This window comes from Flavobacterium sp. W1B, assembly GCF_047344965.1.
Taxonomy (GTDB): domain Bacteria; phylum Bacteroidota; class Bacteroidia; order Flavobacteriales; family Flavobacteriaceae; genus Flavobacterium.
On record NZ_CP178845.1, the window covers coordinates 3,171,931 to 3,229,601 of the forward strand.

The following is a 57,671-nucleotide window of genomic DNA, read 5'->3' on the forward strand; positions in this document are numbered from 1 at the left end:
CAACAACGTGTAGCTGTTGCAAGGGCATTAATCAATAAACCGGCAATTATTTTTGCCGATGAACCTTCAGGGAATTTAGATACTGTCTCTGCTGAAAACTTGCATCAATTGTTTTTTAAATTAAGGGATGAATTAGGACAAACTTTTGTAATTGTTACCCATAATGATGAATTAGCCAATATGGCAGATCGGAAATTAGTTATGGTTGACGGCCAAATTAGCAATCCATAATTCTGTTTCAAAAAAACAGGACTAAATCTATCTCAATCTACTTTTTAAGCAATGACAAATGACGAGCTCAAAGACTTTCTCGACGAAAAAGTTACCCAATACAACACGCTAGATTTCATTGATAGTGACCCAGTACAAATTCCCCATCTCTTTTCTAGAAAAGAAGATATAGAAATTGCCGGATTTTTAAGCGCTACTATCGCCTGGGGCAATCGCAAAATGATTATAAAAAATTCTCATCGGATGATGGATTTTATGGGCAACGCTCCCTATGATTTTGTGATGTCGTATACGCAATACGATTTAGAGCGATTGGAAACATTTGTACATCGTACTTTTAACGGACAAGACTTTGCTTTTTTCATTAAAAGCCTAAAAAATATTTATCAAAATCATAATGGCCTAGAAAGCGTATATTCTAAAAACCAAGAATTAGATAGTATGCAAAAAAGCATCTCGGAGTTTAAAAAAATATTTTTCGAAATTCCGCATCAATATCGTACTCAAAAACATGTTTCGGATCCAATGAACAATTCGGCCGCAAAAAGAATCAACATGTTTCTAAGATGGATGGTACGCCAAGACAATAAAGGAGTAGATTTAGGGATTTGGAAAACTATTTCTCCCGCCGCCTTATCTTGTCCACTTGATGTACATTCTGGAAATGTTGCCCGAAAACTTGGCTTATTGACCCGAAAACAAAATGATGGAAAGGCTCTTGCCGAATTAGACGCAAAACTTCGAAAATTAGATCCAAATGATCCCGTAAAATATGATTTTGCTTTGTTTGGATTGGGCGTTTTTGAAGGATTCTGATTTCAATTAAAAATCTTGACAAGAAAATTCTTTCATAAGTCTGTGAAACACTTGTATAAAAATCCCTACTCAAATTTAAAATTCAGGAATATCCTATTTAAAGTAATTATTATACTACAAAATTGTTAATTTATGTGTTTTGGCGATTATTTCAACTCTTCATCGATATAAAAAGATAAATTTGACTAAATTTGATTGAGATTAAATCGTTGAATTTAAACAGGATATTTCATTCAAAATTAACAGTGTACAATAGAATTTCAATTATAAAAAAAAGAAATGAGCGAACCTAAAAAGATACTTTTAGCTGAAGACAATTCAATACTCTCCTTATTACTAAAATTCAAATTAGAAAAGGCAGGATATAATCTTTTTATTGCTGAAAACGGAAAAGAAGCAATTGAAATAATAGAACAGCATAATCCTGAAATAATTCTTACCGATATTATGATGCCTTATATTAGTGGGTTAGAAATAATAAGTCATGTAAGAAATAAATTAAGTCTAATGACGCCTGTTATCGTATTTTCATCCGCAGGTCAGGAGGAAATGGTTCTTAATGCATTTAACTTGGGCGCTACAGATTTTATGTCTAAACCATTTAGTCCTAACGAATTAATTATTAGAATAAAAAGGCTAATACAATAAAAAAGTTTAGTTGATTATGGCAAATCTATATCAATATATTATTGACTATATCAAAAACACATCAGAACTTCTTCTGTTTTTATGGGCTTTGAGTGCTGTTTTTGCCTTAACAATCACGGGCTTAATCCTTTATTTAAAATACCTAAGAGTTCGTCTGAAAACTAAAGAAAGAATCCAAAAAGTATATCAAAAAAAATACGAATCCAATTTGATAGAATATTTATATTCTGGTGATGAAGACGCTGAAATCAGTATTGAACAACAAAAAATAATTGATTTTTTAGAGAAAAACTCTATGGACGGTTTAAAAAGAAAACTTATCATTACGACCTTATTGAAATTAAGAAATGAGATTTCAGGGGAAACGGCAGATGCTATTCAAAGACTTTATTACCAAACTGGACTTATAAACTATGCTTCTTCTAAATTGAAGCATAAAAAATGGGATGTAGTAGCAAGAGCAATTAAAGAACTAACGCAATTTGAGATCAAAGAAGTTCATAGTGAGATTATTCTTCTAATAAACCATCCTAAAAAAGAAGTTCGTAATGAGACACAAATGTATCTCGTTAAATTATTCCATTTTGAAGGACTTGATTTTCTGAATGTTTTGACCACTCCTTTATCCGAGTGGAACCAAATTCAATTATTAGAAATTCTTCAAAATTTTATAGATCAAGAGATACCGGATATCACAAAATGGCTAGAATCTTCAAATAATTCCGTTGTTATTTTCGCTTTAAAACTAGCAAAAATATACAATCAATTTGAAGCTAAAGATGCGATTATAAATCTTTTAAACCACTCTGATATAACAATTCGGATTGAAGCAATTGATGTCTTATCGAATTTGGGTGTTACTGAAGCTATTCCAATTTTAAAAAATGATTTTTATAACCGTAGTATTGAGGAACAGATTGCTTTCTTTAAAATGATGGAAAACACCTATGAAAATACTGACACTCCCTTTATTTTACAATTTATTGATCATGAAAATTTTGAAATCAGAGTTTCAGTGATGAAAATCTTAAAAGTGCTTAATGTGGATATGTATAATACTTTCAAAACAACAACAAACCAAGAGTACTCTAAAAAAAATAATCTAATAAAAGCCAGTAATTAAATACAAAAAACCACTCAAATGATAATAGATTTAATTCAATACTTGTTTTTGGGTTTTTCGTTTACCGCAATAGTATCTTATATTATCTTATCTATAATATCTGCATTTGAAACGGTTGAATATATGAAGAAAAACAGCTTTGTAAATTACAAAGAAATATTATCATCTTCCATTTCACCATCCATTTCAATTATTGCTCCTGCCTACAATGAAACATTAAATATTGTTGAAAATGTGCGTTCCCTACTATCAAATCATTATGTAAATTATGATGTAATTATAGTTAACGACGGCAGCAAAGACGACAGCCTCGAAAAATTGATAAAAGCATATGACTTAGTCAAAGTTGATTATCTGATCAACTATCAAATCCCCACAAAACAACTTAGAGATGGTGTTTTTAAATCGACAAATCCCGCTTTTGAGAAATTGATTGTAGTTGATAAAGAGAACGGAGGAAAAGCCGATGCATTAAATATGGGACTAAATATAAGCTCAAATAAGTATGTAGCCTGTATTGATGTTGACTGTTTATTACTTCAGGATTCCTTACAAAAAATGATTAAACCTTTTTTAGAAACCACAGATGCTAAGGTAATTGCCGCAGGTGGCGTAATTAGAATTGCCAATTCTTGTGTTATCAAAGACGGTGAATTACTAGATGTTAACTTACCTAAAAACTTAATCGTAAGAGGGCAAATTCTAGAATACTTAAGAGCTTTTTTATTAGGGAGAATGGCCTGGAGTAAACTTAATGGTTTATTAGTTATTTCAGGAGCCTTTGGCATATTCGATAAAAAAGCGGCGATAGAAGTTGGTGGCTATGATAGCAATACGGTTGGCGAGGATATGGAAATCATTGTAAGAATGAGAAGACATATGGAAGAACAAAAAATAAAATACAAAGTGGCTTATATTCCGGATCCTCTTTGCTGGACCGAAGCGCCAGACAATTATAAAATATTTATTTCTCAAAGAAATAGATGGACAAGAGGAACTATTGAAACATTGAAAAAACACCGAAAAATTGGATTTAACAGAAATTATAATTTTTTAGGGATGATAAGTTATCCTTATTGGTTAATCTATGAAAGACTAGCTCCGGTAATTGAAGTTACGGGAATATTTTATTTCTTATTTCTTTTAATCAATAATTATATCAAATGGGAATATGCTATTGCGTTCATTATTTTGGCTTATTTATTTACCGTAATGTTTTCTATTGTCACCATTATTACCGAAGAACTCACCTATCACCAATACAAGAAAAAAGGGATTGGCTTTCGTTTAATTAGCACAGCCTTTTTAGAGCCTTTTGTCAATCATCCTTTTATTTTATATGCCGCAATTAAAGGTAATTTTGACTATTATTTTAACAAAAAAATAAAATGGGGAGAAATGACGCGAAAAGGAATTTCAAATAATTAAATTTCAAAAAAATTATAACAATTAAAATATGAATATTAAGGTTCTATTGAAAAACTGTTTCCCTTTCATTTATTTAACCCTTTCATTAGTAGTTACATTTTGGTTCATCAGTATTTTTGAAATATACATCAAAGTAACAAATGGAATAAATCTTCCTAATCTTACCACGATATTAGCTTATCAATTACTTAATGATTTCGGAACTATATTAGCCATTGGCTTACTTAGTTTGCCTATCTATGTAGCTTTTTATTTTATTAAAAAAACTTGGAGCGCAACTGCAATCAAAGTCCTGTTTTTTTTAATTATTGTTGGTCAATTTGCCTTGGTAAAATACAATCTGACCACTCTTGTAAATCTAGGTGCTGATATTTTAGGATATTCTATAGATGATATGTACACTACGGTAACGGCATCCGAATCGCTTTCCTACTTGTATTTCCTACCTTTTATAATTTTCCCTTTTTTGTATTTAGGCATCAACAATCTTATGCTTAAATATGCGAAACTAAACACTGTTTATACCGTTTCTGCCATTTTGATTGTACTATTCGGAAGTTTAAAATGGATTATTCCTGATGCTTCTGATTCTGCTTATCAAAATAAATTATCCTTTTTCGCAACGGATATTATCCGATTTCAAACTAACAAAAATGCATTTAATGCCGCTAATTTATTCTATAAAAAAGAATATCCGTTGGTTCAACCATTTGATGCAACTCCAGATGTTTTAGCGCCATTTTTTGAAATTCAGGATGAAAAACCAAACATTGTAATGATTATCGTAGAAGGATTGGGTGCTGAATTTATAGGAAAAAATCAATATAGGGGCTTTACTCCTTATTTAGATTCCCTAATTCCAAAATCGCTTTACTGGGAAAATTTTGTCAGTAATGCTGGTCGAACTTTTGGCGCATTGCCTTCTATCTTAGGTTCATTGCCTTATGGCGAAAAAGGCTTTTTAGAGATGAATCCCTTGCCTTCTCATGTTTCCCTAGTCAGTATTTTAAAGGCAAATGATTATACAACCTCTTTTTATTCTGGTGATGAATCTAGTTTTGACAGGAAAATAAATTTCCTGGAATACAACGGAATTGAGAATGTCATAGACATCAATAAATTTGGTCCTGGTTATGTAAAAACCAAAGAAAACTCGGGTGGTTTCACTTGGGGATATCCTGATGGCGAAATTTTCAAAAAAACACTTTCTGAATTAGATTCAAAAAAACTCCCGCGACTGGATGTCATCATGACACTTACCAATCATGAACCTTTTGATTTTCCTTCAAAAAAGGAGTATTTAAAAAAAGTGGATCAAATTATAGATTCTAATAAAACGCTTGGAATTTCTAAATCAGAAGTAAATACTTATAAAGATATCTTTGCTTGTTTACTATACACTGATAATTCTATCAAAAATTTCATTGAATCCTATTCAAAAAGACCTGAATTTAAGAATACCATTTTTGTAATCACTGGGGATCACAGATTAATCCCTATTGCTCAAAAGGATAAATTATGCCGTTTTCACGTTCCATTGTATATCTATAGTCCTTTATTGAAAAAACCACAAAGCTTCAAATCCGTTTCTTCTCATTGGGACATAACGCCCAGTTTAGTGTCATTTTTAATGAATAATTACAAGATGAACAAAATAGAAAAAACAACTTGGATGAGTTCCGGTTTAGATACTGTCAAAAAATTCAGAAACATTCATACTATTCCCATCATGCAAAACAAGGGAAGTATTAATGATATGATTTACAAAGACTTTTTGTATTCAAACGGTGATTTATTTAAAATAAATGAAAATTTTGAAATTGCAAAAGTCAATGACGGAGCAATGCTTAAAGCAATAACAGACACTTTGAATGAAGCCAAAAGACTTAATGCTTATCTGACTCAGAAAAATAAAATTATTCCAAACTCAATTAATATATACGCAAAACCCGCTTTTGAATTTTCAAAGCAAGATCTTGCAACAATCAAAAAATTAACCAAAGGCTTAAGCTATGATGAAATATTTCTTCTTGCCCGAGAATTTGCTTTCAATAAAGAACGTAATAAAGCAATGTTATTATGTAACTATATCCTGAATGAATCCCCTAATTATGCCGATGTAAGAACGCTAAAAGGGCGAACTTTGGCTTGGGATAATGACTACAAAAAAGCAGAGATTGAATTGCTGGAAGTAGTAAAAAGAACTCCTTATTACAATGACAGTTACCTTGCTTTAATGGACATCTATTGGTGGTCAAATCAAGATCTAAAAGCAATTGCCATTGCCAAAAAAGGGCTCAAAAATAAAGTCGATACGCCAGAATTAGGAGTTAAACTGGCACAAGCCTACAAACGAACCAATAAGCTCTCATTAGCCAATAAAGTTATTGACAGTCTTATAAAAAAGCATCCTAAAGAAAAAGAATTAATTAAAATCAAAAAATCCTTTATATAATGATTTCCAAAAAAATAGTTCGACTAACATTTGTAATTTGCTTTGCAATGGTTTTCCAAATGCAGGCTCAAAAAGGAAAATACAATGGTAATCCGGACACCTCATTTGAAACAGCCCGCACCCTAGCTTTCAACCAGCAACGCAAACAGGCACAAGATACTTTATCTCAAATTCTAACCAAATATCCTGATTACCATGAAATTCGCACTTTTTTGGCAAGTACTTATACATGGGATGCTGAATATGAAAAAGCACGAAAAGAATTTGCTTATGTATTAAAGAAAGACCCTAAAAATAAGGCCACTTGGATTGCTGCCATTAAAAATGAATCTTTTGGCGATTTTAAGATTAAAGCACTCGAAATGGCTACCGAAAGTTTAAAACATTTCCCGGATGATGCCGAATTATTATATTTAAAAGCAAATGCCCAAGAAAGCAACAATAATCCTTTGGATGCTTTAAACACAATTCAATCTGTCTTAGACAAAAACCCAGAAGATCAAAAAGCCATCGATTATAAAATCAGTTTGAGTCAAGGACTAAGAAACAACTCCTTCGGAATAAAATCCAGTGTTGATGTGTATTCAAAAGTTTTTGATCCCATGCAATACCATACTCTTAAATTAAGCCGACTCACGAAATACGGAAGTATTATTGGAAAATTAAACTTAAGCAGAAGATTCAACGAGAATGGAGCCCAGTTTGAAGTCGATTTATATCCAAAAATTACCAAAGGCTTATATGCTTACCTAAATTTAGGCTTAGCAAATACTTTCCTTTTCCCTGATGTTAGATATGGCGCTGAATTATACAAATCATTGCCGCATAGTTTAGAAGTTTCCCTTGGATTTCGTACATTGAAATACAGCAGCACAACAAATATCTACACCGGTGCAATAGGCTGGTATACCGGAAATAGTTATTGGTCATTGCGTCCTTATTTTACTCCTGGCGATGGAGGAACGAGTACATCTGCTGCTTTAAACTATAGGAAATACCGCAGTAATTCAGAAAATTACATGAGTTTTGGTTATAGTATGGGGGTTTCTCCAGAGGTAAATCAGTTCAAATTTGACGATGCCGATGCAGCAATCGTAAACCTAAAGACACAGCGTTTTAATATTGGTTATTATTTCACCACCGCTAGCAATAAAAATGCTTGGGGAGCTCAATTTGATATTGCTCATCAAGAAATAAGTTTCGATCCCGGAAGCTATTTTTGGATTTATTCACTTAGTCTTTCTTGGGATTTAAAATTTAAATAAGTTAAAATGAAACGCATCCGTTTAAAATCATTACTTTCAAAAAGACTATCTTTGCAAAAAATATACGTTTTATGACCACTTTCGAGCAATTAAATCTTCCAAAATCAGTCCAAAAAGCAATAGACGATTTAGGATTTACTTCCCCAACTCCTATTCAGGAAAAAACTTTTTCTGTAATAATGTCTGGTCGCGATATGATGGGAATTGCACAAACCGGAACCGGTAAAACATTTGCCTATTTATTACCCTTATTAAAATTATATAAATTTACTCCAGGACATACTCCAAAAATAGTAATCCTAGTACCTACTCGTGAACTTGTGGTTCAAGTTGTAGAAGAAGTAGAAAAACTGACTAAATACATGTCAGTGAGAACCATCGGAATATTTGGTGGAGTAAATATCAATACCCAAAAAACAACCGTTTATCAAGGTTGTGACATACTCGTAGGAACTCCCGGAAGGATCATGGATTTGACATTAGACAATGTAATCCGTTTTGAAGAAATGCAAAAACTGGTTATCGATGAGTTTGATGAAATGCTGAATTTAGGTTTCCGTACTCAGTTGACAGCGATTTTGGCTATGATGCCAAAAAAACGTCAAAATATCCTTTTTTCAGCGACTATGACTGATGAAGTAGATACCATTTTGAATGATTACTTTGATTATCCCGAAGAAGTTACCCTTTCTCCATCGGGGACTCCATTGGAAAATATCAAACAAATTACCTATAATGTTCCCAATTTCAACACCAAAGCAAATCTGTTAAAACACTTATTAGAAACAAACGAAGACATGAGTCGTGTTTTGGTTTTTGTAAATAATAAGAAAATTTCAGACATGCTTCATGTTCGAATCGAAGAAGATTTTGAAAGACAATTTGGAGTAATCCACTCTAATAAATCGCAAAATTACCGTTTAAGTACGATGGCTGAATTTCAAGAAGGAAATCTTCGCGGTCTGATTACCACCGATATTATGGCGAGAGGATTGGATATTTCGAATATTACTCACGTAATTAACTTTGAAATGCCCGAAATGCCTGAATTATACATGCACCGAATTGGTAGAACCGGTCGTGCTGATGCAACGGGTACCGCAATTAGTTTTATTGCACCTCGAGAAGAAGAGTCTAAAGTAGAGGTCGAGGTATTGATGAATATGGAATTAAATCCGGAGCCTTTCCCTGAAGCCGTTGAAATTTCATTGAAATTGATTGAACCGGAAAAAGACCGTCAACCGATTAAGTTTTTAATGAAAAAACAAAAACTAGAAGGTGATGGAGCTTTTCAGGAAAAAAGTAAAAAGAATAAAAAAGTCAATTTGGGAGGTCCCGGTGTTACCAAGAAAAAAACACATGGTTCTGTCAACAGAAATATGCTGAAAAACCAAGCTGCCAAAAAGAAGAAAAAGAAATAAGTTTACCAAAGCCTAAAGATGAAATTCATTTTTAGGCTTTTTTTCTTTATAAAACTTTATTCCTTGGTAAAAACCAAACAAACCGGCGAACATAAAGTGATTCTTTTGCCAGTATCTGTCAACGCTCCCGTTGTTTTATTACGCTTAAAGATAACGACATCGTTTGTATATTGATGGGCTACCAAAAGGAAGTTCCCGCTAGGATCAATCGCAAAATTACGAGGTCCTTTGCCCAAAGTACTTGTTTGCCCTTTAAATTCCAATTTTCCGTTTTTAGCAATTTTAAAAATAGAAATATCATTTGCCTTTCCACGGTTGGTTGCATATAAAAATTTACCATCAGGAGAAATATGTATATCTGCAGAAGCACCTTCTTGACTTGCGCCCTTTGCCAAAACAGTCGTTATATCAATTTGTTTCAAAGAACCCTCTTTATAACTAAATATTGTTAAACTACCATCTATTTCCTGCAATAAATAAACAAATTTACCGTCTTTGCTAAAAGTGAGATGTCTTGGACCACTTCCAGATTTTACCGAAACACTATCGGTAACTCTCAAAACTTCACTGTCAGAATTTGGATTGTATTGATACGTATATACTTTATCATTCCCCAAATTATTAGATAAAACATATTTTTTATCCGGAGAGAAATAAACCATGTGAGCATTAGACTTTTCTTTTCTTTTGTTATTCTGCCCTACAACCTGTTTGGCTTGAGCAATACTGCCATCACTATTTTTTCCAAAAACAGAAATATTTCCGCCAGAATAATTGGCTATAATTACATTTTTATCATCATTAATTATATAGCAAGGATCTGCTCCTTTGGAACTTTGTTTATTCATAAAATTCAATTCTCCATTTGAAGAATTGAACCCAAAAGAACTAACAGCACTTTCATTTCCGTCTTCATTTACAGCATAAATAAATTTATTATCCTTTGAAACAGTCAAATAACTTGGATTCACCACATTCTCACTGCTGTTTTTAAAATTAAAATTGCCTGTTTTTGAATCAAAATCATAGACATAAATCCCCTTGCTTTCGCATCCTTTAGTATAGGTCCCAATAATCAAATTTTGTTTTTTACCTTGTCCTTGCACATTAGTGAACACTAAAATTAAAAGAAGAACAGCAAACGATTTTTTCATGTTTAAAATTTTATTAAAAAGCTAAAATACACAATGATTTTCAATTAATTGTTCCTTTAAAAATTTATATGGTTTTGTCATTTTTGGACTTAAAAAAATTAAACTATTAAGAAATTATGAAAATTAAGGCCTTACAAAACTTGATTTATTAATGGCTAGAAAGCTGAAAATTAATTTTAAAAGTTTTAGCCCCGAAATTTATAGCAACTTCCACAAAAGCTGTCTACAAATTTGTATTTTTGACAATGAACCCGATCAAGAATATAATCTTGTGACGAAAATTAAACCTAAGAATGCAATTTAAACATCCCGAAATTCTATACTTTCTTTTCCTATTGATTGTACCTATTTTGGTCCATTTATTTCAATTTCGCCGATTTAAAAAGGAATATTTTACCAATGTTCAATTCTTGGCAGCTCTTTCTGTCCAAACCAGAAAAAATTCCAAAATCAAAAAATGGTTGCTTCTTGGCTCTCGTTTGTTATTCATCGCATTTATTATTTTCGCCTTTGCCCAACCTTATTTTAAAGCAAAAGACAATGCCAATGCAACAAATGAAATGTACATTATCCTGGATAATTCATTTAGCATGCAGGCCAAAGGCAAAAAAGGAGAATTACTAAGACGTTCTGTTCAGGAATTATTAGAAAATACGCCCGAAAATGTCAATTTTTCCTTGATCACCAATTCTGAAAGTTATTGGAACACCGATATAAAATCCATCCAGAATTCTTTGCAAAACCTAAAATACAGCGCCTTGCCTTTTCAATTAGACCAACTAATGGCAAAAGTAAAATCGCATAAATCTGCTTTCAAAAAAGACATTGTGATTATTACCGATGCGGTAGGTCTTGACAAAAAACAACTCAAAAACATTGATAAAAACGACATTCCTTATTTTATAATTCCAAAAGCGGAACAAAAAAATAACGTTGCCGTTGATAGCGTATCTATTCATGAAACATTGGACGATTTCTATGAAATAAGCGTTGAATTATCCAATCATGGCGAAGATTTTAAGCCAGTACCAATTGCAGTTTACAATAAAAACAAACTTATCGCAAAAACATTGGTAAACTTTGAAACTAAAAAAAAGAGCATTCTTTTTACGATTCCAAAACAAGATTTTCATGGTTATGTCTCCATCACAGACAATGGTTTAGAATATGATAACATTTTATATTTCAGCATTTCAAAAACAAAAAAAATCAATATTATCAGTATTGGAGAGCCCGAAAAGAGCAACTTTTTAAGCCGAATTTATACTGCTGATGAGTTTAATTTTAGTAATTCACCAATTAGCTCATTAGATTACAACGGCTTAGAAAAACAAGACGTTATTATTTTAAACGAACTCGATGAAATTCCGCAAGCTTTACAAATTACTTTGAAATCTTTTGTAGAAAAAGGAGGCAATCTTGTTCTGATTCCATCGGCAAAAAATGCGGTAACAAACATAAACTCCTTTTTGACAAATTTTGGATCCGTTCAATTCAATTACTTAGAAAATACCGAGAAACTTATCAGTAAAATCAATTTCAATCATCCGTTATTTGCTGCTGTGTTTGAGAATAAAATCACCAATTTTCAATATCCAAAAACAAACGCTTCGTTTAAAATCACTAGTTCGAGTCCGGCTGCTTTATATAATGATGATCAAACGCCATTTTTGATTTCTTTATCTCGCCCTATCTCTGCTGTTTATGTTTTCTCGGCGCCAATAAACATCTTAAATTCAAATTTCCAACAATCCCCGTTGATTGTTCCAACTTTTTACAAAATGGCAACGAGCAACCAGAAAAATGCGGTAACGGCATTGACAATAGGAAATTCGAATCCTTATTTTGCTGATGTATTACTTTCGAAAGATGCTATTTTGTCCGTTAAAAATCCTACGGAACAATTCATTCCCATTCAACAAATCCTGAATAATAAAGTCAAATTGACCTTTAATGATTATCCGGTTCAAGCAGGGAATTTCGAGATTTACAACCAAAAAACGGCAGTAGAAAACATCAGTTTTAATTACAGTAGAACCGAAAGCAATTTGGCTGCTGCCAATGAAAATATCCTTTCTGATTATAAAATAATAAATTCTATAGCCACCGTCTTTGATACTTTACAAACTGACAGAACAGACAATCAAATTTGGAAATGGTTTGTTATCTTTGCACTGCTTTTTCTATCAATCGAAATGGCAATTCTAAAATTCCTAAAATAAAAAGTAAATATTATCTGCATATGAAATTAATCATCCGAGAAGCAAAAATTATCGATTCAAAAAGTCCTTTTCACAACAAGACAGTAGATATTTTAATTATAGATGGTTTTATTAAAAAAATTGGCACTTCGTTAGCCAACAAAGAAAATGCAGACGAAATAAAACTCGACAATTTACATGTGTCTCAAGGCTGGTTTGACAGCAGTGTTACACTTGGCGAGCCGGGTTTTGAAGAGAGAGAAACCATTGAAAATGGCTTAAGCGTTGCTGCAAAAAGCGGTTTTACTGCAATTGCTTTGCAACCCAACTCCTTCCCTATAATTGACAATCAATCTCAAATAAACTTTGTGCAGAATAAGGCAAATGGTAGCGCTACACAACTTTTCCCGATAGGTGCTTTGACAAAAGGCAGCGAAGGAAATGATATGGCTGAACTATTTGACATGAAAAAAGTGGGGGCTGTTGCCTTTGGAGATTACAATAAAAGTCAAAACAATGCTAATCTGTTAAAAATTGCCTTACAATATGTGCAAGATTTTGATGGTTTAGTTATTGCATTTTCTCAAGATGAAAAAATAAAAGGAAATGGAGTAGCTAATGAAGGAATCGTTTCTACCCGATTGGGCTTAAAAGGGATTCCAAATCTAGCCGAAGAATTACAAATCGCCAGAAATTTATTCTTATTGGAATACACCGGAGGTAAATTACACATCCCTACTGTTTCAACAGCAAAATCAGTTCAATTAATCAAAGAAGCCAAGGCAAAAGGATTAAAAGTAAGTTGCAGTGTTGCTGTACATCATCTTGTGATGACTGATGAAAAACTCGAAGGTTTTGACACCCGTTTTAAAGTTACGCCTCCTTTGCGAACAGAAGAAGACAGAAAAGCATTATTGGAAGGAATCCTAGACAACACCATCGACATGATTACATCTGATCATAATCCGATGGATATTGAACATAAAAAGATGGAATTTGATATGGCAAAAAATGGTACAATTGGTTTAGAAAGTGCTTATGGCGCTTTGATGACCGTTTTACCATTGGAAAAAGTAATCGAAAAATTAACTGCCGGAAAAACAGCCTTTGGTATCAAAAACCAACCTATAGAAGAAGGTCTAAAAGCAAATATCAGCTTATTTAATCCTGAGGGACAAAGCATTTTTACCAAAGAATCCATTTTATCGAAATCAAAAAATTCCGCCTTCCTCGGAATGGAAATGAAAGGTAAAGTTTATGGAATTTTAAATCAAGAAAAATTAATTTTAGCATAACAACATGAACAACACGGTTGAACAAGGAAAAACAGCAGCAATTACCAGTTATATTTTAGGTATCGGCGTATTTATTGCCATGTCAATGAATTCCGAAGACAAAAACGCATTTGCCTCCTTTCATATCCGTCAAGGATTAGGATTAACACTTACTTTTATATCATTAGGACTAATTATCAGCAATTTTGACAGCTTAATGATCTCAGCTCCCATGTGGATTTGCATTTCCGTTTTATGGACTTATGGCATCTTTAGTGCGATAAAAGGCGAAACAAAACCAGTACCTTTATTGGGGAATATTTATCAAAAGTGGTTTGCAAGTATATCCTAGATTAATTGCAAAACACAATATACAACCTGAATTTAAACGTAATAAATGAACGAATTATCTCTTGACTATCTCATTAGAGAGCCCAAAATAAAATTAGACAAAAACCCGCTTATCCTTTTATTACACGGATATGGCAGTAACGAACAGGATTTATTTTCATTTGCAACTGAGCTCCCCGATGAATATTACATTATATCGGCGCGTGCACCCTATGATTTACAATACGGCAGTTACGCTTGGTACGCCATCAATTTTGATGCAAACCAAAATAAATTTTCAGACAATGAACAAGCCAAATCTTCCAGAGATTTAATTGCTCGTTTTATAGAAGAATTAATCAGCACTTATCCAATTGATTCCAATAACATTAGCTTAGTTGGATTTAGTCAAGGTGCTATTTTGAGTTATGCTGTGGCGATGTCCTATCCGGAAAAAATCAAAAACGTAATCGCTTTGAGCGGTTACATCAGCGAACCTGCATTAGACGAAAATTATCTAAAAAATGATTTGTCTAAACTTAAAATATTTGCTTCGCATGGAACTGTCGATCAGGTAATCCCGGTTGATTGGGCCCGAAAAACAAAACCTTTTTTGGATAAATTAGGAATTGAATCTGTTTATAGAGAATATCCTATTGGTCATGGAATATCGCCTCAGGTATTTTACGACTTCAAGAATTGGTTATTAGAATAAAAAAAGGCTTCCTAGGAAGCCTTTTTTTTTATTATTTCTGATACAGTACCGATTGATTTACTTCAAAAGAAATGCTTTCATCGGGATTGATAAAGTATTTTAGTAAAACTTCTCCCCAAATTTCGCCATCATTAAAATCGGCAATAATCCAGCGGTGATTCAAAACTTTCACTTTATTGATGATAAATTTATTTTCCCCAATTTGGTCCTGACCTGTATAAGGATTCCCTTTAGGATTAGCATTCAAATCCAATAATTTTTCGGTAACATAAGGAATTAGTTTTTCGTATGGAATCATTTTCTCTGAACTTGCAGAATCGAAATAATTCTGGGCATTTTCGTTATTTTCCAAAGAAAAATAATTGGCATCATTCAATTTGGTCGTAACCGAATTCAAACTGTCTTTTAATCTTTTTGTAACTTTTTGATATCTTTCTTTCTCAAAAGCAACTTCCTTACTGTAAAACATATACGTAAAAATATTTAAAAGTGCGATTAAAATAAAAGCATAGAGCAATAATGATTTTCTCATTTTAAAATTTAATTAAATTGTAATTTCTAAATTATCGAAAGCAAGGTAAACGTTTTTAGGTAATTTTTTTTGCACTTCTTCATGAAATCCAAAAAGATGACTGATATGGGTAAGATAGGCTTTCTCAGGTTTTACCAAAGCAATAAAATCCAAGGCTTCCTGCAGATTAAAATGGGTAGAATGGGATTCTTCGCGTAAAGCATTAATCACCAAGACTTTTAAATTTTTTAATTTTAAAACTTCGGCGTCTTCAATGGTTTTTACATCGGTCAAATAAGCAAAATCATCAATTCGATAACCAAAAATCTGGAGATCTCCATGCATCGCGTTTACAGGAATTGCCATTTTGTCGCCAACTGCAAAAGGCTCGTTATTGATAACTTCAATCGTCTTTACCGAAGGAGCGCCGGGATACCTGTTTACGGTTTCAAAAACATAATCAAATCGTTTTTTCAAATTATCGATAACCCGTTGATGTGCATAAATAGGCATCTCACCTTGTTTAAAATTAAACGGGCGAATATCATCTAATCCTGCTGTATGATCAGAGTGTTCATGTGTAAAAAGGATTCCATCTACTTTCTGACAATCTGAGGCCAACATTTGCTGTCTAAAATCAGGACCGCAATCGATAACGTAGGAATGATCTTCCCAAGAAATCCATACCGAAACTCTCAGCCTTTTATCCTTAGAATCAGTGCTCTTACAAACGGAATGATGGCTCCCTATAACGGGGATTCCTTGTGATGTACCTGTACCTAAAAAATATACTTTCAATACTATTTTATTTTTTGACAAAAATAGGATTAATTCTCTTTCATTAGAAACCATTTTGACTAACTTTGTATCATATTAGCCATATTTAAAATAAAATGGACACCCAAATAAAACTAAAAGGTGACAAAGTCATCGAACAAATCCCTTCTATAAAAGACAAAGCACTTCGTATCAATTTAAACGAAAACATTTACGGAACTTTTGCCGAAATTGGTGCTGGACAAGAAACCGTAAGACATTTTTTTAGAGCCGGAGGTTCTTCTGGAACTATTGCCAAGGCAATGTCAGCATACGATAAAGATTTTAGTGACGCGGTTTATGGAGAAGAAAAAGACGGTCGTTATGTTACCGAAAGCCGACTAAAAAAAATGCTTTCTCACGAAGTAAATTTAATTGAAAAACGCTTAAGCAGAGAGAAACATCCAAACAAGATGTTTTTTAGCTATGCCAATACGGTTGCTACAATTGATTTTGCAAAACAATTCAAAGGACATGGTTGGGTAGGAATTAGCTATCAAATTGAACCAGATGAAGACTATAACGAAATCATACTTCATATTCGTTTTAAGGAAACCGATGCCCGTTTGCAACAGGAAACCCTTGGAATCCTTGGCGTAAACCTGATTTATGGTGCCTACTATAAATACAATGATCCTAAACGACTGCTGCGCTATTTGTATGATCACCTAGATAAAGACCAATTAGAAATTGACACCATCAATTTCTCAGGTCCTCGATTTGCTGATGTGGACAATCGCTTGATGAGTTTGCAATTAGTTAAAAACGGAATGACTGATGCCGTAATGTTTGATCCAGAAGGCAAAAACATCCTTCCTGCAGCCATATTATACAAAAAGAACATCCTTGCTTTGAGAGGTAGTTTTAGACCCGTTACAAAGGTAAATATGGACATGTATGAGAAATCATTAAAAATGTTCCTCGAAGAAAATAAAGTTGAAAAGAAAAATACCCTGGTAGTTTTTGAAATCACTTTATCAAACTTACGCTCTGACGGAGAAATTGACGAACGCGATTTTATGGACCGGGCAGAATTGCTTTGTTCACTCGGACAAACCGTAATGATTTCGAACTTCCAAGAATACTATAAAGTAGTTGAATATTTTTCAAACTATACCAAAGCCAGAATGGGATTAGCGATGGGAGTCAACAATTTAGTTGATATTTTTGACGAGAAATACTACCGTCATCTTAGCGGCGGGATTCTTGAAGCTTTCGGAAAATTATTCTTCCGCGACATGAAAGTGTTCCTATATCCGATGCTAGATGAAAACGGCGATGTTATTACTTCCGAAAATTTAAAAGTACATCCTCGAATGAAAGAACTTTACAAGTTCTTCAAAGCGAACGGAAAAGTAATTAATATTGATGATTACGATCCAAATATTTTAGAAGTGTTTTCTCGTGAAGTACTAAAAATGATTAATGACGGAAAACCGGGATGGGAACCTATGCTTCCATCTGGTATCGCAGAAATCATCAAGGAACACAGGCTCTTTGGTTATGAACCAACTAAAGTTTTAAAAGAAAGCAACTAATCAGCTTTAAAGAAAACAGAACCAAAAAGAAGACTATAAAATGTCTTTTCTTGGTTCTGTTTTTTTATATAATTATTTCAAAATCTGAGCAGCATGCTCCTTGGTTTTTACTTTTTCGATAACGTCCTCTATGATTCCGTTTTCGTCTATTACAAAAGTAGTTCTGTGAATTCCATCATATTCACGACCCATGAATTTTTTAGGTCCCCAAACACCAAAGGCTTCTATCACCGATTTATCTTCATCAGCAAGTAAAGGAAACTGAAAATCGTATTTTTCTTTGAATTTTGCCTGCGCTTTAGCCGAATCGGCACTTACACCCAGTAATTCATAATTATTCGCTTTAAAACGCTCAAAATTATCTCTCAAATCACAGGCTTCAGCAGTACATCCCGGCGTGTTGGCTTTTGGATAAAAGAAAACGACTAATTTTTTTCCTTTATAATCCGCTAATTGATGTTGCTTCCCGTCTTGATCCACTCCCGAAAACTGAGGTGCTTTATCTCCTTTTTTTAATGTTGTCATGTTTTAAAATATCAAAGTTGTAAAGTATCAAAGTTACAAAGTATTCCTTGATTATCGGGTAAGGATTAAAATTCGTACTTTCGTAATTCCTAATTTTTAATTTAAAAATGACCAAGCAAGAAAAGGTAACATTTGTTATAAATACATTAAAAGAATTATATCCTAGCATTCCGATCCCGCTGGATCATAAAGATCCTTACACTTTACTGATTGCCGTTTTACTCTCGGCACAATGCACGGATGTTCGCGTCAACCAAATCACGCCTTTGCTCTTTGCCAAAGCCGACAATCCGTACGACATGATAAAAATGTCTGTTGAAGAAATTAAAGAAATCATAAGACCTTGTGGCTTATCGCCAATGAAATCTAAAGGAATTCACGGTTTATCCCATATTTTAATTGACAAACATAACGGAAAAGTCCCCCAAAGTTTCGAATATTTAGAAGAATTACCTGCCGTAGGTCACAAAACAGCTAGTGTGGTAATGTCTCAGGCCTTTGGCGTTCCCGCTTTTCCGGTAGATACTCACATTCACCGATTGATGTACCGATGGAATTTGACCAACGGAAAAAACGTGGTTCAAACCGAAAAAGATGCCAAACGCATTTTCCCGGAGGAACTATGGAATGACTTACACCTACAAATGATCTGGTATGGAAGAGAATATTCACCAGCTCGCGGTTGGAATTTAGATAAGGATATTATAACCAAAACAATTGGTAGAAAATCTGTTTTGGACGAATATTCTAAAAAATAAAATTCACTAGTTAAAAATAAACTAGTGAATTTTATCATTACAAATCATCCATTTGGAGATTTGTTTTTGTACTAAAAATAATAACCGCGCTAATTGGATATAATTTCGAAACTTTTGTTATCCACTTTTATCATGCTTAACGCTTTTGAATAATTTAATAAAAAAGAAACGACTTCTTTTTTGGGTTTCATTGCTTTGGTCATTAATGAATTTTTAAAGTAATTTTTTGCCATGTTATATTAATTCGTTATATTATAACAACGTGACAATTACCGATATATTGTTAATTTGTCAAAACAATTTGATGTTTATCAATAACTTTTCTTAGGTTCAATAAAGCATAACGCATTCTTCCCAATGATGTATTTATACTGACGCCCGTAATTTCGGAAATTTCTTTAAAACTCATGTCTTGATACATTCTCATTACCAAAACTTCTTTTTGATCGTTAGGAAGTTCTTCGATCAATTTTTTTAAATCTAATTCTATTTGATCCGAAATTAACTTACTCTCCACACAAAGAGAATCATCTGTCATTATCGAAAATATTGAAAACTCCTCTGTTTCTCTAAACATTGGCATTTTTTTTGTTTTCCTGTAATGGTCAATAATAAGATTATGGGAGATTCTCATGACCCAAGGCAGAAACTTCCCTTCCTCATTATAGGAATTTGATTTTAAAGTTTTGATGACTTTAATGAAAGTGTCTTGAAAAATATCGTTTGAAATATCTTTGTCAGAAATTTTGGAATATATAAAACCATAAATTCTTGATTCGTGTCTTTTGATTAACGTAGACAAGGCTTCTTCGTTACCTGCTACGTAATTCTGAACCAATAAAGCGTCAGGGATTTGAATATTAGCTATCATAGTAATACTTTTTAGTGTTAGTTAAAATTTGGGTAATTTTTCTAAAAAAGTAATTTTATACTATAGGCTATCGTTATTTTTAATGTTAATTGAATAATCAAATTTAACAAAAATTTACATCAAACAACAAATAAAAACCACAAAAAATAAAAAAACTTATACTAATATGTTAAAAATGAGCATCTAAAACACAAAATCAATAACTTCAAAGCAGACAATCCTTCTTTTTTTCAACTGCAATAATTGGGTATTATCTATGATTTGCAATTCATTCTCCCTCTTTTCTCTGCTCAAAATTGATTACTTTTGTAAAAATTCATTCTTTTTATGCAAGTTGACATTTCCAAAATAGATCCAAAGAAAAATATCATTATAAAAGGTGCCCAAGTACACAATTTAAAAAATGTGGATGTGGTGATTCCTAGAAATAAACTGGTGGTAATAACTGGACTTTCGGGTTCGGGAAAATCTAGTTTGGCTTTTGATACTTTGTATGCCGAAGGACAACGTCGTTATGTAGAAAGTTTGTCCTCGTATGCAAGACAATTTTTGGGCAGATTAGACAAACCAAAAGTAGAATACATCAAAGGAATTGCTCCTGCCATTGCCATTGAGCAAAAAGTAAATACCACAAATGCGAGATCTACTGTAGGGACTTCGACAGAGATCTATGATTATATGAAACTGTTGTTTGCCAGAATTGGGAGAACTTTCTCGCCTATTTCTGGACAAGAAGTCAAAAAAAACACAGTAACTGATGTTGTCCTTGATGTCAAAAGTTTTGACATCGACAGCAAATGGTTGCTCCTAGCTCCCATCCATTTAGAAGAAGGACGAAAACTGGAGGACAAACTAAAAGTATTACTTCAGCAAGGATTTGCCCGAATTTTAATTAATAATGAAATGATCCGTCTCGACGAAATTGATCAACATTCGTTGGACAAAAAAGAAATCCTGCTAATTATTGACCGAATAGTTGTCAAAGAAGAAGAAGAATTTTACAACAGACTCGCCGATGCCGTACAAACCGCTTTTTATGAAGGAAAAGGCATCTGCTATTTACAAGAATTAAATGCTGAAAAAAGGTTTTCCTATTCCAATAATTTTGAAATGGACGGGATTACTTTTATGGAGCCAAATGTTCATTTATTTAGTTTCAACAATCCTTATGGAGCCTGTCCCGTATGCGAAGGCTACGGAAATATCATAGGCATTGATGCCGAATTAGTCATTCCTAATACCACTTTATCGATATTTGAAAACGCCATTTTTCCTTGGCGCGGCGAAAGCATGAGTTGGTATAGAGATCAATTGGTAAATAATGCCTACAAATTTGATTTCCCTATTCATAAACCATTCTTCCAATTATCTGAAGATCAAAAAGAATTAATTTGGAATGGAAATGAATATTTTCAAGGACTGAATGATTTTTTCAAAGAATTAGAAGAAAAAAATTATAAAATACAAAATCGGGTAATGCTTTCCCGTTACCGCGGTAAAACCAAATGTTATTCCTGTAAAGGAAAGCGTTTGCGTATTGAGGCATCCTATGTAAAAATCAATTCTAAAACGGTTTCTGACTTAGTCGATTTACCGATTAAACATTTGGTGCATTTTTTCGCAAATATTGATTTAGATGTTTACGAGAAACAAATCGCGAAACGTTTATTGTTGGAAATCAATAACAGATTGTCCTTTTTGACCGAAGTTGGTTTGGATTATCTAACTTTAAACAGGAATTCATCGACGCTTTCGGGCGGAGAATCTCAACGAATCAACTTAGCGACATCACTGGGAAGCAGCTTGGTAGGATCGATGTATATTTTGGATGAACCTAGCATTGGTTTGCACCCAAAAGACACAGAACGATTGATAAAAGTATTGCTGTCTTTAAGAGATTTAGGCAATACCGTTATTGTGGTCGAACATGATGAAGACATCATGAAAGCAGCCGATATGATCATTGACATTGGTCCGGAAGCAGGATCATTTGGAGGAGAATTAGTAGCTCAAGGCACTTTTGATGAAATCCTAAAATCGACTTCATTGACAGCGAAATATTTGAATGGGAAGTTGGAAATTTCTGTGCCTAAAAAACGAAGAACTTTCAAGAATTTCATAGATATAAAGGGCGCGAGAGAAAACAATTTACAAAATATTGATGTTACATTTCCATTGGATGTGTTAACCGTTATTACGGGAGTTTCAGGAAGTGGAAAAAGTACACTTATCAAGAAAATATTGTTTCCAGCAATGCAAAAAAAGCTGGAAAACATAGGTGAAAAAGCAGGGCAATTCACCGAAATTAGTGGCTCTTTTTCACAAATAAAACATATCGAATATGTAGACCAAAATCCTATAGGCAGAAGTTCCCGATCTAATCCTGTAACCTATATCAAGGCTTATGATGACATCCGAGAATTATTCGCGAAGGAAAAACTATCCAAAATAAGAGGTTATCAGGCCAAACATTTTTCTTTTAATGTCGATGGAGGCCGTTGTGAAACCTGCAAAGGAGAAGGCTCTATAAATGTAGAAATGGTTTTCATGGCAGATGTTCAATTGCCTTGCGAAACCTGTAATGGCAAACGATTCAAAAAAGAAGTACTCGAAGTGAACTTTGCCAACAAAAACATTCACGATGTCCTGACGATGACTATTGATGATGCCGTAGCATTCTTTGAAGTCAACCAGCAACAGAAAATAACTCAAAAACTAAAGCCACTACAAGATGTTGGATTAGGCTATGTACAATTAGGACAATCTTCGTCAACACTATCCGGTGGTGAAGCCCAAAGAATAAAACTGGCTTCTTTCTTGGTAAAAGGAGCTACAAAAGAAAAAGCTTTATTTGTCTTTGATGAGCCTACAACTGGATTGCACTTTCATGACATCAAAAAACTACTGGCTTCCTTTGACGCTTTAATAGACAAAGGCCATTCCATACTTGTAATTGAACACAATCTAGACCTTATAAAATGTGCTGATTGGGTTATTGATTTAGGACCTGAAGGCGGTGAAAATGGAGGTCAATTATTGGCTGTAGGAACTCCTGAAGATATCGTAAAAAACAAAAAATCAATTACCGGAAAATACTTAAAGGAAAAATTATAATTCCAATTTATTCCATATAACATTTTTCTTCAAAAATTTTCCCATCTTCATCAATGGCCACTAATATCTTTTTGGGTTTAGAGGCCACCTTACTTATATAGATCCATGGTACTGTCCACAAACCGAAAGTAGCACAAAAAAGAAGGAAATTTAAATTATTATTGACCTCTTTTCCTTCTTTTAATAAAATAGAAAAAGGTAATGTATCATTACTTTCAACTATTTTAAAACCATTCTGGACTTTGTGGGCAACCATATTTGAATATTTTTGCAGCTTTTTATCTTTCGAAGATTGCGTGTTTTTCATAATCATTAGGCTAATTATTATTGCTATTCAAACACCTAATTTTCAGAAAAAAAATAAAAATGTGTACAAACAACTTCCGCAAAAATAACCAACACCTCTTTTTTATACAATACCCACTTTTAGTGATTAACATTTGCACAATAAACAAATATCTACTACAAAAGAACCTATTTTATCCTTTTTAACAAATTATCTATAACTTGGTTAATCTCGATAGAAATCTTAAATTTATAATTAACGTAGATGTATAAAACACTCACTAAAGCCGATTTCATTGCAATAGAGACTATAGGATGAAATGGAAACTCCCAGAAATAAAACAGCACAAATAAAACAAAAGTAATTATTATAGAATATACTGTCTGATTTGTAAATGGATATAAATGCAGGCGTTTAACCACAAAAAGAAGTTTAGCAAGGCTGTATATAGTTATTGATAACAAGGTTGCAAAAGCAGAACCCATTATACCATATATCGGAATAAAAATCCGATTCAATCCTATCGTTAATAGCACTAATCCAACACCCAAAAACAAAACTGTTTTATAATATTTAGTATTAAAAATAATGGCATTATTATTTCCCAAAATCAAATCAAAATATTTTGAGATTCCAATCATAAAAACAACCGGGATTCCGCCACTGTACTCTTTGGGAACCATTTCATAGAGCTGATTGATATTAACAAAAATGCAAAGCATCACAAAACCTCCAACCATTTGCAAATTGATAGATGTTTTCTTGTACAAATCATTTAATTCGTCATGCTTATTTTCGTGCATCAGTTTTGCCGTAATAGGATATACGATTTGGTGCATTGCCCTACTTGGAACCGATATTACCAAAGCGATATAAGTTGCAACTGAATAGAACGCAATATTTTCAATTTTCATATATTGATTGAGCATCATTTTATCACCGTCCAAAAGCAAATTAGCCACACTTCCTGACAAAATAATATAAAAAGTATATTCCATAATTCCTTTAACATTATGAGGAATCGAGAATTGAAAATTGGGTTTCTTTACGTAAAAAGCATACAACATGGTCACTATAAAAGCCACAAAATAAATCAAGGCGGTCATGTAAATATATTCTACAATGGTCAATAATTCAAAATAAACCCCAACCAAAGCAAATAAAGAAAATAATCGCAAACCCACTTCTTTGATAAAATTTCCAAATATAGAATGCATATGTACTCTTGCCCAAGCATAGAATATTTCGAAATAGGCCATACACAAGCCCGTAAAAGGGATTAGCCAAAGATAATCCTTGACCATTCCGTTTTTCTTTGACAGAAAAAAACCAATATCATCGTAAAAAAAAAGCCCAATCAATAGTAACGGGATACACAATAGTAAAGGAAATAAAACCGTAAAAGACAAAAATCGGTCTTCCTCTTCTTCATTATTACATTGTGCATAAAATTTAACCAAAGTGTTTTGCATTCCAATTGCAAACAATGGCATGATAACATTGGCACAAGAAAGAATATAATTAGATAAACCGTAGTATGTTTTCCCTAAAATTTGAGGATATAAAAAAAGAGTACTAATACCTCCTATTCCAAATCCAACATAGGTAATTATAGTATTTTTTAAGGACTGATTTAGAACGATTCCCATTTGGAAGTTTACGGTTAAAAGTTAGAATTAATCAATTGTACCAGTTCTTGGGTTAGATTTCTTCTGGAATATTTTTGCAAACCTACACCATTTGATTGTAATCTTCCTTCCAGAAATTGATTATAATAGTCTAAAATTACACTTTTTAGTTTCATCTTCTCTGAATAATCAAAGAACACTCCTGTATTAGTATTGGTAATAATTTCGGCAAAATCAGAACCTTTTGGACCAATGGCAACAATAGGCCTATTAGAAACCATATATTCGAATAATTTCCCAGGAATAATGCTTTTCGTATCTTCGGAATTGATTTCAATCAGTAACAATACTTGCGATTTTCTTTGATGCGCCACAGCTTCTGCATGCGAAACATAACCCAAACTATTCAAATAAGGATCTAATCCAAATTTCGCAATTGTTTCTAAAACTTCTTGGCTTACTGCACCGATCAATTTAATTTCTAAATCCGATTTAAAACCGGGAATTTCAGCAATTAACTCAACCAAACTTTCCCATAAAATCATAGGATTTCTTTCGGAAAGAAAAGAACCAATATGCGCCAAACTGAATTTAGTATCCAAAGTTTGTTTTTCCACTTTTTCCACATCATAACCATTCGTTATAACGGCAATTGGCTTGTTTGTAATGGCTTCAAACTCGGTTTTTGTGGTTTTACTCGTAACGATAATTGTGTCGGCCGAATTCAAAACCTGATGCTCCAAAGCCTTGTGTTTCTTATCTGCAAAATTAGATAGTCGCAAAGACTTATGATAGCCAATCGTTGTCCAAGGATCACGGAAATCCGCAAACCATTTTAAATCTAATCTTTGTTTTAACTCTAATCCAATAAGATGCAGGCTGTGTGGCGGACCTGAGGTAACAATGGTATCGATACTGTTTTCGACTATGTATTTCTCTAAATAAGACACCGAAGGTTTTACCCAAAAAACACGGGCATCGGGAATGAAAAGATTCCCGCGTATCCAAAGAAACATTTTATCCAAAAAGGATTGTTTCTTCTTATTTGGCATAATTCCAGAGCTAATTTTTTTGGTTTTACTTTTAGAAAAAAAAGAAGCCAATTGATAAGGTTCAAAAATCTTATGTTTCAGAATAATTGCTTTTTCTGAAACTTCTTCAACCAAATTTTTATCAACAATTGGGTAGGTTGGATTTTCTGGAATATAAACGATGGGTTGAATTCCAAAATCTGGCAGGTATTTAACGAATTTCAACCAACGTTGCACTCCTGGACCTCCCGCAGGTGGCCAATAATAAGTTATGATTAGGATTTTTTTGCTTTCCAATTTATCTTTTAATTTAAAAAATGATAATGACGGAGATGATTTTTGAATGAAGAGCAATGATTCTTGATTGCCGATTTTGGAAAATCAATAATCTTTAATCAACGGTCTTAAATCCTTTTTTTCTTTCGTAATAAATACCTCCCAATAACAACAGTAACATTCCGGCTGAACTAATCAATGTTATGATGCTTCCCGTTTTTATCACTTCCGGCTCAAATTTGAATTCGATAGTATGTTCTCCGCCGGGAACAATTAAAGCTCTCAGTACATAATCAACAGGAAAATGATCTGTTTTTTCTCCATCAATGTAAGCATTCCAACCATTTTCATAATAAATTTCAGAGAAAACAGCTAAGCCTTCACTTTTATTATTAGAAGTATATTTTAAATAATTCGGTTTATATACATTCAACTGAATAGTTCCCGTAGTATCTAGATTCTTTTTCAGTTGGGCATTTTTAAATTTAGAACGGTAACGATTGATGTTAAAAATCGCTATTTTTTTACTGTCGAATTTATCCAACATTTTCATTTCATCATCGGCTTTATTCACCAATTTAACATCGCTTACAAACCAAGCATTTCCGTTAGCATCTGGGTTTATTATCGGGAACTCTTTTCCTTCTTTATCGGTCTGGATTATATATTTGACATTCAACATGTTTAAAATCTCCATATTGTTTTTGGCAATTTGATAATCAAATAGCTGCTGTACACGTCTTGGTTTTGCAGCATGATATCCTCCAATTGACTTATGAAAATAGGAAGCTCTAGCACTTGATAAATTCCCATTTACTTCAAAAACACGATAATGCGAAGTATCTTTTAGAATCTGAGCATCTGTAGGAGTTTCTTGAAAAGGAACTTCAACTTCCCTACCGCTTACAAAATCCTTGGCAGAAACATATTTTTTATCTACAAGAAACAAATCGGAAATCATAAATACGCTTACCAGAATGATAGCCGTATTTTGAGCAATCTTGTTCTTCAAAAACAGCCATAAAGCACCAGAAACCATTAAGATAAAAAATCCAGATCGCAACAAATCGGCACTATACAAGGTCATTCGATCTGCTTTTAAAGCGTCTACAAAACTAGGTCCATAACTTTCTAAATAATAAGCATCGTTAGCCCCAGAAAAGCTGAACATGCTTTTACTAAAGAACAAAACTAAAATAAGTCCAAAGACAACCGCTGCAGATTGCCAAAGTGCTTTCCATTGTAAGTTTTTATCTATTTTAAAGAAAGACTGTAATCCCATTATTGCCAAAACAGGGAAACACAATTCTAAAATTACCTGAATCGATGAAACTGCTCTAAATTTATTGTACATCGGTACATAATCAATAAAGAAATCAGTTAATATCGGGAAGTTTTTACCCCAAGAAAGTAAAAGTGCAGCAATAGCGCCTGAGAGAAAAGCATATTTAATTTTTCGATCATCGATAAATAGTGCTAAAATTCCCAAGAAAAAAACAACAATCCCAATATAAGCTGGAGCTGCTACAATAGGCTGGTCTCCCCAATAAGTTGGCATTCCGGTAACAAAATCGGCGGCTTGTCCTTCCGGCACACCCTGACCAATCATGAATTCATACATACTACTGTCTTTCCCAAGAGTTTCATGATTTGATCCTCCAAAAAGCCTTGGAGCAATCAGATTAAAACTCTCTGTTACACCATAACTGTATTCTGTTATATAATCATAGGTCATAGCACTAGAACCTGTACTTTTTGTTCCATCAGGATTAAAGCTCAACTCACTTTTACCACGAGTACTAAAGTTTGCGTACTCGGCGGTAGCCATCAAATTAGTAGCATTGGCGCCAATGGCCAAAATTCCTGCAATAGCCAATATCCCGAAAGATTTCAAAAGTGCATTATATTCTTTGGCTTTTAAACCTAAATAAATAAAATAACCCGAAAGTATCAATAAGAAAATCAACAAGTAATAGGTCATCTGGAAGTGATTGGCATTAATTTCTAAAGCCGTCGCAAATAGAGTAAGCAAACCTCCCAGCACATATTTTTTTCTAAAAACCAATATAAAACCGGCGATAACTAGTGGCATATACCCAATAGCATGTGCTTTGGCATTATGACCAACACCTAATATAATGATTAAATAAGTTGAAAAACCAAAAGCAATAGCTCCAAAAAAAGCTTTCAATGGATCTATTCTAAGAACCAATAATAAGCCGTAAAAGCCCAAGAAATATAAAAATAAATAATCGGCTGGACGCGGTAAAAATCGTATAGCATCATCAAGAGCTCCAACATAATCATGAGGATATTTGGCTCCCAACTGATAAGTAGGCATTCCTCCGAAGGCTGAATTAGTCCAATAAGGTTCTACATGCTCTGAAGCTCTGAAATCATTTTGCTCTTTTGCCATGCCGGTATATTGAACAATATCCGATTGGGAAATTTGTTTTCCTTGTAAAACAGGATAAAAATAAATGAGAGAAATGAGTACAAAACCAATAACGGCAAGAGCGTGCGGATAAAACTTATTTATTATTTTCAATTTTCGAGAGTTTTTTATTTTAATAAGAAAAAGGAACTACGGCAAATTTAATCTATTTCTTCGTAATCCACATAATCTCCTACTTTTTTAGTCTCTCTCGGATTTTTAGAATTGTTCGTATTGTAAATTATTTCATCATTGGAGTTGGCTTTCCTCCATGACGCATCTTGTGAACGTTGTTGTTGTTCTTGAAAATTGGCTCCTGCTTTCTCAACCACTTTTTTAACCAATAAGGGTAAAAATAATTTAGCCAAAAATTTAAAAATATAGTAGAAAGCTACAATATAAAATAGAGTTTTTATAAAACCCGCAAAAGAAGCTGTTTGCATAATCAAAATATTTTTTAGCAAAATTAGCAAATCAAAAGTTCAAAACTAAACTATCATTCTTAAATAAATAATAAAATATAGTACATTTGAAAAGCGTTATTACTTTTAAAATTAAAAAAATAATATGTCAAAAATCAAATACCTAATCTTCAGCGCCATACTAATGATTCCTTGTATTCATTACGGACAGCACACAGATCAAATCAATTCTAACAGACCTGGAGAAACCATGTCGGCTTTTTCGGTTGGAAAATCAGTATTTCAAATAGAAACTGGAATTTATGGCATCAAAGAAAAGCATAATATATTGAATTATGATGCTAATGGTTTTGGAATAGACATGATGCTAAGATGGGGATTATTTTCTGAAAAACTAGAATTAATTGCCGATTTACAATACCAAAACGAAACTTTCAACACTAAATTCAGTAATACCAACAAGGCTGCTCTAAAACAAACGGTTTTAGGAGCTAAATATCTGCTTTATGATCCTTTCAAAAATCACGAAAAGAAAATTAACATTTACAGCTGGAAAGCCAATCATGCCTTCAATTGGAATCAATTTATTCCAGCCGTTTCTATTTTTGCTGGAGCAAATATTACTTCGTCCAACAATCCTTATTATTTTTCTCCAAAAGGAGAAATTTCACCAAAATTAATGCTGATTACCCAAAATCATTTTGGTGACGGAACATGGGTTTTTGTAACTAACATCATCGGAGATTATATTGCTACTGATTATCCAAGTTATGGATATGTGCTAACTCTGACAAAAGGATTTAATGACAACTGGTCTGGCTTTATAGAAAACCAAGGTTTTAAAAGTGATTTTTACAGCGATGCCATCGTCAGAGGTGGTGCAGCCTATTTACTAAATAAAGACATGCAAATAGATGCTTCAATAAGTAGTAGTTTAAAAAATACTCCTTCGATACTTTACGGAGGGATTGGATTTTCTTGGCGATATGATGCCAACTACAAAGAAGTACGCATAAACCTTGACTCTGGATCAGACGACAAGGCTATGAAAAAAGCACAAAGAAGAGCTAATAAAACTAAAAAAGGATAAAAATACAATCTAAAAATAGAATGATTACAATAAAAGAAGCCAAGACCAAAAGCGAATTAACGGCATATATCAAATTCCCTTTTTCTCTATACAAAGACAATGAATTCTGGGTTCCACCTATAATTGCCGATGAACTAGAAACTTTTGACAAAACTAAAAATCCAGCATTTGAGAATGCCGAAGCTTATTTTTTTCTTGCCTATAGAAATGATAAAATTGTGGGTCGCATTACTGCAATCATCAATTGGAGTGAAGTAAATGACCAACAAAAAAAGAAAGTGCGTTTTGGTTGGTTTGATGCCATCAATGATATCAAAGTCACAAAAGCATTGCTTGAAAAAGTATATGAATTAGGTCGAAAAAATGGTTTGGAATACGTTGAAGGTCCAATGGGATTCTCCAATCTTGATAAAGTGGGCGTTCTAACTGAGGGTTTCGATCAATTAGGAACTATGATTACCTGGTATAACCATCCCTATTATGCCGATCATTTTGAGCAATTGGGTTATGTTACCGAAAAAGAATACATCGAAAGTAAATTCCCTTTTTCAAATGTAAAACCGGAATTTTTTGAAAAGGCGAATGAATTGGTAAAAAGAAGGTACCAGTTAAGTCCGCTTAACTTTAAAACCACCAAAGAAGTAATGCCGCATGTGGACAAAATGTTTGATTTATTCAACGAATCCTACGCCAGTTTATCTTCATTTGTTGCCATTTCAGATATTCAAAAAGAATATTTCAAGAAAAAATACATCAGCTTAATTAATCCGGAATACATCAAATTCGTAGAGGACAAAGACCATAATATTATTGCTTTTAGCATTGTAATGCCTTCTTTTTCTATGGCTTTACAAAAAGCAAACGGAAAATTATTCCCTTTTGGATTCATCCATTTATTGAAAGCCAAAAAGCAAAGCAAGGATATGATTTTCTATTTGATAGGCGTACATCCTGATTTTCAAAACAAAGCAGTCACGGCAATCATTTTTAATGAATATTACCATACATTTAAAGAAAAAGGAATTGTAAACTGTTTTAGAACGCCGGAACTGGCAGATAATACAGCAATTCATAACTTGTGGAAACATTTTGATCCTAAAGTGCACTGCAGAAGAAAAACGTTTAAAATAGAGTTGTAATAAAAAAAAATCCATTCCTAACGGAATGGATTTTTTCATATAAACTATATACTACTTACTATGCATCTAAATCTACAGTAGTTCTCGATGCAATTTCTTTATAGGTTCCGTTGACTAATTTCTCACGGATTGCTTCAAAAGCAGTTAATGTCTCATTAATATCTTCCATTGTATGTGAAGCCGTAGGAATCATTCTCAACAAGATAATTCCTTTTGGAATAACAGGATAAACCACGATTGACAAGAAAATACCATAATTTTCTCTCAAGTCATTTACCATAATCATTGCTTCAGGAATACTTCCTTCAAGATATACCGGAGTAATACAAGTGTTAGTATCTCCAATATTGAATCCTTTTTCTTTCAATCCGTTTTGCAACGCATTAACATTTACCCAAAGTTTATCTTTAATTTCAGAAGACTTGCGCAATAATTCTAAACGTTTCAACGAACCAATTGTTTGAATCATTGGCAATGCTTTTGCAAACATTTGTGAACGCAAATTGTATTTCAAATAATCGATAACATCTTTATCAGCAGCAACAAAAGCACCAATATTAGCCATCGATTTAGCAAAAGTAGAGAAATAAACATCAATATCATCCTGAACTCCTTGCTCCTCACCTGCTCCAGCTCCAGTTTCTCCTAGAGTTCCAAAACCATGTGCATCATCAACTAGCAAACGGAAATTGTATTTTTGCTTCATAGCAACAATCTCTTTCAATTTTCCTTGTTGACCGCGCATTCCAAAAACACCTTCGGTAATAAAAAGAATTCCTCCACCAGTTTCAGTAGCCATTTTTGTGGCACGTTGCAGGTTTTTCTCCATACTTTCCAAGTCATTATGCTTGTAAGTAAAACGTTTTCCCATGTGCAAACGAACTCCATCAATAATACAAGCATGCGAGTCAACATCATACACGATAATATCGTTTTTAGTAACCAAAGCATCAATGATTGACACCATTCCTTGGTAACCAAAATTCAATAAATAAGCCGATTCTTTCATTACAAAAGCAGCTAATTCTTCTTCTAATTGTTCGTGATATTTGGTGTGACCACTCATCATACGCGCACCCATTGGGTAAGCAGCACCAAATTGAATAGCCGCATCCGTATCTGCTTGACGCACTTCTGGATGATTAGCAAGACCCAAATAGTCATTCAAACTCCAGTTTAAAATGTTTTTTCCACCAAACTGCATTCTTGGACCCAATTCTCCTTCTAATTTAGGAAAAACAAAATAACCCTCAGCTTGTGAGGCCCATCTTCCTAATGGTCCTTTATTGTTTTGAATTCTTTCGAATAAATCCTTTACCATAATATATTAAGTACTATTTTTAATTTTAAGAGGTTGCAAAATTAATTATTTAAATTTTATAATAGTATCGAAAGCAATTTTATTTTTAGAAGCTACTCCTACTCTACTCTTTTATCTTTAACTTTTTGAAGAAAAAAGCAAAAGATTCCCTTTACTATCAGGGCTAGAATTGTTATACTAATAAACTTCGTACCTTTGAAAAACCATTTTCAATGTAAAAAAGTATGTCACAAGATTCAAAAGAACTAAAACTAGCCGTCCTTATTGATGCCGATAACGTTCCTTACAGCAATGTAAAAGGAATGATGGAGGAAATTGCTAAGTTTGGAACACCTACCACCAAACGTATTTATGCCGATTGGACCAAACCCAATGCTGGCGGTTGGAAAAGTGTTTTACTTGAACATGCCATTACTCCTATTCAACAATACAGTTACACGGTTGGAAAAAACTCTTCCGACTCTGCAATGATTATTGATGCGATGGATTTATTGTATTCTTACAAAGTGGATGGTTTTTGCATTGTTTCCAGCGATTCTGATTTCACCCGATTGGCAATTCGTTTGAGAGAATCCGGAATGAAAGTCATCGGAATTGGAGAACAAAAAACACCCAATTCATTCATTGTTGCCTGTGACCGGTTTATTTATATTGAAGTTTTGGATGGAGCCATCAAGAAAAAAACACCAAAAAGAGCTTCTGATACTGAAACAAAAAAAACAATTGAAAAAAGCACTTCAAAAGCAGCCGAAAAAACAACTCGAAAACCACTTAATAAAATTGACGAGCCAACTATCGATCTTATCGAAGATTCTATAGACGATATTGCTGACGATAGCGGCTGGGCATTTCTTGGCGATGTAGGAAACCTCATTGTAAAGAAAAAACCCGAATTTGACCCTAGAAATTACGGTTTTCCAAAACTTACACCCATGTTAAAATCCTTAACCGATATCCTGGAAATTGACGAAAGAGATTCGGATAAAAAAGGAATTAAACATGTTTATGTACGATTGCGTTATAGCTAAATCCAAAATACTTTTCTTATTTCAAAAAAACATTAAGACTCCATCTGATCGAATACTTAAAACAATAAATTATTATTTTTTAAGCTTTTGATCTTAAAGATTATATATTCTTACTAAATTAGTAAACCATTAAATCTTTAGCTATGAGAAAACTTTTTTTTGTATTAGGAATTGCTATTTTTATTATATCTCTAACATTTCATTTTTATTTCAAAACGGGACTTCTTTTCCCATCTGTTATATTAATATTGTTATTTATCGGCCTGTTAAACATCCTACAACACAAACACGCTGTCCTTAGAAATTTCCCTGTCCTTGGTTATCTTAGGTATTTTTTCGAATCAGTTGCACCAGAAATCCAACAATATTTTATTGAAAGGAATACAGATGGAAAACCATTTACAAGAAACGAACGCAGTCTTGTTTATCAAAGAGCAAAAAATATTAGCGCTAATACTCCTTTCGGGACGCAGCTAAACATCAACCAATCGAATTATGAAGGGATAAGACATTCTATATTCCCTGCTAAAGTCAACGAAGAACTTCCCCGAATCATTATTGGCGGTCCTGCTTGCAAGCAACCTTATTCCGCTTCTTTATTGAATATTTCAGCGATGAGTTTTGGCTCTTTGAGCGAAAATGCCATTATGGCACTCAACAAAGGAGCACAAAAAGGAAACTTTTATCACAATACCGGCGAAGGTGGACTAACTGATGTTCATTTACAAGGCGGTGATGTGACTTGGCAAATAGGTACTGGATATTTTGGCTGTCGGACTGAGGAAGGAAACTTTGATTCAAAAAAGTTCGCAAAAAAATCAAACCATCCATCAGTAAAAATGATTGAATTAAAACTGTCACAAGGTGCAAAACCCGGACATGGAGGCGTTTTACCTGCAATCAAAAACACTAAAGAAATAGCTAAAATAAGAGGTGTAAAACCACACACAACTGTACTTTCTCCTCCTAACCATAGCGCCTTTAAGGATATCAAAGGACTAGTTCAATTCATAGCCGAATTGCGTCAACTAGCCAACGGAAAGCCTATTGGTTTTAAACTATGTATTGGCCAGACCAATGAATTTGAATTAATTTGCCAAGAAATGGTTGCCCAAAATTGTTTCCCTGATTTCATAACGGTAGATGGTGCCGAAGGTGGAACCGGTGCTGCACCGCTAGAATTCGCCGATGGAGTCGGAATGCCATTTGAACCTGCACTTATCTTTGTAAACAAGACCTTAATCCGCTACAATGTTCGGGACAAAATAACAGTTATCTGTAGTGGCAAAATAATTTCGGGCTATTCAATACTTAGAGCTATAGCTATGGGAGCAGATATTTGCAATAGCGCCAGGGGTTTTATGTTTTCTTTGGGCTGTATTCAAGCATTGCGTTGCCATAACAACACCTGTCCTACTGGAGTTGCTACCCAAGATAAAATGCTAGTAAAAGGTTTGGTGGTAACCGATAAATCCGAAAGAGTTTATTATTTCCATAAAAATACGCTTCATGCCGCCAATGAACTTCTTGCAGCAGCAGGAAAGACGAGTTACAAAGAAGTAGATGCCACTATTTTCATGCGTGGCGATGAATTCATTCATTTATCGGATTTATACTTCCCGGACAATTTGACAAATGTCACAAAACACTAAAAGATAGAAACAAAAAAAGGAGGGCATCTATAGCCCTCCAGTTGTAAGTTCTGATTTACCATTATCAACTCATACTTTTAATCGTATTGCTGAATATTGCACCTCTAATCTCATGTGAAGATTAACAAACACAAGTAATTAATCAAAACCACATATCAAAGATACAACTATTTAAAAAACAATATACTAAATACCAGTCGTTTAACTCCTATTTAACCAAAATAAAACCAACGCTAATAATTCTGCAATTATTTAAATCAAATAAGGCTCTAGCTCTAAAAAACTGTTTGTACAGATTTCTGGCTAAATCCTTAAAAATTGTATCTTTGAACAATAAAATTTTAAACTAAAACAATGCAACTCGTTTTCGCTTCCAATAACAAGAACAAAATCCTTGAAATACAAAGTATACTTCCTGAAACAATCCAAATTCTAAGCCTAGAAGATATTGGCTGCCATGAAGAAATTCCCGAAACAGCAGATACCATAGAAGGAAACGCTATTCTAAAAGCAAATTATGTAACCACCAATTACGGTTATGATTGTTTTGCCGACGATACAGGACTAGAAGTTGAAGCTTTAAACGGTGAGCCCGGAGTGTTTTCTGCACGTTATGCAGGAGAACAAAGAAATTCTGATGATAATATGTCGAAGTTATTAGACGCTTTGTCTAACAAAAATAATAGAAATGCGCAGTTCAAAACCGTAATTGCTTTAAACCTTAAAGGGAAGCAGCATCTTTTTACAGGAATTGCCAAAGGAGAAATCACAGCGAAGAAATCCGGTAATCAAGGTTTTGGTTATGACCCTATATTTCAACCTATTGACTTTAAAGAAACTTTTGCAGAATTATCATTAGAAATCAAAAATAAAATAAGTCATAGAGGAAAAGCGACTCAAAAATTAATAGACTTTTTAAAAAACGAAAAATAATTGTTTAAAATACACTATTTTTTATTCAAATTTTCAAAGATCGCAACCTAAATTCTCTTATAATTTGCATGTTCTAAATACAACAACCACCAATAAAAATCGTAACATTCTGATAATCAAATTACAATAAATCATTAAATCTTAAAATAGCATTAGTTTATGTGGATTATTAACAGTAATTTTGCACCCTATTTTAAAAATACATATGAATAAATTTGAACAATTAGGATTGAGTGAATCGTTACTGAAGGCGGTTTTAGATCTAGGATTTGAAAATCCGTCAGAAGTACAGGAGAAAGCGATTCCCCTATTATTGGAAAAAGACATCGATATGGTTGCGTTGGCTCAGACAGGGACAGGGAAAACGGCAGCTTTTGGTTTTCCAGTTATCCAGAAAATTGATGCTAACAACAGAAACACACAAGCATTAATTTTATCTCCAACACGCGAACTTTGTTTGCAGATTACCAACGAACTTAAAAACTACTCTAAATACGAAAAAGGTATTAATGTGGTAGCAGTATACGGTGGAGCTAGCATAACAGAACAAGCGAGAGACATAAAGAGAGGCGCGCAAATTATTGTAGCAACTCCAGGAAGAATGCAAGATATGATTAATAGAGGTTTGGTAAACATCTCTCAAATTAATTACTGTATTCTAGATGAGGCTGACGAAATGTTGAACATGGGTTTCTACGAAGATATCGTAAACATCCTTTCTACTACGCCAGACGACAAAAACACATGGTTATTCTCTGCAACAATGCCTGCTGAAGTAGCACGTATTGGAAAACAATTCATGAAAGATCCAATTGAAATTACAGTTGGAACCAAAAACTCAGGATCTGCAACAGTTTCTCACGAATTTTACTTAGTAAATGCTCGTGATCGTTACGAAGCTTTGAAACGTATTGCCGATGCTAATCCAGACATTTTCTCAGTAGTATTCTGTAGAACAAAACGTGATACACAAGCTGTTGCCGAAAAATTAGTTGAAGATGGATACAGCGCTGCTGCTTTGCACGGAGATTTATCTCAAGCGCAACGTGACGGTGTAATGAAATCTTTCCGTGGAAGACAAATCCAAATGCTTGTAGCTACTGATGTTGCCGCACGTGGAATTGACGTTGATAACATTACTCACGTAGTGAATTATCAATTACCTGACGAAATTGAAACGTACAATCACCGTTCAGGTCGTACGGGTCGTGCAGGAAGATTAGGAACTTCTATCGTAATCGTTACTAAAAGTGAATTGCGTAAGATTTCTTCTATTGAAAGAATCATCAAACAAAAATTCGAAGAAAAAACAATTCCTTCTGGAATAGAAATCTGCGAAATCCAATTATTACACTTAGCTAATAAAATTAAAGATACAGAAGTTGATCACGAAATTGACAACTACCTACCTGCAATCAACAATGTTCTTGAAGATTTATCAAAAGAAGAATTGATTAAGAAAATGGTATCTGTTGAATTCAACCGTTTTATTGCTTATTACAAGAAAAACAGAGACATCTCTAACCAATCTTCAGACAGACGCGAGCGTAGTGACGATAGAGAGCCAAGAGAAAACAACAATGCAGGTGGTGCAACAAGATATTTCGTGAACATTGGTTCTAGAGATAATTTTGACTGGATGTCATTGAAAGATTACTTGAAAGAAACATTAGACTTAGGTCGTGATGATGTTTTCAAAGTAGACGTAAAAGAAGGTTTCTCTTTCTTTAACACTGATCCTGAGCACACTGATAAAGTAATGGAAGTATTAAACAACGTACAATTAGAAGGACGTCGTATTAATGTTGAAATTTCTAAAAATGACGGTGGAGGAAGACGTGATCACAACGGAAGAAGTTCTGGTGGTGGTTTTGGTGGCGGAAGAAGCTCTAGTCCAAGACGCGAAGGAAGCTTTGCTCCAAGAAGAGAAGGTTCTGGTGGCGGATTTAGAAGCGACAGAGGTTCAGCCCCAAGAGAAGGTGGCTTCAGAAGCGACAGAGGATCATCAGCTCCAAGACGCGAAGGTGGTTCTTCAGAAAGACCAGCAAGACGTTCTGAAAGCTTTGGTGACTCACCTAGACCAAGAAGACCAAGAAGAGACTAACAAATATTGTTAATTTTCTTATAATAATACAAGAGACTACAAAATATTCAATCCTATTTACTACTTTTAAAGTTTTAAATCAGTATATGAAATATTTTGTAGTTTTCTTTTTTTTAGCTATATCAATAACCAGCTCTGCTCAAGATATAACTCCTTCCCAAAAAGTATCGGCTTATATTTATAATGACAATACAAAATCTGCATTAGCCAATGCAAACATCATCAACATCAATAAAGTAAGAGGCGCCAGAACGGATGCAAATGGTTATTTTGAAATTGATGTACATCCAAACGATACTCTTCATATTTCACTTTTAGGATTTCAATCATTAAGAGTTAAAGTTACAAATGACTGGTTGAAAAATAAGATGGCTAAAATCTTTCTTACTGAAAGTGCAATAGCACTTGAAGAGGTGGTCATCAAACCCTTTAATTTAACAGGATATCTCGAAGTAGATTCAAAAACAATCCCTATAAAAGAAAACTATCGTTATAGTATTTCAGGATTACCAAATGGATATGAAGCCGGAAATACTTCTCCAAATGCTTTTGGAAGAGTTTTGGGATCAATTTTCAATCCAGCCGATATGCTTTATAATTTCTTTGGCAAAAAAACAGTAGAGCTTAAGAAGCTTAAAGAAATGAAAAAGGACGACACAGTTAGAAACCTTTTAGAATCTAAATTTGATCGCGAAACACTTGCCATTTTATTAGGCATCGACAAAAAAGAAATTCCTGAAATATTACAGCGCTGTAATTATTCTGAATCTTTTATACAAACAGCAAACGACCTGCAAATCATGGATGCCATTAGCGGTTGTTACGAAGAATATAAGATTTTGAAAAAGAAATAAGCTAAATAGGATATCACAATAAAAACACAAAATTTTGACAAGCCAGCTTTATCGTTTTAACGAAAAAAGTTATAAATAATTCAATCCTCAATTACTTTCACAGTTGAGGATTTTTTTTGGAATGATATTAATTCCACGAAAAAAAATAGTAATAAATTATTTACAGAACAATAAGCCGAAAATAGTTCCTATCTTTACTTATATTAAAAAATACAAATCTTAATTACTGATAATCATGGCAAAAAGTCAAGACGCGAAGAAAACTCAAAAAAAGGAACCTCTTAAAACAGCAAAAGAGAAAAAAGAAGAAAAAAGAGAGAAAAAAAATAGCCCGAAAAGAGACTAAATTTAGTGTTCAGTTTAAATTTAAACTGAACACTATTTTTTTTAAATACTGAACCCTGAATACTATTTTGCAGGAATTTCAGCTAAAATTTCAAGCAAAAATTTCCAGAATTTTTGAGAAGAAGAAATACTGGCTCTTTCATCTGGGGAATGTGCTCCATGGATTGTTGGTCCAAAAGAAATCATATCCATATCCGGATAATTAGTTCCCAGAATTCCACATTCTAATCCGGCATGACAAGCAACCACTTTTGGTTTTTCACCATTTTGTTTTTCATAAATAGGAACTAAAACATCTAAAATCTCCGATTTTACATTTGGAGTCCAACCTGGATACGATCCTGAAAGTTCTACCTCGCAACCTACTAATTCAAATGCAGAACGCAAAGCATTAGCTAAATCAAATTTAGAAGTTTCAACAGATGAACGTGTCAAACAACCAATTGAGATTTCTCCGTCTTTGATAGTCACTTTGGCAATATTATTTGAAGTTTCCACCAAGTCTTCCATATCAGCGCTCATTCGATACACCCCATTATGAGCAGCATAAATTGCTCTGATGATTCCTTCCTGAACCCCTAGATCCATTACTTTTTTCGGCGTATCGCATTTTACGATTTCGATAGTTAAGTTAGGTTCTGTGGTTTTATATTCGGTTTTGATGTCATTGATGATTTCCTGCATATCAAAAATATAGGCTTCATCAAACATTTCAGAAATAATCACTTTGGCAACACTTTCTCTAGGGATTGCGTTACGCAAACTTCCTCCGTTGATTTCAGCTACTTGTAAACCAAAGTTTTCAAAGGCGTCAAACAACAAACGGTTCATAATCTTATTGGCATTCCCCAAACCTTTGTGGATATCCATCCCTGAATGTCCGCCTTTCAATCCTTTTACGGTAATAATATGTCCTACAGAACCTTCCGGAACTTCTTCTTCGTGATAACTTCTCGTAGCTGTCACATCGATACCACCGGCGCAACCAATATCAATTTCATCGTCCTCTTCTGTATCCAAATTCAACAGAATTTGCCCTTGCAGAATACCGCCTTTTAAATTTAAAGCGCCAGTCATTCCTGTTTCTTCGTCAATCGTAAACAAAGCTTCGATTGCCGGATGTGGAATATCTTTACTTTCTAAAATCGCCATAATAGCAGCAACACCTAGGCCGTTATCAGCGCCTAAAGTTGTTCCTTTGGCACGAACCCAATCCCCATCAACATACATATCGATTCCTTGGGTATCAAAATCAAAAACGGTATCAGCATTTTTTTGATGTACCATATCCAAATGCCCTTGCATTACGATCGCTTTGCGGTTTTCCATGCCTGGAGTGGCAGGTTTTCGGATTATAACGTTACGAATATCGTCTTCAAAAGTTTCCAATCCGAGGCTATTTCCAAAATTCTTCATAAATTCAATTACGCGTTCTTCTTTTTTAGAAGGACGAGGAACTGCATTTAAATCGGCAAATTTATTCCAAAGTGCTTTGGGCTCTAAATTTCTTATTTCTTGGCTCATTTATTTTTGTTTGAAGTTTAACATTTTAAAAACTCAAAGTTACAAAGTTTAAATTCTTTTTCGCTATTAATTGATATTGTAATTATATTTACGTTTTCAAAATCAGTATCGTGAAAAGAATATATATTCTGCCTTTATTTCTTGCTTTCCAAATAATTGTTCTGCAATTCATTCCTTATTTTCCGGAAACTGTAGAAGCTGTATATAGCAATGGGCTGTACCCTATTATTGTTGCATTTTCTAGAACAGTTCTGGGTAAAATTCCATTTTCTGTTGGAGATTGTATTTATTTTATTTTGATAGTATTAGGCGTAAAATGGTTTTGGAATAAAAGAAAAACTTGGAAACTCGCTTGGAAAAATAATGCATTACATATTTTAAGCTTTCTTTCCGTATTTTACTTTTTGTTTCACACGCTTTGGGCGCTAAATTATCATCGTCAACCGCTTTTTGAAAAAATGGAGATTCAAAGAGATTATTCGGATGCAGATTTGTTAGATTTCACCAAAAAACTAATCCACAAAACCAATGCTATCCAAAGTCAAATCACAAAAAATGATAGCCTGAAAGTTACATTTCCGTACTCTCAGGAACAGGCATTTCAGATGAATTTGAATGGCTATAAAAACTTATCCGCTAGCTATCCGTTTTTTAAATATTCTAACTTGAGTGTCAAAAAATCGCTCTTTAGCTTGCCTTTGACATATATGGGATTTGGAGGTTACCTGAATCCGTTTACCAATGAAGCCCAGGTAAATTATTTAGGTCCGATGTACAGCTTCCCTATGACCACAAATCACGAAATGGCACATCAGATGGGATTTGCCAGCGAAAGCGAATGTAACTTTATAGGTTTTTTAGCCTCTGTAAAAAACGATAATTTATATTTTAAATATTCGGGCTACAGCATAGCTTTGCGTTATTGTTTAGGAAACTGGCAGGCTCGTGACGAAAAAGTATTGAAACAATTACTTAAAACCATTAATCCCGGGATTTTAAAAAACTATAAGGAAAGTCAGGATTTCTGGAATGAATATGAAAGCCCCATTGAAACCGGTTTTCATATTTTTTATGATAATTTCTTAAAAATAAACCAGCAAAAAGACGGCATGGAAAGTTATAGCAAATTTGTGAATTTGATGGTGAATTATTATAAAAGTGATGAGTTATGAGCTAATATTTTGAGTTGACGAATCATTGATTTCACTTATTATTCAACTCATAATTACTCATGTTAAATCATTTATTTAAGAAGACCCTCTTTATTTTCACAAATTCCCATTGAAAAAATTATACTTTCTCGAGCAACAAGCCTGTGGCTGTAAGACCTGGTCCAAATGCCATTGCCACAATTTTAGTTCCTGATTTGATAGCGGCATCATTTACAATTTCATTAAAAATATGTGGAACAGTAGCCGAGGACATATTCCCGTAAATACGTAATACTTCGTAAGACCATGAAGCTTGTTCCCTTGTTATCCCAATGGCCTCCACTACATAATCAATAATTTTAGGACCGCCGGGATGTATTGCAAAATGCATTTTTGATTTTTCTTCTTCAAGATTAACAGCTGCTTTTTCGCAAAGCTCCGTCAAAAAAGGCTTGATGTTTTTACGGATAAATACAGGAACGCGTTTTGACAAAGTCATTAAAAAATTATATTCCCCTAAATCCCAAGACATATCTTCTAAAGAATCAGGAATAATAACCTCATGAGAAGCTAAAATGCGTAATCCTTTTTTCTCCTTAACCGAATCATCTTTGAAAAAAGAGTTTCCATCATACAAAGAATAACCTATGAAGCCATCCGCAAATAGAGAGCAAATCATTGTATTTCCGGGTGAAAATGCTGTCAGATTTAAATGTGCAGATAGTAATTCTGTATGAACAATATCGACCCTACCTTTGTCTTTACTAGCACAAAGCAAACTTCTTCCGGTACGGATTGCCGGAAATGCTCCGTAGCATCCCATGTGATAAGAATGGGTAACTTGTACCTTCTCCCATTTTCTTTCAATCACCGCCTCCTGAGCGACGCTAGGCGAAGAATATCCAGAACAAGTGACATGAATGAGGTTTTCAGGATTTGTAGTCGTTTTTGAATAAAAGACATCAAAAACATATCCCATTTTCTTTTTAAACCATTCCATACGGACCTCTATTTTGGGGCCGAAAGAATTTCCTGATTTTACTTCAAAACCTTCTGGGAAATGATATTCTGAAGGGAGTGTGTTATCCATTTCATTTTCAATAAAATTTTCCACTCCTTCAAAGATTAAAGTCTGTCGGCTATTAATACTTTCTGAGGAGACTGAATATTTATCTACATGATCTGATATGGTTTCAAAACTAACTGATTCAGCAACTAAGCCATTGTTCCCTTTAGCATCTGTATTTTGAAGATTTTGAAAATGATAATACAGGAACTTTATGTACTGATTGAGCTTATTTTGATCCATTAATTTCCCAGCCTGAATGGGATGGAAATTGGATATAATAACACTTTCCATTAATCTTGCACTTTAGTTAAAACTCAAATTTAATTCAAAACCAATTCAAAAAAAAGTGGTAGACAAAGCTCTTTACTTAATACAATTGTAATCTATTGATTATCAATGAATTGAGCGTTATTAATATTTAGTTAAAATACTGATTATCAGAATATTGTGAGAATAAAATCACAGCATAAAAAATAATTTTTTAGTATATTAAAACGACTATCGTCATTATCTTTTATTTCTCAGTAAACAGAAACTTTTCTTATTTTATCAAGCTCATTTTTATTATTGAAAAGACAATATCTTGAAAAAATAATTATGGAAAAACAAAGCTTCTGAATAGCCCCGATGGAAATGGAAATCCTCCCGTTTTTTTCGGGAGATTGAAATGTACAGCGGGACAACTAATCCTTATGAATTGAGAAGTTTGTGCTCCATAAATTCAAGATGCTACTGGTTTTAAATAAAAATCTATTCCTTTGTAACAAAATCGATTTGAAGTGTACTAATGAATTATGAGTGAGAATCCAGAACATTCTTTTGTGAAGCAATTGCAGGCAAATCAGAATATAATCCACAAAATTTGTCGGTTATATACTAATTGTGAGGATTCGCACAAGGATTTGTTTCAGGAAATCACCATTCAGTTATGGAAAGCTTTCCCAAAATTTAGAGGTGAAAGCAAATTTTCTACTTGGGCCTATCGCGTAGCCTTGAATACAGCCATTACTTTATACCGAAAAAACAAACGCTCCATTGCCACCGTGGAGTATGAGGCGCGGCAGCATTTTACAAAAGATGTCGATTATAACTATGAAGAGGAAGAGCAAATTAAGCTCATGTACAAGGCCGTTTATGAATTGAACGACATTGAAAAAGCATTGGTTTTCATGTATCTTGAAGACAAAGACTATCATGAAATTGCCGAAACACTGGGAATTAGTGAAGTAAATGCCAGAGTAAAAATGAACAGAATAAAAGGGAAACTAAAAAAAATATTAAATCCTTAAGGAATATGGAAGAGCTGGATTTATTGAAAAAAGACTGGAAAAAGAACGAAAATTCTTTTCAGCAGGTATCGGAAAAAGAAATCTACAAAATGATTCACAAAAAATCGTCTTCGATTGTGAAGTGGATTTTAGCCATTAGCATTTTGGAATTTATCATCCTTAACTTAATTGGTTTTTTACTCCCTGATGAAAAGAGAGAAGAACTTATTGCTATTGAAAAATACCTAAATGCATTTACGATTTTAGGTTATGTAATTACGCTGTATTTTATTTATTTATTTTATAAAAATTACAAATCTATTTCGGTTGTTTCGACAACAAAAAAACTAATGGAAAGCATTTTAAAAACTAGAAAAACAGTACAATATTACATCTGGTACAATATTGTATATATTTTCTTAATGGTTTCTGCCTTACTTATTTTTGAATTTCAAAACTCACCAACTTTTAACACACAAAGCAATCATAAAAACATGATAATGTGTATAATATCTTTTGTTTTATTAGGGTTCGTATTAGGAATTATTTGGTTATTTTACAGACTATTATACGGCATTTTACTCCGTAGATTATATGCTAATTATAAAGAATTGAAAAAAATTGATTTGTAGTTCCTTAAAAAAGATTCTGGTGCATAAATAAACCCGACCGCTTTTAAAAAGCGGTCGGGTTTATTTATATTTATAACTATATGAATTTACTCCTATTTGAATCTGGAATTTCACGAAACTTTAAAGCGAAAGTCTTAAGCTATCTGAACGGTGTATTGCATTGTTATCATTAATTGAACTGCTTATTGAACTGGTTCGTTGGATGTGTAAAAATCTACTTGAGTCGCTTTATCTCAAACTACTACCCTACAATCAGCGGTTGTACCAGTTCTAATTTTAAGCCTGTGTATAAACAAAACTCTTCAATGCTTAGGAATTGATGTTCTTGTTTATGTAAGTGCTTTTTAATGTCAATTAGAAGTAATCGTGAATATCGATAACTTTTACCTGTAATCCTCTGAACGTCTTTTGGGTATATGCATACTCTTTTCTGTTCTGTTTTCATACACTATCCATGCTTTATCCATGCCTTTGCTATGCACTATCAATAAGGACTGACCCGTCCTGAAATAACTATACAGGTTAATAAATAAATCCTGATATCGCTTTACAACAGATGACACAAGCCTACCAAAGTTATGGAATATCTTGGACTTGATATGGGTAATGCCGATTGTATATTCGGATATAGGTAATGAGAACGAAATAATGACGGTTTTCAGTTATCGGTTTTCAGTTATCGGTTATTTGTTGTTGGTTATTTGTTGTTGGTTATCTGTTGTCGGGTGGTGACTTCAACTATATAGTACTGTTTTGTCATTCCGAGGAACTAAGAAACATAAATTCAATGAAGCTAAATCTCATAAAGAGAGTGTTTATTTACTTTTTTAGCTCACTCAATTTTTATTTTAAGTTGTGTTCGCTGAATCTTCGATTTGTCTTGATGAAAAAAGTAACAAAAAAATATTCATGCTTTATTATTGTTTTTTTGGTATTCATGACCCGAGCCTGCAAGGCGTACGGATGAAATAATCTTCGATTTCACTGCCTGAAAATTCAAAACTTAAAAACTACCTCAAAACGCCGTTCCACGCCCCGAGCCGTTCGCCTTGCAGGCTCAACTTGCGGAGCGCTGCTACCTGACTGCCACTGGCAGTCCTCCTTTTAATTTCAAATGTTTTTTGACGTTTTTAATTTAAGGGCGGGGTTAAGACTACAGTTTTGAGTTGTCAGTTGTCAGTTATCGGTTGTGTCGTGTGGGTTATTGGTTGTCGGTTGTCAGTTATCGGTTGGGGTTGGAAATAAGCTTGGTAGAAAAATAATACTAGAATGTGTTGCACTGGGATGTAAAATTGTATAGTATAAAATAGGCTATAATGGTTTTAATAGTCCTTTATGGTCGTTCCTGAACAGCTGTGCTTTGATTTTTGAATAAATAACAAAAGCTTTGTACTATAAATCCGCTTTTAGATGCATCGAAATTGGTTTTATAAGGTTTGAAAAAATGTACCTAACATTTTATACATCCACATTATAAAAATTAGAAATTATGGCCCAACAAAAAGGTATAATTAAATTAAGAGGTACTATCGGGGATATTACTTTTTACAAAACTAAAGACGGTCATTTGGCTCGTGAAAAAGGAGGCGTTGATGCCAAGAGAATTGCCAATGATCCTGCTTTTCAGCGTACCAGAGAAAACTGCTCTGAATTTGGCAGAGCCGGAAAGGCAGGCAAAATTTTAAGGGCTTCGATACGATCGCTGCTTTTGAATTCGGCTGACAGTAGAATGGTGAGTCGGTTGACACAAGCTATGATTAAGGTTATTCAGGCCGACACCATCAGTATCCGTGGTTTGCGAAACGTTATTGATGGTGAAGCTGAATTGTTAGGCGGTTTCGAATTTAATATTAATGGGACATTGGGTAGCAGTTTGTTTGCCCCCTATGCCGGAACTATTGATCGTGTTAGTGGTGAAATTGCGGTTGCCATTGCTCCTTTTGTGCCCGCAAATATGATTGCTGCTCCTGCTGGAACGACGCATTTTAAAATTATTTCGGCTGGAACCGAAATTGATTTCGAAGCAGAAACATTTGTAGAGTCACATTCAGAAACTGCTACGTTAGCCTGGGATATGGTGCCTACGATTGCCATTGACCATGTCAATATGGTTACTCCAAACAGTACTAAGCCGTTATTTTTGGTATTGGGTATGGAGTTTTACCAAGAGGTCAACGGACAAATGTACCCCTTGAAAAATGGTGCTTATAACGCATTGGCTTTGGTTGCCGTAAGCGGACTATAAATGGTTTTGGTATTGACCAGAACGTATTTCCCCGAAGGAACTAACGGAAAACTTGTACATGAAGGCAAAATAATCTGCCATACGATTGAATTGCCATGGAAAGACAATCTCAGTCAAGTTTCTTGTATTCCTGAGGGGGAATATTTTATAGAAAAGCGCTACAGTAGCCGATTTGGATGCCATTTGGAGGTTTTGAATGTTCCGAACAGGAGTTTGATTTTGTTTCATCTAGCGAATAATGCCTTGGTCGAACTTCGTGGCTGTATTGCTCCTGTAAACCATCTTGTGGCTTCAGGCTTAGGGCTTCAATCAAAAAAAGCTTTTATAAAGCTTAAAAATTTGGTTTATCCTGAACTGGATGCCAAAGAGTCTATTTTATTAATTGTTCAATCTTAAAAAATAAATATTATGAATGTTATCAAACGAGCAAAAGCTCCTACCCCAAATTTTTTTAAAATGCTTCGCACTATTGGGCTTGTTTTAGTAGCCGTTGGCGGCAGTATTATTGCTGCGCCTGTAGCCTTACCCTTGACATTAGTTACGATGGGTGATTATCTGGCAGTTGCCGGTGGTGTATTATCGGCGGTTAGCCAGCTGACTGCGGAGCCTAATTCGGAATCTAGTGCAAGCGAGTAACAGTCCGCTCATAGGAACTGCGAGTGGCACTTTTTTGAGTGTGTTACCGAATTTACATTCGGAAGACCTATTAAAAACCGTTTTACTAGCTATTATAGGCGCAGTTGTTAGTTTTGGTATCTCAATCCTACTCAAAAAACTGATTCGAAAGGAGAAGAAATGAAACTTTTCCTGTTGTGAGTTGTGAGTTGTGAGTTGTGAGTTGTGAGTTGTGAGTTGTGAGTTGTGAGTTGTGAGTTGTGAGTTGTGAGTTGTGAGTTGTGAGTTGTGCTTTAAGAGCCCAGACCTAGCGGTCTGGGCTCTTTTTATTTTAATCCCTTTTTATCATAGAATGTATAGCGTCCGCGTTGACGTTTAGGTTTGAATAGAGATTTAGGTTGCACACTTTAGCGGGCGGGCTTATAGAAATTATGAAGAAGATAATACTGTTTTTTTGTAATGTCGCTGTTGAGTCACTCTAGTAAAGAACCGCGTTGTAAACACTAGAATTTGCGTTCAAAAACAAGTAGCTAATCGTTGCAAAACCAGAGGAAGGGACTGTTATTTTTTAAATATTCCATTTTCATATTCAAACTTTTGAATTGTGTCAGATTCATTGTCTATATCGTGATATAACAGATAACCATTTCCGTTTATTAATTTTCCACAATCCAATAAATTTCCATTTTTATCGAAACAAGATTTGATTTCTATCAACTTACCATCTTCATGTATTCGTTCTGTGTATAGCCTCCCATTTTTATAATACCAATTCCATAAACCATTTTGTTTATCATTTGTAATTTGCCCAACTCCCATAAAACTTCCGGTTTCATAGTAAAATTTCCAAATTCCATTTTGTTTATCATTTTGGAAATTTCCTTTTTGATGTATTTTCCCATTAGCATAGAAATGTATCCATTTTCCTGTCTGTTTTCCATTAGAATACTTACCAATCGAATTTAGTTTTCCATCTTTAGTAAAAACCCATTTCCCTTCTTTTTGATTATTTCTATGCCTCCCCTCTCCTTTTATTCCGTCTTCGAAGACTATTGTTTTGGTTCCACAAGAAAATAGAATTAAAGTAATTGAAAATATAAAAATGCTCTTCATTTGTCTAAGTTGGGATAAAATTGCTGCTAACTAGTAAACGCCATTAAATATATACATCATTTTGATACTTCAGCAGTAATTATTAAATAAGTTTTTTCTTGTTTTTTCAAGCTAAAAATAAGCTGAGATTTTTGGTAGCCATAGAAATCATGAATGTTCATGCTGCACAGCAAACATTTCCCTGCAATAGGGCTTATTTACTCCTACATATATCTCTTCGGTTGCAGATTTTATTCCTTCGGTCAGTAATCGTTTCTTAATATAGAATTCGAAAAACAACCGACATATACCCCTCTAAAAGTTGTGAATAACTTAAGTCTGCTTTACATAGGAACGGCTGCTGTAGGCAGTGCTTTATTTTGATGCTTTAGACTTCTTAATGTACAGAACTTTCTGTTTTATCCATTGAATTGAAATATCAACAGGTTCGGTAATATTGTCAGAAGAAGTATTATGTCCTAATGTTGAAAACAATGTATATTCGAAAGGTTTTCCTTGAACTTTAAATGTATTTAATTGCTCTATGCACAATTTTACTGGAATTTGTATGTCTTTCTCACCAAAAAGCCAAAGTCCAGGAATTGAAAGAGTAGTCAGAGATTTTTTTGGGTCAGTAGCTGTAAATTGATATCTGTCAGAATCATTTTTTATATGTTCACGAGCATCTGACTCTGTATGATTTTCCCAAAAACTATTGTTCCCATTTGTATAAAACTGAAATCTGAGTTGTTCTAAAGTTGTAATTGTAGGGCAACTAAATAAAACCATAAATTCTACTTGCGGATTTTTGCTTGCAGCAATTGGAATTATCCATCCTGCTTGACTGAAGCCAACGAATCCAATGGGTGTTTTTTTATCTTTCAAATAGGTTCGAAACGTATTTACTGCTGAACTTGCGTCGTTAGATAATAAATTAAGATTAATAGTGTCAATATTATTCGTACCAACAGATGGTCCTACATATACACCACCAGATTCTCCAACGCCACGTTTATCATATGTCAATACAGCAATACCTTCTCGTGCAAGACGTTTAGCAAACTCCATTTCTCTTTTTACAGGATCGGATCCATGAACAATTACAACTGCTGCTACTGTTTTTTTAGGCGTTAAAATTGAGCCTGCAAGAATGACGCCCTGACTTTCAAACTTTACATCTTGAATGGTAAAGTCAGCCGATTGCGAAAATACCATTTCTGGAAAAGTCATTAATAGTAACCAAAGAAATAAATTACAAGAAAAGTTAATATTCATCTTAGTTTAATATAAAAAATTGCGTTAGATTATTCAGTCTGCGGTACGCTTGCAACGATCCTCGGCTTGGCGATGTGGCGAATTAAGAAAGCGAAATCTTTCGGTTAAACACTAACTTTCCAAGTACAAAACCAACTTCTAATTCAGCCTATTACCCAAATCTCGTATAACTGCTGTTAGCCTTTCGTTATTTTTTCGTTCGTTATTCTATTTCAATTTTGTTGTAAGCAATCCAACGTTTTAAATTTCCAACCATTCTTTTTAAATGGTCTTCATTCAGGAAAATATTTGTCCAATATTCAAATCTGTCACACTGAACACTTATGTAATATATCATAATTGCTAAACAAGCAAAAGGCAAAAGCTTTTTTTCTTCGTCGCTAATTTCTGTTACAGTTTCGTAGCCTTTAAAAAAATTATCCGCTTTTACTTGATATTCTTCTTCTTTCAAATTTGTTGCAAGTAACTGAAATAAAAAATAGGAAATATCAAAACATAAATAACCGTTTCCACAAAAATCAAAGTCAAAAAATGTTACGTCTTCTTCATTATCAATGTGCAAATTGTCAAACCAAACGTCAAGATGAACACTTCCATATCTCATTATCTGTTTGTCACTTTCATTAATTTTCAACGTTAAGAAAGCAGACAATTTTTCCAAAAATTCAATTTCGTTGTTGGCTTTATTAAAGAACTTTTTTGTTCTTAAAATAGAATTGTCAAGTAAGTTTTGAGAATTATAAGATATTCTCGACAGTTCAAAATTCTCTGTCGATTGATGCACTTTTGCTAATGCTTGTCCAATTAAGAAACTTGTTTGAGCTGAAAATTTTGCTGTCTTTGTTCCTTTTGCATAAGAGAATAACACACCAAATCTTTTTCCTTCGGATGCCTCAATTTCTTGTATGTACTCGTTCGATTGGTCTGCTATTGGATAAGCAACTTGTTTGTTATTTTCTTTTAGATGAACTAAAAGTCTTAATTCTTCTTCAATTTCTAATTTTGTCCGCCAATTATAAGTATAAACTCTAAAAACGTATTTCTCTTGATCATCTTGAACGATGTATAAATGGTTCATTGCAAGTCGAAAGATGCTACATTTAGTTTTGTCCCTTAACTTATATTTTTGTTGAATAAGTTTAGCAAGTTCTGTTGGTGAAAGTGTACTGTTTATTGCCGGAAATTTCTCTATCATCAATTCTTGGTTTGTCTTTGGTTACTGTCGCTCTACAATGACGGCTAACGTTGGTTCTCGGCTTAGCGATGTGGCGGATTAAGAAGCCGAAACTTTCAATAATTACTGAACTTTCAAAGAAGAATTTAACTTCTATTTAGCACTAAACCCACCATATTGCCAAACCGATGTTAGCGGTTCGGGCTTTTTTAAGTTTATTCTTTGCTTTCTTCTTCGTTAAAATTGTCAAAATAGGAAAAGTCTTTTGTGATTATTCCATTTTCAATGGTCAATATTGTACAAATTGGCAACTCAAATTTAGAGTTGTCTGATGCTGTTCCTGTTGAAACGAATTCAACAATTATATGCTTGTCACCAGAAGGGTATGTTTGGATAACTTGGTCGTGAAGGTCAGGGAATATTTTGTTAAGTTCAGAATATTTGTCAATGATTTGTTGTCTTGTTTGTTTTACAATTCCTTGTCCTAAAGATGGGTCTTTAAATTCGGATGTTTCTGCATACATATTCGCCATTTTTGTCCATTCGTGCTTATTGAAATGTTCAAAATATTGTTTTACTAATTTTTCATTGTCGGTTGTCGTCATATTATTTTGAGTTTTATTTTTGCAGGAAGCAAACGCAATAATCGCAAATAAAATTGTTATTAAATATTTCATGATTTTAGTTTTAATTCTTTATTTTCTGTCGTTCGTTTGCCGTGTCGTTTTAGCCTGACCGCTAACGTCAGTCTATGAAAAAACCTTCGTTGATTTCTTTCAAAAATAGTTAAATTATTTTAACAAAAAGAAGAAAAGTAGTATATTTAGTAATGTAGCATATCAGTGGAATTTACTGCCATCAACTAAGTTTATCTAGTTTAGAAGATACTATTTTACCAGAAAACCCCGTTCGATTCATCGATGCTTTTGCAGAGACTATAGCATTGGAGTCTTTGGGGTTTTCAACTCAAACCATAAAAGCCGAAGGTCGTCCGAGCTTTGATAGTAAAGTATTTCTCAAAATCTATTTATACGGTTATTTAGACGGACTTCGAAACTCTAGAAAGCTAGAAAATGAAATCAAGCGTAGCGGATTCACGAATGCAAAAAAAAAATAAATATTTATGAGTAATGCATTCGTAATATAGAAATACAACTAAGAGAGCAAGCAAAGCTGTAGCATAATTGATAAAAGTTTTTTCCAACTTTTCCAACAAGCCGTTGCAGCGGAATTCTATACTCGAAAAAGAACCGATATATAACCCTCTAAAAGTTGTGAATAACTTAACAATGCTTTACATAGGAACGACTGTTGTGCGTTCGTTTTTTTATTTACACATTGTATTTAAATAAAAACTTAAACTTTGCCCGCTTTTTTTCCAAGTATCCATTGATTTTTCTCTATAGTAACTTGTTTCGGTTACTGACATTGCTGTAGAAATTCCAAAATATTTACTTTTTGCATTTGCTTTTTTACTTTCAACCCATTGGATAGTAATTGCAATATCTTCGGATTCTTTATCTAAATAAATGTCATATGGTTTCAAGTCTAAATTAAACCAACCTTTAAATTCATCTTTAATTTCAAAAACAATATCTTTTTCTATTAATAATTCTGTTGGAAATCCATTTTCAACTTTATAAAAATTTAACCTAAATTTCAGAGAACTAAATTCATTAGAAGTTATATTGAAATTTAAATCGTTTATTTTGCAATCTTTTTTCAGTTTAAATTTCATTCCTATTTCTTTACTCAATCTATCATCAACATCTTTTTCATAATAGGAATAAAAATTCAAATGCATAAGACCAAAACCTTTTGAGTTTCTTCCAAGTATTTTAGGTTTAGGTTTTACAAATTTCACTACAATTTCATCTAATTGGTTTTTTTCAGGTTTTAATTCAATTACATTATTTGTTAGACTAAGTTTTGAAATTGGAATTGTTTTGGTTTGATAACCAACATAAGAAAATGTGACTAAATCACTTTCAGTAATACTCTCGTTAATTTTTAAAGAAAATTTTCCGTTAGAATTTGATACAGTTCCTGTATTTTTATTTAAAATTCCAATATTAGTATATTGTAAGGAAGTTTTCTTTTCAGAATCTTTTATTTCACCATTTATTATTTTTATTTGAGAAAATGAATTTATAGTTACAACAAAAAAAAGATAAAAATAGAATTTCATATATTGTTTGTTTTTCGTTTCGTTCGCGCAAAATTACGCACAACGTCCTGGCGCTAAATGAAGTGACGAACTTCGGAACTGCGTATTTTCTGCTAGGATAATATTTCTTGCGGAAAATAAACCTGAATTTAGCACATTTCTCGCCATTTCTTGTAACCGCTGTTGGCAGAAGTGCTTTATTAGAAATTTATGTAGTTTTTCATTTTTTCATTCTATTTGTCAAATAAATTTTGTTCTTCTTTATAGGATATTTTAATTGGATTCACTGTTTTAAAATTACTCCAATTGGAGTCTATGTAAATTTTTATTTGATTTTGATTCTTTTCTTTATCAACTAATTTACCCGATATTTCTATTTCAGAACTTGTTAGATAATACAAATCATTTATTTTCTCAAAGTTTGTTTCTACGATTTCGGAATGTATTTCTTTAGTAGTATATTTTTCATTCCAACCATAAGTGTCATATTCTGAAGGTTCAGGATTTTCTTTATATTCCCAATTTTCAATGATTTTCACAATAGAAAAATCGTCTTGGTTTATATATAGTATTCCCGAATAATCACTTGGAATACTTCTTTTGGTATAGGTATAATGATTTCTAGGAATAGAAAAACGTATTACATATACTTTTTTGTCATTATAGACTTTAATTTCATTTATTTTATAAACGAATTTTTTTGATTTTCTACTATTAAGACAACTTCCATACATTATAGGATTGTTATAACTTAAACTTCTAAATTCCCGTATGCTTTTTGGGACATAATCATTTTTTATATTCCATTTTACTTCGGTTAATTTTTTTGAATTTCTATCTATTTGGTCATATCCGCGATCATATTGAATATTTCTGAAATCAATATTGGTGACTGTTTCATTTTTAACTTTTACGTCAATATTTGTATTTTGTTGCGAATTAAAAGAATTTGTAGGGTAGTTTTTATTGATATTTTCTATCGCTTTACTAATAATCGAATAAGTAAACTTTTTGCTATAATTTACAATGAAAACCTCTTCTAAATTAATTACTTCTGATGTAGTAGTCTTTTTTGAAGTTTTAGTTTCTTGCTTTTCTGCAGTAGTTAAACTGCTATCGTTTTCTGTAATTCTTTGAACTTCATTTTCTTCATCTTCAATGGAAGTTGCTTGTTTTACGTGATTAAAATATAAATAACCATCGTGTAACAAATCCAATCGTGCTTCAATAAAATCTATCGGACTAAATAACCTGTTGAATTGAATTTTCTTCATTTCGTCTTGTTTAGAAGAAATAAATAAAAGCGGTTTGTTTTTATTCTTAAGAAATTCTTCAAAAGAATCTTTATTTATTGGAGTTTTACTCCAATTCTTATTCAAGTATATTGAATCAGCTGCGGTAACTGATGCCAAACTATACACTTTTTCTTTAAGTTCTTTTTTTATAAAAGAACCCATTGGAATATATTCTTTGATGACAGATGTTTTTACGGATGATATATCATTTACAAAATGTACGTTGGCACCCCAACAAATTATTTTTTCATTTGGATGATATTTAATATATTCCAATAGGTTATCAGCCATCTGTTTATCTCTAATGTTATCGTCAGAAGTTGTATTAAATATACTTAAAATGGGTTCCTTTTTATTATAACTATCTTCGCCAATTGTCAATAAATTTTTTATTATTTGACTCCAATAGAAATGAATTTCTTCCTTTGGCTTTTTACTAATATTATTTAATAAGTTGGTTAATGATGATTTGTATTTTTCATAAGTAATATCGCTTTCATCAAACACGCCTGAATTATCAATTGATTCAATTAATAACTCGAAATCATCATTGTTTAATTTTAGAGTTAGTTGATTTTGATTGCAGTAGGAAAATAAATCTTTGATGAGTTCATTTCTGCCATATTCACCAGTGATTTGATTATCAAACCCGAATAATTTTAATGTAGATTTATTTTTATCAAAAAAAGTTATAAAACTTTGGAATTCATTGGTTTTACTCCAAATAGAAAATAATGATTTTTCAAAAGCAATTTTTGTTTTTTCACTATTATTAATATTATTTTGAGCTTTCCAAACATCATAAACTCCCGATTCAAAAGCAATAGTATTAAATCCCAACTCTTGATTTAGGTATTTTATAATTTCTGTTTTTATTTCAAAAACATTTCCATCAAAATGAGTTCTTTCTCCAAGCATTACAACTTGAACATCTTTTAATTCTTCTTTTAAAAATGAGAAATCTTGAGAAGTTGGATTTTCAGGTAATGTTAGAGTTTTAGGATTAAAATTTTGAGCGTTTACATTTAAACAAAGTAAATTCAAAAATATATAAAGCACTTTTTTATTCATATGTTTTCCTGTTTTCTACAATTTTTTGTGCATTTCTGCCAACGTTTCGGCGCTTGGCGAGATAGGGGATTAAAGATGCGTTATTTTCCACTAAACACTAATTTATCCAAGTACAAAACCATCTTTAAATTAAGCCTAAACCCGCCATATTGCCAAACCGATGTTGTGCGTTCGGTTTTATAATATTCTGTTTTCGTTTTTTGCTTTTTTATCTAAATAATTACCTATTAAAAGTCCAATAGCCATTCCAATCGGCATACCAATTGTCAGACTTAATCCAATTTTCCCAATTGCTACTCCAAACGGTAAGCCTAATGGCATTCCTAAAGGTATTCCCAATAATATATAACGTTTCTTAAATTTCCCCTCTTTAATAAGATTAAATTTTTCCTCTACAAAGGTTTGTAAGTTTGTTATTTCATTTAAATGTTTTGTGTTGTAACTTATTCTTTTTTCATCTATTTTGTTAGGCATTTCATTAACTACATATTCTACTTTTGACTTTAGCTCTTCATTTTCAATAATAAATCCTTTCTCAATTTTTACAAGTAAATTATTTAAATACTGATAACTTATATTTTCCTTTTCCTGAATTGAAAAATTTTTAGTTTTGTTTTTTAAAACTTCTTTTATTTCTTCTGCCCAATTTATCATAAAATTTTCTTGTTTTATAAATATCATTCATATGTTGCACGGTTTTCTAAACTGACGCACAACGTCAGTCTGTGAAAAAACCTCCGTTGATTTCTTTCAAAAATAGTTAAATTATTTTAACAAAAGGAAGAAAAGTAGTATATTTATCGATGCACCATATCAGTGGGATTTCCCGCCATCAACTAAGTTTATCTAGTTTAGAAGATACTATTTTACCAGAAAATCCTATTCGGACTTATAACACTCTAAAAGTTTTGAATAACTTAATAATGCTTTACATAGGAACCGCTGTTGGCAGTAAGTTTTATTTCCATATCTTCCACCACTTTCTGCTTTCTGTTTGGTTTTGTCTTTTGATAATTCCATTTTCTGTAAATTCTAGTGTCTGAAGATTTAGAGTAAAAGGGATTTTAATATCATTTACTGATGAATCAATCGTGTTTAAAATTCCGTTTATTTTTCCATTTTCTAATTCAACATTTGTAATCCCATCATAACATAAGTTGTCAAAATGTTTGATTTTATTAGCACTCTCAACCACAGAAATCGAATATCCTCCAATTAAAACAAAACAGTTTTTATATTCAAAAACTTCTTTGTAATCAAATCCAAATTCAATAATAGGTTTTGTATTTTCAGCATTCATGATATAACAAATTCCAAATGCAATAATCAAGATGTTTTCACTTTCTTTTAATTCGC

The 57,671-nt window shown here is 33.1% G+C and carries 51 protein-coding genes (2 of these 51 only partly in view); 29 read left to right on the forward strand and 22 right to left on the reverse strand.

Annotated features, from left to right (window positions below; all coding sequences use genetic code 11):
- The 8 genes from ACMDB5_RS13815 to ACMDB5_RS13850 all read left to right on the forward strand — a co-directional run.
- A protein-coding gene (locus ACMDB5_RS13815) for an ABC transporter ATP-binding protein (protein WP_413998845.1) crosses the window boundary here: on the forward strand, positions 1–231 show its 3' end. The gene continues 435 nt to the left of window position 1, outside the view; only the last 231 of its 666 coding nucleotides appear in the window; its start codon lies off the left edge, out of view; its stop codon occupies positions 229–231.
- A gap of 51 nt (positions 232–282) precedes the next feature.
- A complete protein-coding gene (locus ACMDB5_RS13820) occupies positions 283–1,047 on the forward strand; it encodes a TIGR02757 family protein (RefSeq protein ID WP_413998846.1) in 765 nt (254 codons plus the stop codon).
- A 279-nt stretch (positions 1,048–1,326) separates the two neighbouring features.
- Positions 1,327–1,695, forward strand: coding sequence for a response regulator (locus ACMDB5_RS13825; protein ID WP_413998847.1), 369 nt, complete (start codon positions 1,327–1,329; stop codon positions 1,693–1,695).
- Between the two features lie 16 nt (positions 1,696–1,711).
- On the forward strand, positions 1,712–2,818 hold the full coding sequence (locus ACMDB5_RS13830; protein WP_413998848.1) for a HEAT repeat domain-containing protein: 1,107 nt from the start codon (positions 1,712–1,714) through the stop codon (positions 2,816–2,818).
- Positions 2,819–2,836: 18 nt separating this feature from the next.
- Complete coding sequence (locus tag ACMDB5_RS13835; protein WP_413998849.1) at positions 2,837–4,246, forward strand: glycosyltransferase family 2 protein; 1,410 nt, start codon at positions 2,837–2,839, stop codon at positions 4,244–4,246.
- Between the two features lie 28 nt (positions 4,247–4,274).
- Positions 4,275–6,701, forward strand: a complete 2,427-nt coding sequence (locus ACMDB5_RS13840) for a sulfatase-like hydrolase/transferase (RefSeq protein ID WP_413998850.1) — start codon at positions 4,275–4,277, stop codon at positions 6,699–6,701.
- Positions 6,701–7,966: a YaiO family outer membrane beta-barrel protein gene (locus tag ACMDB5_RS13845; protein WP_413998851.1), complete on the forward strand. Its 1,266-nt coding sequence runs from the start codon at positions 6,701–6,703 to the stop codon at positions 7,964–7,966. The genes ACMDB5_RS13840 and ACMDB5_RS13845 overlap by 1 nt, the downstream gene beginning before the upstream one ends.
- A gap of 71 nt (positions 7,967–8,037) precedes the next feature.
- A complete protein-coding gene (locus tag ACMDB5_RS13850; protein WP_413998852.1) occupies positions 8,038–9,387 on the forward strand; it encodes a DEAD/DEAH box helicase in 1,350 nt (449 codons plus the stop codon).
- Between the two features lie 56 nt (positions 9,388–9,443).
- Here the strand turns inward: ACMDB5_RS13850 and ACMDB5_RS13855 are convergent, their stop codons facing one another.
- Entirely contained in the window at positions 9,444–10,541 is a 1,098-nt protein-coding gene (locus tag ACMDB5_RS13855; RefSeq protein WP_413998853.1) for a lactonase family protein, read from the reverse strand.
- Between the two features lie 293 nt (positions 10,542–10,834).
- On the opposite strand from ACMDB5_RS13855, the gene ACMDB5_RS13860 reads away from it, so the two are divergent.
- Genes ACMDB5_RS13860 through ACMDB5_RS13875 form a run of 4 tightly spaced genes read left to right on the forward strand, consistent with a single transcriptional unit; the run spans position 10,835 to position 15,061 of the window.
- Entirely contained in the window at positions 10,835–12,763 is a 1,929-nt protein-coding gene (locus tag ACMDB5_RS13860; RefSeq protein ID WP_413998854.1) for a BatA domain-containing protein, read from the forward strand.
- A gap of 20 nt (positions 12,764–12,783) precedes the next feature.
- Positions 12,784–14,037: a dihydroorotase gene (locus ACMDB5_RS13865; protein WP_413998855.1), complete on the forward strand. Its 1,254-nt coding sequence runs from the start codon at positions 12,784–12,786 to the stop codon at positions 14,035–14,037.
- Positions 14,038–14,041: 4 nt separating this feature from the next.
- Positions 14,042–14,368 (forward strand): hypothetical protein, encoded by a 327-nt coding sequence (locus tag ACMDB5_RS13870; protein WP_413998856.1) that lies wholly within the window; start codon positions 14,042–14,044, stop codon positions 14,366–14,368.
- A 45-nt stretch (positions 14,369–14,413) separates the two neighbouring features.
- The gene (locus tag ACMDB5_RS13875; RefSeq protein WP_413998857.1) at positions 14,414–15,061 is read left to right on the forward strand and encodes an alpha/beta hydrolase; all 648 of its coding nucleotides are present in this window, start codon (positions 14,414–14,416) and stop codon (positions 15,059–15,061) included.
- A gap of 31 nt (positions 15,062–15,092) precedes the next feature.
- Here the strand turns inward: ACMDB5_RS13875 and ACMDB5_RS13880 are convergent, their stop codons facing one another.
- Complete coding sequence (locus tag ACMDB5_RS13880; RefSeq protein WP_413998858.1) at positions 15,093–15,593, reverse strand: hypothetical protein; 501 nt, start codon at positions 15,591–15,593, stop codon at positions 15,093–15,095.
- 12 nt (positions 15,594–15,605) lie between these two features.
- Entirely contained in the window at positions 15,606–16,370 is a 765-nt protein-coding gene (locus tag ACMDB5_RS13885; RefSeq protein ID WP_414000392.1) for an MBL fold metallo-hydrolase, read from the reverse strand.
- 95 nt (positions 16,371–16,465) lie between these two features.
- Here ACMDB5_RS13885 and ACMDB5_RS13890 point away from each other — a divergent pair, with 95 nt between their 5' ends.
- Entirely contained in the window at positions 16,466–17,926 is a 1,461-nt protein-coding gene (locus ACMDB5_RS13890; RefSeq protein ID WP_413998859.1) for a TonB-dependent receptor, read from the forward strand.
- A 72-nt stretch (positions 17,927–17,998) separates the two neighbouring features.
- Here the strand turns inward: ACMDB5_RS13890 and bcp are convergent, their stop codons facing one another.
- Positions 17,999–18,451 carry a thioredoxin-dependent thiol peroxidase gene (bcp, locus tag ACMDB5_RS13895; RefSeq protein ID WP_413998860.1) on the reverse strand — a complete coding sequence of 151 codons (453 nt, stop codon included), beginning with the start codon at positions 18,449–18,451 and terminating at the stop codon, positions 17,999–18,001.
- Between the two features lie 107 nt (positions 18,452–18,558).
- Here bcp and ACMDB5_RS13900 point away from each other — a divergent pair, with 107 nt between their 5' ends.
- The gene (locus tag ACMDB5_RS13900; RefSeq protein WP_413998861.1) at positions 18,559–19,209 is read left to right on the forward strand and encodes an endonuclease III domain-containing protein; all 651 of its coding nucleotides are present in this window, start codon (positions 18,559–18,561) and stop codon (positions 19,207–19,209) included.
- A gap of 89 nt (positions 19,210–19,298) precedes the next feature.
- Here the strand turns inward: ACMDB5_RS13900 and ACMDB5_RS13905 are convergent, their stop codons facing one another.
- Together ACMDB5_RS13905 and ACMDB5_RS13910 are read right to left on the reverse strand one after the other, a co-directional pair.
- Positions 19,299–19,442, reverse strand: a complete 144-nt coding sequence (locus ACMDB5_RS13905; RefSeq protein ID WP_413998862.1) for a hypothetical protein — start codon at positions 19,440–19,442, stop codon at positions 19,299–19,301.
- 50 nt (positions 19,443–19,492) lie between these two features.
- Positions 19,493–20,077, reverse strand: a complete 585-nt coding sequence (locus ACMDB5_RS13910) for an RNA polymerase sigma factor (RefSeq protein ID WP_414000393.1) — start codon at positions 20,075–20,077, stop codon at positions 19,493–19,495.
- Positions 20,078–20,407: 330 nt separating this feature from the next.
- On the opposite strand from ACMDB5_RS13910, the gene uvrA reads away from it, so the two are divergent.
- Entirely contained in the window at positions 20,408–23,194 is a 2,787-nt protein-coding gene (gene uvrA / locus ACMDB5_RS13915; RefSeq protein ID WP_413998863.1) for an excinuclease ABC subunit UvrA, read from the forward strand.
- Between the two features lie 7 nt (positions 23,195–23,201).
- On the opposite strand, the gene ACMDB5_RS13920 is transcribed toward uvrA, so the two are convergent.
- From ACMDB5_RS13920 to ACMDB5_RS13940, 5 genes are all read right to left on the reverse strand, one after another.
- Positions 23,202–23,501, reverse strand: coding sequence for a hypothetical protein (locus ACMDB5_RS13920; protein ID WP_413998864.1), 300 nt, complete (start codon positions 23,499–23,501; stop codon positions 23,202–23,204).
- 167 nt (positions 23,502–23,668) lie between these two features.
- Positions 23,669–25,129 carry an oligosaccharide flippase family protein gene (locus ACMDB5_RS13925; protein ID WP_413998865.1) on the reverse strand — a complete coding sequence of 487 codons (1,461 nt, stop codon included), beginning with the start codon at positions 25,127–25,129 and terminating at the stop codon, positions 23,669–23,671.
- Positions 25,130–25,143: 14 nt separating this feature from the next.
- Entirely contained in the window at positions 25,144–26,436 is a 1,293-nt protein-coding gene (locus ACMDB5_RS13930) for a glycosyltransferase family 4 protein (RefSeq protein ID WP_413998866.1), read from the reverse strand.
- Positions 26,437–26,530: 94 nt separating this feature from the next.
- Positions 26,531–28,963 (reverse strand): YfhO family protein, encoded by a 2,433-nt coding sequence (locus tag ACMDB5_RS13935; RefSeq protein ID WP_413998867.1) that lies wholly within the window; start codon positions 28,961–28,963, stop codon positions 26,531–26,533.
- Between the two features lie 47 nt (positions 28,964–29,010).
- Complete coding sequence (locus tag ACMDB5_RS13940) at positions 29,011–29,292, reverse strand: DUF4834 family protein (RefSeq protein WP_413998868.1); 282 nt, start codon at positions 29,290–29,292, stop codon at positions 29,011–29,013.
- Between the two features lie 124 nt (positions 29,293–29,416).
- Between ACMDB5_RS13940 and ACMDB5_RS13945 the strand changes: the two genes are divergently transcribed.
- Together ACMDB5_RS13945 and ACMDB5_RS13950 are read left to right on the forward strand one after the other, a co-directional pair.
- Positions 29,417–30,361: a transporter gene (locus ACMDB5_RS13945; protein ID WP_413998869.1), complete on the forward strand. Its 945-nt coding sequence runs from the start codon at positions 29,417–29,419 to the stop codon at positions 30,359–30,361.
- Positions 30,362–30,381: 20 nt separating this feature from the next.
- A complete protein-coding gene (locus ACMDB5_RS13950) occupies positions 30,382–31,500 on the forward strand; it encodes a GTP cyclohydrolase (RefSeq protein ID WP_413998870.1) in 1,119 nt (372 codons plus the stop codon).
- Positions 31,501–31,558: 58 nt separating this feature from the next.
- Here the strand turns inward: ACMDB5_RS13950 and ACMDB5_RS13955 are convergent, their stop codons facing one another.
- On the reverse strand, positions 31,559–32,821 hold the full coding sequence (locus ACMDB5_RS13955; RefSeq protein WP_413998871.1) for an aminotransferase class I/II-fold pyridoxal phosphate-dependent enzyme: 1,263 nt from the start codon (positions 32,819–32,821) through the stop codon (positions 31,559–31,561).
- 224 nt (positions 32,822–33,045) lie between these two features.
- On the opposite strand from ACMDB5_RS13955, the gene ACMDB5_RS13960 reads away from it, so the two are divergent.
- The 5 genes from ACMDB5_RS13960 (at position 33,046) to ACMDB5_RS13980 (ending at position 39,392) form a co-directional block, all read left to right on the forward strand.
- Positions 33,046–33,849 (forward strand): NYN domain-containing protein, encoded by an 804-nt coding sequence (locus tag ACMDB5_RS13960; protein WP_413998872.1) that lies wholly within the window; start codon positions 33,046–33,048, stop codon positions 33,847–33,849.
- Between the two features lie 143 nt (positions 33,850–33,992).
- On the forward strand, positions 33,993–35,501 hold the full coding sequence (locus ACMDB5_RS13965) for an FMN-binding glutamate synthase family protein (RefSeq protein WP_413998873.1): 1,509 nt from the start codon (positions 33,993–33,995) through the stop codon (positions 35,499–35,501).
- Between the two features lie 354 nt (positions 35,502–35,855).
- On the forward strand, positions 35,856–36,434 hold the full coding sequence (locus ACMDB5_RS13970; RefSeq protein WP_413998874.1) for a non-canonical purine NTP diphosphatase: 579 nt from the start codon (positions 35,856–35,858) through the stop codon (positions 36,432–36,434).
- A gap of 205 nt (positions 36,435–36,639) precedes the next feature.
- Positions 36,640–38,538: a DEAD/DEAH box helicase gene (locus tag ACMDB5_RS13975; protein ID WP_413998875.1), complete on the forward strand. Its 1,899-nt coding sequence runs from the start codon at positions 36,640–36,642 to the stop codon at positions 38,536–38,538.
- Between the two features lie 86 nt (positions 38,539–38,624).
- Positions 38,625–39,392 (forward strand): carboxypeptidase-like regulatory domain-containing protein, encoded by a 768-nt coding sequence (locus ACMDB5_RS13980; protein ID WP_413998876.1) that lies wholly within the window; start codon positions 38,625–38,627, stop codon positions 39,390–39,392.
- A 408-nt stretch (positions 39,393–39,800) separates the two neighbouring features.
- Here ACMDB5_RS13980 and ACMDB5_RS13985 read toward each other — a convergent pair whose 3' ends face one another.
- On the reverse strand, positions 39,801–41,261 hold the full coding sequence (locus tag ACMDB5_RS13985) for an aminoacyl-histidine dipeptidase (RefSeq protein WP_413998877.1): 1,461 nt from the start codon (positions 41,259–41,261) through the stop codon (positions 39,801–39,803).
- A 110-nt stretch (positions 41,262–41,371) separates the two neighbouring features.
- Here ACMDB5_RS13985 and ACMDB5_RS13990 point away from each other — a divergent pair, with 110 nt between their 5' ends.
- Entirely contained in the window at positions 41,372–42,433 is a 1,062-nt protein-coding gene (locus ACMDB5_RS13990; protein WP_413998878.1) for a DUF3810 domain-containing protein, read from the forward strand.
- Between the two features lie 118 nt (positions 42,434–42,551).
- Here ACMDB5_RS13990 and ACMDB5_RS13995 read toward each other — a convergent pair whose 3' ends face one another.
- Positions 42,552–43,772: a 3-oxoacyl-[acyl-carrier-protein] synthase III C-terminal domain-containing protein gene (locus tag ACMDB5_RS13995; protein WP_413998879.1), complete on the reverse strand. Its 1,221-nt coding sequence runs from the start codon at positions 43,770–43,772 to the stop codon at positions 42,552–42,554.
- 503 nt (positions 43,773–44,275) lie between these two features.
- On the opposite strand from ACMDB5_RS13995, the gene ACMDB5_RS14000 reads away from it, so the two are divergent.
- From ACMDB5_RS14000 to ACMDB5_RS14020, 5 genes are all read left to right on the forward strand, one after another.
- Entirely contained in the window at positions 44,276–44,770 is a 495-nt protein-coding gene (locus tag ACMDB5_RS14000; RefSeq protein ID WP_413998880.1) for an RNA polymerase sigma factor, read from the forward strand.
- A gap of 5 nt (positions 44,771–44,775) precedes the next feature.
- Positions 44,776–45,381, forward strand: coding sequence for a hypothetical protein (locus ACMDB5_RS14005; RefSeq protein ID WP_413998881.1), 606 nt, complete (start codon positions 44,776–44,778; stop codon positions 45,379–45,381).
- A gap of 1,489 nt (positions 45,382–46,870) precedes the next feature.
- Complete coding sequence (locus ACMDB5_RS14010) at positions 46,871–47,626, forward strand: hypothetical protein (protein WP_413998882.1); 756 nt, start codon at positions 46,871–46,873, stop codon at positions 47,624–47,626.
- Complete coding sequence (locus ACMDB5_RS14015; protein ID WP_413998883.1) at positions 47,627–48,022, forward strand: DUF5675 family protein; 396 nt, start codon at positions 47,627–47,629, stop codon at positions 48,020–48,022.
- A 12-nt stretch (positions 48,023–48,034) separates the two neighbouring features.
- Positions 48,035–48,262 carry a hypothetical protein gene (locus ACMDB5_RS14020; RefSeq protein WP_413998884.1) on the forward strand — a complete coding sequence of 76 codons (228 nt, stop codon included), beginning with the start codon at positions 48,035–48,037 and terminating at the stop codon, positions 48,260–48,262.
- A 540-nt stretch (positions 48,263–48,802) separates the two neighbouring features.
- Here ACMDB5_RS14020 and ACMDB5_RS14025 read toward each other — a convergent pair.
- The 4 genes from ACMDB5_RS14025 to ACMDB5_RS14040 form a co-directional block, all read right to left on the reverse strand.
- Positions 48,803–49,354: a toxin-antitoxin system YwqK family antitoxin gene (locus tag ACMDB5_RS14025; RefSeq protein WP_413998885.1), complete on the reverse strand. Its 552-nt coding sequence runs from the start codon at positions 49,352–49,354 to the stop codon at positions 48,803–48,805.
- Positions 49,355–49,708: 354 nt separating this feature from the next.
- Positions 49,709–50,608 (reverse strand): alpha/beta hydrolase family protein, encoded by a 900-nt coding sequence (locus ACMDB5_RS14030; RefSeq protein WP_413998886.1) that lies wholly within the window; start codon positions 50,606–50,608, stop codon positions 49,709–49,711.
- Positions 50,609–50,810: 202 nt separating this feature from the next.
- Positions 50,811–51,803, reverse strand: a complete 993-nt coding sequence (locus ACMDB5_RS14035; RefSeq protein WP_413998887.1) for a phosphotransferase — start codon at positions 51,801–51,803, stop codon at positions 50,811–50,813.
- 194 nt (positions 51,804–51,997) lie between these two features.
- A complete protein-coding gene (locus tag ACMDB5_RS14040; RefSeq protein ID WP_413998888.1) occupies positions 51,998–52,459 on the reverse strand; it encodes a nuclear transport factor 2 family protein in 462 nt (153 codons plus the stop codon).
- A gap of 275 nt (positions 52,460–52,734) precedes the next feature.
- Between ACMDB5_RS14040 and ACMDB5_RS14045 the strand changes: the two genes are divergently transcribed.
- The gene (locus ACMDB5_RS14045) at positions 52,735–52,899 is read left to right on the forward strand and encodes a transposase (RefSeq protein ID WP_413998889.1); all 165 of its coding nucleotides are present in this window, start codon (positions 52,735–52,737) and stop codon (positions 52,897–52,899) included.
- Between the two features lie 210 nt (positions 52,900–53,109).
- On the opposite strand, the gene ACMDB5_RS14050 is transcribed toward ACMDB5_RS14045, so the two are convergent.
- From ACMDB5_RS14050 to ACMDB5_RS14065, 4 genes are all read right to left on the reverse strand, one after another.
- On the reverse strand, positions 53,110–53,970 hold the full coding sequence (locus tag ACMDB5_RS14050; RefSeq protein ID WP_413998890.1) for a carboxypeptidase-like regulatory domain-containing protein: 861 nt from the start codon (positions 53,968–53,970) through the stop codon (positions 53,110–53,112).
- Between the two features lie 212 nt (positions 53,971–54,182).
- A complete protein-coding gene (locus ACMDB5_RS14055; protein ID WP_413998891.1) occupies positions 54,183–56,315 on the reverse strand; it encodes an erythromycin esterase family protein in 2,133 nt (710 codons plus the stop codon).
- A 177-nt stretch (positions 56,316–56,492) separates the two neighbouring features.
- Entirely contained in the window at positions 56,493–56,969 is a 477-nt protein-coding gene (locus tag ACMDB5_RS14060) for a hypothetical protein (protein WP_413998892.1), read from the reverse strand.
- 304 nt (positions 56,970–57,273) lie between these two features.
- A protein-coding gene (locus tag ACMDB5_RS14065) for a hypothetical protein (RefSeq protein WP_413998893.1) crosses the window boundary here: on the reverse strand, positions 57,274–57,671 show its 3' portion. It continues 178 nt past the right edge of the window; the window shows 398 of its 576 coding nt (coding positions 179–576); its start codon lies off the right edge, out of view; it ends in the stop codon at positions 57,274–57,276.

Excerpts from the sequence above, each read along its gene's own strand:
- ACMDB5_RS14035 (WP_413998887.1), bottom strand. The coding sequence starts at position 51,803 with ATGATAGAGAAATTTCCGGCAATAAACAGTACACTTTCACCAACAGAA.
- ACMDB5_RS13995 (WP_413998879.1), bottom strand. The coding sequence starts at position 43,772 with ATGGAAAGTGTTATTATATCCAATTTCCATCCCATTCAGGCTGGGAAA.
- ACMDB5_RS13875 (WP_413998857.1), top strand. The coding sequence starts at position 14,414 with ATGAACGAATTATCTCTTGACTATCTCATTAGAGAGCCCAAAATAAAA.
- ACMDB5_RS13980 (WP_413998876.1), top strand. The coding sequence starts at position 38,625 with ATGAAATATTTTGTAGTTTTCTTTTTTTTAGCTATATCAATAACCAGC.
- ACMDB5_RS13845 (WP_413998851.1), top strand. The coding sequence starts at position 6,701 with ATGATTTCCAAAAAAATAGTTCGACTAACATTTGTAATTTGCTTTGCA.
- ACMDB5_RS13855 (WP_413998853.1), bottom strand. The coding sequence starts at position 10,541 with ATGAAAAAATCGTTTGCTGTTCTTCTTTTAATTTTAGTGTTCACTAAT.
- ACMDB5_RS13950 (WP_413998870.1), top strand. The coding sequence starts at position 30,382 with ATGATTACAATAAAAGAAGCCAAGACCAAAAGCGAATTAACGGCATAT.
- ACMDB5_RS14010 (WP_413998882.1), top strand. The coding sequence starts at position 46,871 with ATGGCCCAACAAAAAGGTATAATTAAATTAAGAGGTACTATCGGGGAT.
- ACMDB5_RS13905 (WP_413998862.1), bottom strand. The coding sequence starts at position 19,442 with ATGGCAAAAAATTACTTTAAAAATTCATTAATGACCAAAGCAATGAAA.
- ACMDB5_RS13825 (WP_413998847.1), top strand. The coding sequence starts at position 1,327 with ATGAGCGAACCTAAAAAGATACTTTTAGCTGAAGACAATTCAATACTC.
- ACMDB5_RS14055 (WP_413998891.1), bottom strand. The coding sequence starts at position 56,315 with ATGAATAAAAAAGTGCTTTATATATTTTTGAATTTACTTTGTTTAAAT.
- ACMDB5_RS13975 (WP_413998875.1), top strand. The coding sequence starts at position 36,640 with ATGAATAAATTTGAACAATTAGGATTGAGTGAATCGTTACTGAAGGCG.
- bcp (WP_413998860.1), bottom strand. The coding sequence starts at position 18,451 with ATGACAACATTAAAAAAAGGAGATAAAGCACCTCAGTTTTCGGGAGTG.
- ACMDB5_RS13820 (WP_413998846.1), top strand. The coding sequence starts at position 283 with ATGACAAATGACGAGCTCAAAGACTTTCTCGACGAAAAAGTTACCCAA.
- ACMDB5_RS14040 (WP_413998888.1), bottom strand. The coding sequence starts at position 52,459 with ATGAAATATTTAATAACAATTTTATTTGCGATTATTGCGTTTGCTTCC.
- uvrA (WP_413998863.1), top strand. The coding sequence starts at position 20,408 with ATGCAAGTTGACATTTCCAAAATAGATCCAAAGAAAAATATCATTATA.
- ACMDB5_RS13880 (WP_413998858.1), bottom strand. The coding sequence starts at position 15,593 with ATGAGAAAATCATTATTGCTCTATGCTTTTATTTTAATCGCACTTTTA.
- ACMDB5_RS13920 (WP_413998864.1), bottom strand. The coding sequence starts at position 23,501 with ATGAAAAACACGCAATCTTCGAAAGATAAAAAGCTGCAAAAATATTCA.
- ACMDB5_RS13945 (WP_413998869.1), top strand. The coding sequence starts at position 29,417 with ATGTCAAAAATCAAATACCTAATCTTCAGCGCCATACTAATGATTCCT.
- ACMDB5_RS14005 (WP_413998881.1), top strand. The coding sequence starts at position 44,776 with ATGGAAGAGCTGGATTTATTGAAAAAAGACTGGAAAAAGAACGAAAAT.
- ACMDB5_RS13955 (WP_413998871.1), bottom strand. The coding sequence starts at position 32,821 with ATGGTAAAGGATTTATTCGAAAGAATTCAAAACAATAAAGGACCATTA.
- ACMDB5_RS13835 (WP_413998849.1), top strand. The coding sequence starts at position 2,837 with ATGATAATAGATTTAATTCAATACTTGTTTTTGGGTTTTTCGTTTACC.
- ACMDB5_RS14025 (WP_413998885.1), bottom strand. The coding sequence starts at position 49,354 with ATGAAGAGCATTTTTATATTTTCAATTACTTTAATTCTATTTTCTTGT.
- ACMDB5_RS13900 (WP_413998861.1), top strand. The coding sequence starts at position 18,559 with ATGACCAAGCAAGAAAAGGTAACATTTGTTATAAATACATTAAAAGAA.
- ACMDB5_RS14020 (WP_413998884.1), top strand. The coding sequence starts at position 48,035 with ATGAATGTTATCAAACGAGCAAAAGCTCCTACCCCAAATTTTTTTAAA.
- ACMDB5_RS13985 (WP_413998877.1), bottom strand. The coding sequence starts at position 41,261 with ATGAGCCAAGAAATAAGAAATTTAGAGCCCAAAGCACTTTGGAATAAA.
- ACMDB5_RS13870 (WP_413998856.1), top strand. The coding sequence starts at position 14,042 with ATGAACAACACGGTTGAACAAGGAAAAACAGCAGCAATTACCAGTTAT.
- ACMDB5_RS13940 (WP_413998868.1), bottom strand. The coding sequence starts at position 29,292 with ATGCAAACAGCTTCTTTTGCGGGTTTTATAAAAACTCTATTTTATATT.
- ACMDB5_RS13830 (WP_413998848.1), top strand. The coding sequence starts at position 1,712 with ATGGCAAATCTATATCAATATATTATTGACTATATCAAAAACACATCA.
- ACMDB5_RS13860 (WP_413998854.1), top strand. The coding sequence starts at position 10,835 with ATGCAATTTAAACATCCCGAAATTCTATACTTTCTTTTCCTATTGATT.
- ACMDB5_RS13960 (WP_413998872.1), top strand. The coding sequence starts at position 33,046 with ATGTCACAAGATTCAAAAGAACTAAAACTAGCCGTCCTTATTGATGCC.
- ACMDB5_RS13890 (WP_413998859.1), top strand. The coding sequence starts at position 16,466 with ATGGACACCCAAATAAAACTAAAAGGTGACAAAGTCATCGAACAAATC.
- ACMDB5_RS14030 (WP_413998886.1), bottom strand. The coding sequence starts at position 50,608 with ATGAATATTAACTTTTCTTGTAATTTATTTCTTTGGTTACTATTAATG.
- ACMDB5_RS13840 (WP_413998850.1), top strand. The coding sequence starts at position 4,275 with ATGAATATTAAGGTTCTATTGAAAAACTGTTTCCCTTTCATTTATTTA.
- ACMDB5_RS13850 (WP_413998852.1), top strand. The coding sequence starts at position 8,038 with ATGACCACTTTCGAGCAATTAAATCTTCCAAAATCAGTCCAAAAAGCA.
- ACMDB5_RS14000 (WP_413998880.1), top strand. The coding sequence starts at position 44,276 with ATGAGTGAGAATCCAGAACATTCTTTTGTGAAGCAATTGCAGGCAAAT.
- ACMDB5_RS13925 (WP_413998865.1), bottom strand. The coding sequence starts at position 25,129 with ATGGGAATCGTTCTAAATCAGTCCTTAAAAAATACTATAATTACCTAT.
- ACMDB5_RS14050 (WP_413998890.1), bottom strand. The coding sequence starts at position 53,970 with ATGAAATTCTATTTTTATCTTTTTTTTGTTGTAACTATAAATTCATTT.
- ACMDB5_RS14015 (WP_413998883.1), top strand. The coding sequence starts at position 47,627 with ATGGTTTTGGTATTGACCAGAACGTATTTCCCCGAAGGAACTAACGGA.
- ACMDB5_RS13970 (WP_413998874.1), top strand. The coding sequence starts at position 35,856 with ATGCAACTCGTTTTCGCTTCCAATAACAAGAACAAAATCCTTGAAATA.
- ACMDB5_RS13865 (WP_413998855.1), top strand. The coding sequence starts at position 12,784 with ATGAAATTAATCATCCGAGAAGCAAAAATTATCGATTCAAAAAGTCCT.
- ACMDB5_RS13965 (WP_413998873.1), top strand. The coding sequence starts at position 33,993 with ATGAGAAAACTTTTTTTTGTATTAGGAATTGCTATTTTTATTATATCT.
- ACMDB5_RS14060 (WP_413998892.1), bottom strand. The coding sequence starts at position 56,969 with ATGATAAATTGGGCAGAAGAAATAAAAGAAGTTTTAAAAAACAAAACT.